This window comes from Nocardioides ultimimeridianus (genome assembly GCF_054777895.1).
This window is the reverse complement of the sequence record NZ_BAAHAB010000010.1, coordinates 1-54,619: the sequence shown is the minus strand read 5'-3', so window position 1 is coordinate 54,619 and position 54,619 is coordinate 1. Positions and strand designations below refer to the sequence as shown.

Here is a 54,619-nt window from a genome sequence, read left to right as displayed (position 1 = left end):
CTGCGCCGCGACCTCGCCGAGGAGCGGTCCTACCCGGCGATCGACGTGGTGACCTCGGGCACGCGGCACGCCGACCTGCTCACCAGCGCCGAGGAGCAGGGCATCCTGTCCAAGCTGGGCGCCGAGCTGGCCGACCTCACCCCGACCGATGCCCACCGCTCGCTGGTCGAGCGGCTGGGAAGAACTCGGACCAACATCGAGTTCTTGATGGGTGTGCAGCGCCACTGAGCGCCCGGGCCGAGGATTGGCCCGGCGCTCGGCGACCGCCGTACACTTCACCAGTTCCGCTCCGGTTCACGTCCGCACGACCGTGGGACGACCCGGCGCACGAGAGGAAACCATGAAGAAGGACATCCACCCCGAGTACTTCGTGACCCAGGTGACCTGCACCTGCGGCGCCCAGTTCACGACCGGCAGCACGGTTGCCTCGGGCACCATCCACAGCGACGTGTGCTCGCAGTGCCACCCGTTCTACACGGGCAAGCAGAAGATCCTCGACACCGGCGGTCGCGTCGCGAAGTTCGAGGCCAAGTACGGCAAGGTCGGCAAGTAGCTCTCCGCGATGCGCCGGTTCCCGCACGGGAACCGGCGCATCGTCGTCTCGTGACCCGTCGACCCGAAGGACCAGCCTGTGTTCGAAGCCGTTGAGGGCATGCTCGCCGAGCATGCCGAGCTCGAGACCAGGCTCTCGCAGCCCGAGACCCACGCGGACGCACGCCTGGCGCGCACCCTGAACCGTCGGTACGCCGCCCTCAACGCCATCATCGGCACCTGGCGGGAGTGGCGCCAGCACGGCGAGGACGCCGAGGCGGCGCGTGAGCTGGCGGCCGACGACCCGGCCTTCGCCGAGGAGGTCGAGGAGCTGCTCGCCCAGCGCGAGGCGGCGGCCGAGAAGCTCCGCCGGCTGCTGGTCCCGCGCGACGAGACCGACGACAGCGACGCCATCCTCGAGGTCATGGCCGGGGCCGGGGGCGAGGAGTCCGCGCTGTTCGCGGGCGACCTGCTCCGCATGTACATGAGGTACGCCGAGCGTCGCGGCTGGAAGACCGAGATCCTGGATGCGACCGAGTCCGACCTGGGTGGCTACAAGTCGGTGACCGTCGCGGTGAAGGGCGGCAGCAGCGAGCCCGGTCAGGCGCCGTACGGGCTGCTCAAGTTCGAGGGCGGCGTGCACCGTGTGCAGCGCGTCCCCGTGACCGAGAGCCAGGGCCGGATCCACACCAGCGCCGCCGGCGTGATGGTGATGCCGGAGGCCGAGCAGGTCGACGTCGAGATCCACGAGAACGACCTCCGCATCGACGTCTTCCGCTCCAGCGGTCCCGGCGGCCAGAGCGTCAACACGACCGACTCGGCCGTGCGCATCACCCACCTGCCGACCGGCATCGTGGTCAGCTGCCAGAACGAGAAGTCGCAGCTGCAGAACAAGGAGCAGGCGATGCGCATCCTGCGCGCCCGGCTGCTGCAGGCAGCCCAGGACGCCGCTGACGCCGAGGCCTCCGACGCCCGCCGCAGCCAGGTCCGCACCGTCGACCGGTCCGAGCGGATCCGCACCTACAACTACCCGGAGAACCGCATCTCCGACCACCGCACGGGCTACAAGGCCTACAACCTCGACCAGGTCCTCGACGGCGACCTGCAGCCGATCCTCGACTCCTGCGTCGACACCGACATGGCCGCCCGGCTGGCCGCGCTCGAGGAGTGAGCGACATCCGGAGCCTCCTCGCGGAGGCCACGGCCGCGCTCACGGCGGCCGAGGTCCCGAGCCCGGAGTACGACGCCGCCGAGCTGCTCGCCCACGTCCTCGGCACGACCCGCGGCGCCCTGTCCCTCCGCTCCGACATCTCGGCCGAGGACACCCGCCGGTTCCGGGAGCTGGTCGAGCGCCGCGCCGCGCGCGAGCCGCTGCAGCACCTGATCGGCACGGCCTGGTTCCGCCACATCTCGGTCCAGGTCGGTCCGGGCGTCTTCACCCCCCGGCCCGAGACCGAGCTGCTCGCCGGCTGGGCGATCGGCCAGGCGGGCCCCGGGGCGGTCGTCGTCGACCTCTGCACCGGCTCCGGCGTCATCGCCAAGTCCCTCGCCCACGAGGTCCCCGGGGCCGAGATCCACGCCTGCGAGCTCGACCCACCGGCGTACGCCTGGGCCGAGCGCAACCTCGCCGGCACCGGCGTCGACCTGCGCCAGGGCGACCTGGCCTCCGAGTTCGACGACCTCCTCGGCAGCGTCGACGTGGTGGTCAGCAACCCGCCGTACGTCCCGCTGGAGGCATGGGAGTCCGTGGCACCCGAGGCACGCGACCACGACCCGCACCTGGCGCTCTTCTCCGGCGACGACGGGCTCGACGCGATCCGCACGCTGGCGCTCCGCGCCGCCGCCCTGCTCAGGCCGGGAGGCGTGGTGGGCATCGAGCACGCCGACGTGCAGGGGGACAGCGTCCCCGCGGTCCTCGCCGCGACCGGCCTGTGGAGCGAGATCCGCGACCACCGCGACCTGTCCGGAAGGCCTCGCTTCACCACTGCCACGAGGGTGCAAGGATGACGTCGTGACTGCCACGCGGATGCCGACGTCGACCGAGGAGGAGATCGAGGAGGCGCTCGACGCCGCCAGCCTCGCCGTACGCCGGGGCGAGCCCGTCGTGCTGCCGACCGACACCGTCTACGGCATCGGTGCCGACGCGTTCGACCCGGCAGCCGTCGCGAGCCTGCTCGAGGCCAAGGGCCGTGGTCGCGACATGCCGCCGCCGGTCCTGGTGACCTCGGCCGCGACGCTCGACGCCCTCGCGGCCCGGGTGCCGGACTACGTGCGGACCCTGGTTGCCCGGTTCTGGCCGGGCCCGCTGACCGTCGTGTGCCACCAGCAGCCCTCGCTTCAGTGGGACCTGGGGGAGACCCGCGGCACCGTCGCCGTACGGGTGCCCGACCACGACATCGCCCGGCGGCTCCTCGAGCGCACCGGCCCGCTGGCCGTCTCCTCGGCCAACCTGACCGGCGAGCCCGCGGCCACCGACGCCGAGCGGGCGCTGGCCATGCTCGGCGAGTCGGTCGCCGTGGTGATCGATGCCGGCACCAGCCCCGGCGGTGAGCCGTCCACGATCGTGGACGCCACCGGCGACCGTCCGCGGCTGCTGCGCGCGGGTGCGATCCCGGTCGCCGAGCTCGACGCGGCCCTGCTCGACCTGGCCATCACCGTGGAGCGCCCCGAGGAGACCGAGGGGTCGCCGACGGATGCGTGAGTACGTCGTCGTCTTCCTGGTCGCGGCCGTCGTCACCTACCTGCTGACGGTGGTCGCCCGGGAGTTCGCGATCCGCACCGGCGCCGTCGCCCCGGTCCGCGACCGGGACGTGCACGCCGAGCCAATCCCGTACCTCGGGGGAGTGGCGATGCTGGGCGGGCTGTTCGCGGCGATCCTGGTCGCCCAGCACCTGCCGTTCCTCTCCACCAGCCAGCCCTGGGTGTGGGACGACGCCATGTCGGTGCTCGGCTCCGGCGCCCTGATCTGCGGGGTCGGCGTGCTCGACGACATCTTCGACCTGGACGCGCTCACCAAGTTCGGCGGCCAGGTGCTCGCGGTGGGCCTGCTCATCTACTCCGGCATCCAGTTCAGCTACCTGTACCAGCCCGACGGGAGCCAGTTCTCCCTCGACCCCGGACAGGGCGCCCTGTTCACGGCACTGATCGTGCTCGCCACCGTCAACGCGGTGAACTTCATCGACGGTCTCGACGGCCTCGCCGCCGGGGTCATCGGCATCTCGGCGGTGGCGCTGTTCGTGTTCTGCTACGCGCTCACCGTCATCAACGACGTCACACGCGCGACCACCGGCGCCCTGCTGGCCGCGGCGCTGGCGGGTGCGTGCCTGGGCTTCATCGCGCACAACTTCCACCCCGCGCGACTCTTCATGGGCGACAGCGGGTCGATGCTGATCGGCCTGGTGCTGTCCGGCTCGGCGATCACGGTGACCACCCAGTTCTCCCCGGGCGACCTCGCGAAGGGTGCCGACGGGGCGGGCTCCAGCCTGCTGCCGATGCTGCTGCCGGTCCTGCTGCCCGTGCTCATCCTGATCGTGCCGCTGGCCGACCTCGTCCTCGCCGTCGTACGACGGACCCGGGCCGGCCGCTCGCCGTTCGCCCCCGACAAGCAGCACCTGCACCATCGGCTGCTGGAGATCGGCCACTCGCACCGCCGCGCGGTCCTCATCATGTGGCTGTGGGCGGGCCTGATCGCCTTCGCGACGGTCGTGGCGAGCGTCTACCCGGGGCGCCCGGCCTGGCTCGGCATCGGCGTGGCCACCGTCGTCATCGTGGGCCTCACCTTCGTCGTACCCATGTTCCGGCGCGACGGCCAGGCGCCGGTCCTCGAGCCCCTTCCCGACCCCGCCCCGACCCCCGAGGAGGAGGCGGCCGGCAGCTTGTGATAGCTTTCACGAGCTTGCTCGGAGCACCTTTCCCGCCCAGATCTTCCGAACGGATGCCATCCAATGACACCCGCTGCTTTCGCCTTTCCGGGGGCCGTTCGGCCGACCCGTGTGGCGAGGCGGGTCTGTGGTAGTTTCCGGCCATGCGCGGCCGTGACCTCCTCGGCCTCGGCGGCATGCTCGTCGGCGCTGTCGTCGGTTGCACGGCACTCGGGTTGCTCGTCGACCATCTCGCCGGCACCGACCCGATCGGCGTCGTTCTCGGCGTCGCGGTCGGCATGGTGCTCGGGGCCGTCGGGTTCGCCCTGCGGGTCCGCCGGGCGCTGCGCATGCCGCTCGACGACCACGATGCTCCCGACCCGAGGAACGAGGTGACACCGTGACCACGCACGCCCAGTTCCCCGGGATCCCTGCGCGCGCCAGCTGGCCGCGGGTCATCAAGGACCAGCGCAAGGTCGAGATGGTCGCCCTCGGGCTGATGATCTTCAGCCTGTGGTTCCGTCAGGTCGGCCCCTGGGCCCTGCCGCTCTCGCTGGCGGCCGGCATCTTCCTCGGCCTGCTCAACCACCTGGTGACCGAGTACTGGCTGCTCCGCACCATCACGCGGGGCGACGCCCCGACCAAGGCCGACCTGCGCCGCTCGACCATGCTGCGGCTGGCTGTGGTGTCGGTGATCGCCATCGCGATCGCCTTCGCCTGGCGGCCCTACGGTGTCGGCGTGCTGCTCGGTCTTGCTATCTTCCGCCTGATCGCGCTCGTGATGACCACGATCCCGCTGCTTAAGGAGTTGAAGAATCAGTGAGTGGCCTGCTGCCTCTTGAGATTCACATCGAGCCCGGTGTCCACCCCACGCGTGAGTGGTTCGGGGTGACGGTCAACATCGACACGATCTTCTCCACCGCGGTCGCCGGTGTGATCGTCCTGGCGCTGGGCTTCCTGGTCCGCCGCGCGCTGACCAAGAACACCGCGGACCACGTCCCGACCAAGCTCCAGATCATCTGGGAGTCGGTCGTGGGCGAGGTCAACAAGCAGGTCGAGGACAACCTCGGCAAGGTGAACCCGTACGTCGCGCCGCTGGCGATCTGCCTCTTCTTCTTCATCCTCATCGCGAACTGGCTGGAGCTGGTCCCGACCGAGTTCCACATCGGCGACACCAACTACCACCTGCTGCCGGCCCCGACCGCCGACACCAACCTCACCTACGCGATGGCGATCTTCGCGGTCGTCAGCGTGTGGGTCTACGGCATCCGCAAGAGCGGCCTCGGCTACTTCAAGCACTTCGTGCAGCCCTACCCGGTGCTGCTGCCGCTCACCGTCCTGGAGGAGCTCGTCAAGCCGGTCACGCTGGCCCTGCGACTCTTCGGCAACATCTTCGCCGGCGGCATCATGCTGGCCCTGATCGCCGCCATCCCGTGGTGGGCGGGCATGCCGGTGGCCAACGTGCTCTGGAAGATGTTCGACATGGTCATCGGCGGTCTGCAGGCGTTCATCTTCGCGCTGCTGACGGTGCTCTACTTCGCGATGGCCGGTGGCGGTCACGACGACGAGCACGAGACGGACGGCGCCACGGCGTCGGCCCACTGATCCACCGCACCACAACTCAAGACTCGCGACCCGGGCACGAACGCCCGACGTCGCACCAGAGGTAATCACCGTGCGCCGCTCCCCGCGGCGCGAGACCAAGGAGAAACAATGGCAGTCACGAACACCAACCAGGCCATCACGCTTGCTGGCGCCTTCGTCGGCGGTGGCCTCGCCCTGGGCGGCGGCGCGATCGGTGCCGGTATCGGTGACGGCCTGGCCGGTTCGTCGTACATCGAGGGTGTTGCTCGCCAGCCGGAGGCCCAGGGCCGCCTGCAGACGATCTTCTTCCTCACCGTGGGTCTGGTCGAGGCGATGTTCTTCATCAACCTCGCCTTCATGGCCCTGTTCGTCTTCGTCCTCGGCGGCAAGTGAGCCGGTCCCCTCTGGGGACCTGCCACCCGCACCAGACCAGAAGGACATGAGTAGATGAGCACAACGCAGCTGATCCCGCTCGAGAGCAACTTCCTCGTGCCGAACGGCACGTTCGTCGTGGAGTTGATCGCGTTCGCGATCATGTTCGCCATCATCGCGCGGTACATCGTTCCGCCGATCAACCGGGCGATGGAGGCGCGGCAGGAGGCCATCCGCCAGCAGTTCGCCGAGCTCGACCAGGCCAAGGCCGAGGCCACCTCGGCCAAGGACGAGTTCCAGTCGCAGATCGAGGACGCCCGCAAGGAGGCGGCCAAGATCCGCGAGGAGGCTCGCGAGCAGGGCGCCGCGATCATCGCCGAGATGCGTGAGCAGGCGGCAGCCGAGTCGGCGCGGATCGTCGAGCACGGCAAGACCCAGCTCGAGGCCGAGCGGCAGCAGGCCATCGCGTCGCTGCGGGCCGAGGCCGGCGGTCTGGCCACCGGCCTGGCCGGTCGCATCGTCGGGGAGAGCCTGGACGACGAGGCTCGCCAGAGCCGCGTCGTGGAGCGCTTCCTCGCCGAGCTGGAGGCCTGATGGACTTCCGTGGAGCATCCGCCGAGGCGGTCAGCGCCCTCACCGGTGAGCTGAGCGCGGCGGTCGGCACGGACGGGGCCAAGGCCTCGGCCGCCGCGGAGTCGCTGTACGCCGCCGCGGCCGCGGTCCGCGACGAGCCCGGCCTGCGCCGGTTCGCCGTCGACCAGTCCGTGGCCGGCGACGCCAAGGCCGCCCTGGTCCGCGAGGTCCTCGGCAAGCTCGACGGCACCGCGGTCTCCCTGGTCGTCTCGGCGGTCCAGCAGCGCTGGACCAGCGGCGGGGACCTGGTCCGCGGTCTGCAGCACCTGGCGGAGGTCGCCACCGTGCGCTCCGCCGGCGGCGACCAGAACAAGGTCGCCGACGAGCTGTTCGCCGTACGCGAGATGGTCCAGGACAACCCGGGCCTGCGCGACGCGCTCGCCGACCCGAGCCGTCCGCTCGCCGACCGCACCGCGCTGGCCGAGTCGCTGCTCGCCGGCAAGGCGCTGCCCGCCACCGTGACCCTGGTCAAGCAGGCCGTCACCGGCGTGCACGGCACGGTCACCGCGGGTCTGGGCCACTACCGCAGCCTCGCGGCCGAGGTCGTGGGCGAGAGCGTCGCCACCGTCCGCGTCGCCACCCCGCTCGCCGACGCGCAGCTCGACCGGCTGGTCGGTGCGCTGTCGCGCAAGCACGGTCGTCCCGTCCACGTCAACGTCGTGGTCGACCCGAGCGTGATCGGTGGCGTCAAGGTCGCCATCGGTGACCAGATCATCGACGGCACCATCGCCACCCGGCTCGACGACGCCCGGCGTCGCATCGCCGGCTGAAGCACTTAACGAAACGAGAGAGAAGGCATCATGACGGACCTGTCTATCCGTCCGGACGAGATCCGCGACGCCCTGGCGAAGTACGTCGCCGACTACCAGCCCGACGCCGCCAAGGCCGAGGAGGTCGGCACGGTCGCGCAGACCGCGGACGGCATCGCCCGGGTCGCCGGACTGCCGTCGGCCATGGCCAACGAGCTGCTCGAGTTCGAGGACGGCACCCTCGGCATCGCGCTGAACCTCGACACCAAGGAGATCGGTGTCGTCGTCCTGGGTGACTTCGACTCGATCGAGGAGGGCCAGCCCGTCCGTCGTACCGGCGAGGTCCTCTCGGTTCCCGTCGGCGACGGCTACCTGGGCCGGGTCGTGAACCCGCTCGGCAACCCGATCGACGGCCTCGGCGACATCGCGACCACCGGCCGCCGCGCCCTCGAGCTGCAGGCGCCGGGCGTCATGCAGCGCAAGTCGGTGCACGAGCCGCTCGCCACCGGCATCAAGGCGATCGACTCGATGACCCCGATCGGCCGCGGCCAGCGCCAGCTCATCATCGGTGACCGCGCGACCGGCAAGACCACGGTCGCGATCGACACGATCATCAACCAGAAGGCGAACTGGGAGTCGGGCGACCCCGACAAGCAGGTCCGCTGCATCTACGTCGCCGTCGGCCAGAAGGGCTCGACCATCGCCTCGGTGCGCGGAGCGCTCGAGGAGGCCGGCGCGCTGGAGTACACCACCATCGTGGCCGCTCCCGCGTCGGACAGCGCGGGCTTCAAGTACCTCGCCCCGTACACCGGCTCGGCCATCGGCCAGGAGTGGATGTACGACGGCAAGCACGTCCTGATCGTCTTCGACGACCTGACCAAGCAGGCCGAGGCCTACCGCGCGGTCTCGCTGCTGCTGCGTCGTCCGCCGGGCCGCGAGGCGTACCCGGGTGACGTCTTCTACCTGCACTCCCGCCTGCTGGAGCGCTGCGCGAAGCTGTCCGACGACCTGGGCCACGGCTCGATGACCGGTCTGCCGATCATCGAGACCAAGGCGAACGACGTCTCGGCGTTCATCCCGACCAACGTCATCTCGATCACCGACGGCCAGATCTTCCTGCAGTCCGACCTGTTCGCTGCCAACCAGCGTCCGGCCATCGACGTGGGTGTCTCGGTGTCGCGAGTCGGCGGCGCGGCGATGACCAAGGCGATGAAGGCCGTCACCGGCTCGCTCAAGGTCGACCTCGCGCAGTTCCGCGCGATGGAGGCGTTCGCCATGTTCGCCTCCGACCTCGACGCCGCGTCGAAGCAGCAGCTGGCCCGTGGCCAGCGGCTGATGGCGCTGCTCAAGCAGCCGGCCTACTCGCCGTACTCGGTCGAGGACATGACCGTCTCGCTGTGGCTGGGCACCTCGGGTCGCCTCGACGTGCTCCCGGTCGAGGACGTGCTGAAGTTCGAGCAGGAGTTCCTGGACTACCTGCGCACCTCGAACTCGGGCGTGCTCTCCACCATCCGCGAGACGCTGAAGTTCGAGGACGACACCGAGCAGTCGCTCATCGGCTCCTACGACCACTTCCTGGGCGAGTTCCAGACCTCCGCGGGTGGCTTCATCCGTGCCGGTCACGAGGAGAACACCCCGCTCGCCGATGAGGCGATCGAGCAGGAGACCATCGTCAAGCAGAAGAAGGCGTGAGGCTGACCCATGGCCGTATCGCTGCGTGAGTATCGTGCGCGGATCAAGTCGACGGAGTCGATGAAGAAGATCACGCGCGCCATGGAGCTCATCGCTGCGTCTCGCATCATCAAGGCGCAGCAGCGGGCCAACTCGGCCGCTCCCTACGCCCGTGAGCTGACCCGCGCGGTGTCCGCCGTGGCGACGTACTCCAACGTCGACCACGCGCTGACCACCGAGCCGGCGAACCCGACGCGTGCCGCGGTGCTGGTCGTGACCAGCGACCGCGGTCTCGCGGGTGCCTACTCCTCGAGCGTGCTGCGCGAGGGCGAGCAGCTCGTGGAGCGGCTCAAGGGCGAGGGCAAGGCGGTCTCCGCCTACATCTCCGGCCGCAAGGGCGAGGCGTTCTACAAGTTCCGCGGTCGTCCGATCGTCCAGGCCTGGACCGGTCACAGCGACCAGCCCACCTACGACGTGGCCAAGGAGATCGGTGAGACGCTGATCGAGGCGTTCCTCGCGGGTCAGGGCGAGGGTTCGGAGGGCGTGCACGAGGTGCACATCGTCTACACCCAGTTCCGGTCCATGCTGGTGCAGGAGCCGCACACCGTGCGCCTGCTGCCGCTCGAGGTCGTCGAGGGCGAGGAGAAGCCGGCCTCCGGCGAGGTCCTGCCGCTCTACGAGTTCGAGCCGTCGGCCGAGGCCGTGCTGGACGGGCTGCTCCCGCAGTACGTCGAGAGCCGGGTCTTCTACGCCCTGCTCCAGGCGGCGGCATCCGAGCTGGCTGCTCGCCAGAAGGCGATGAAGTCGGCGACGGACAACGCCGAGGAGCTCATCAAGAAGTTCACCCGGATCGCCAACCAGGCGCGCCAGGCGGGCATCACCCAGGAGATCAGCGAGATCGTGGGTGGCGTCAACGCACTGGCCGACGCCCAGGCCGGCGACGACTGACCCACCGATTGATTCAAGCAACGGAGTAATGGAAATGACTGCAACGGTTGAAGAGACCACCGCCGCCGGCGCGGGCTCGGTGGGACGCATCGCCCGAGTGATCGGCCCGGTCGTCGACGTGGAGTTCCCCGTCGACGCGATGCCCGCCATCTACAACAAGCTCGAGGTCGACGTGACCCTGGGCGGCGAGACGGTCACGCTGCCGCTCGAGGCCGCCCAGCACATCGGCGACGGCATGGTCCGCGCGATCTCCCTCAAGCCGACCGACGGCCTGGTCCGTGGTGCGCAGGTGCGCGACACCGGCAGCCCGATCATGGTCCCCGTCGGCGACGTCACGCTCGGTCACGTGTTCAACGCGACCGGCGACGTCCTCAACCTCGAGGAGGGTGAGGCGTACGACGTCAAGGAGAAGTGGGGCATCCACCGCAAGGCCCCGGCGTTCGACCAGCTCGAGTCCAAGACCCAGATGTTCGAGACCGGCATCAAGGTCATCGACCTGCTCACGCCGTACGTCACCGGCGGCAAGATCGGTCTGTTCGGTGGTGCCGGTGTCGGCAAGACCGTGCTGATCCAGGAGATGATCGCCCGCGTCGCCAAGAACCACGGCGGTGTGTCGGTGTTCGCCGGTGTCGGCGAGCGCACCCGTGAGGGCAACGACCTCATCGTCGAGATGAAGGAGGCCGGCGTCTTCGACAAGGTCGCCCTGGTCTTCGGCCAGATGGACGAGCCGCCGGGCACGCGTCTGCGCGTCGCCCTGTCCGCGCTGACGATGGCGGAGTACTTCCGCGACGTCCAGGGCCAGGACGTGCTGCTGTTCATCGACAACATCTTCCGGTTCACCCAGGCCGGCTCCGAGGTCTCCACGCTGCTCGGCCGCATGCCGTCCGCGGTGGGCTACCAGCCGAACCTCGCCGACGAGATGGGCACGCTGCAGGAGCGGATCACCTCGACCCGCGGTCGCTCGATCACCTCGATGCAGGCGATCTACGTCCCCGCGGACGACTACACCGACCCGGCCCCGGCCACCACGTTCGCGCACCTGGACGCCACGACCGAGCTCTCCCGTGAGATCGCGTCGCTCGGTATCTACCCGGCCGTGGACCCGCTGACCTCGACCTCCCGGATCCTCGACCCGCAGTACATCGGTCAGGCTCACTACGACTGCGCGATCCGCGTCAAGCAGATCCTGCAGCGCAACAAGGAGCTCCAGGACATCATCGCGATCCTCGGTGTCGACGAGCTGTCCGAGGAGGACAAGACCATCGTCACCCGGGCGCGTCGTATCCAGCGCTTCCTGTCGCAGAACACCTACGTCGCCAAGCAGTTCACCGGCATCGAGGGTTCGACGGTCCCGATCGCCGACACCATCGAGGCGTTCAACAAGATCTGCGACGGCGAGTACGACCACGTGGCCGAGCAGGCCTTCTTCATGTGCGGCGGTCTGGACGACGTCGAGGCGAAGTGGGCCGAGATCCAGGCCAGCCTCTGATGGCTGACGCACTGCGGGTCGAGCTCGTCTCCGCCGACCGGATCGTCTGGTCGGGGGAGGCCACCCAGGTCAACGCTCGCACGGTCGAGGGTGAGATCGGCATCCTGCGTGGGCACACGCCGGTGATGTCGCTGCTCGCCCCGAGCGTGGTCGAGATCGTGCCCGCCGAGGGTGAGAAGGTCGTCGCCTCGGTGGACGCCGGGTTCATCTCGGTGGCCAACGACCGGGTGTCGGTCCTGGCCGAGCACGCCGAGCTCGGCACCGGTCTCGCGGATGCTGCCAAGGCCGCGGAGCAGGCATCCTGACATGACCTGGTGGGGTGCGCTGCTGGATGTCTCCGGCGCCGTGCTCCTGCTGCTTGTCGGATACGGCGCCGGACTCATGGTCCGGCGCCGTTTCCTTGCCCGCCACGGCGGGACCTTCGAGCTGTCCCACCGCATCCGCGGCGGGGAGACCGGCCACGGCTGGGCGCTCGGCATGGGTCGCTACTCCGGCGACCGGCTCGAGTGGTTCCGGATCTTCTCGCTCGCGCTGCGCCCGCGGGCGGCCTGGGACCGCCACGCCCTGACCTACGACGGCCGCCGTGAGCCGCTCGGCGTCGAGCAGGCCTCGCTGTACCCCGACCACGTCGTCATCCGCTGCCAGGAGGCCGGAGGCGGCCTGGTCGAGCTGGCGATGAGCGAGGCGTCCCTCACCGGGTTCCAGGCCTGGCTCGAGGCACAGTCGCCCGGCACCGACTGGAACCGCTTCTGACTACAGGCCCCTCGGGCCTCACCGATGGACGGTCAGCGTCCGCACCGGCGACGTCGCCCGGGTGAGCGTGCTGCTCCCGAGGAAGACCGCGGTGAGCCGGTAGGTCCCGACCGCTCGGATCCGTACGGCGAAGATCCGCACCCCGTTGTCGGCGGCCCGCAGCGTGCCGCGGGCGATGATCGTGCCGTTCTTCTTGAGCACGACCGCCCCGGTGCGCGGAGCCGCTCCCGTGTGGCTCAACGTCACGCGAGCCGCGGTGGTGTTGCCGCTGAGGATGGTGGAGGGGCTCAGCCGCAGTCCCAGCGTGGGCCTGATCTTGGTGACGCGCAGGGTCTTGTCGGCGGTCACCGTCGACGCGCCGGGGGCGTTGGGCGTCCAGGACGCGTGGAGGCTGTGGGTCCCTACTGCCAGGTGTGCGGGCAGGTGGAACAGCCACCATCCGACGTGGCTCACGTCGGTGCCCATGTCACCGTTCTCGTCGATCAGGTCGACCGGGACGTCGGCCCCGTCGACGGTCAGGGTGATGGCGCCGTTCGCGACCTCGGTGGCGGCGACGACCTGCACTGAAGGCCCGTAGGCGCTGGTCGAGACCGCCTCGATGGCGACGTGCGGGTTCGGGTCGGTGGTCAAGACGTACTTCTCGCGCGCCGCCTCGCTGGCCGGGTCCCAGTTCCAATCGACGGTCGGCGTGCACGACATGTAGACGCCGATCTGCGCCCCGGGAGCGAACTGGTTGTCCAGGTCGTAGGAGTAGAAGAACGAGCCGCCGCTGTTGGCCGTGATCAGGCCCTCGAGGTGGTGATGGCTCGACGGGTCGGCGGTGTTCCAGACGTCGAGCGATACCGGCGAGGACGACGGGCAGCCGGCTCCCAGCACGCTGACGCTCGCATCCGGGGCCAGGGGACCGGTGGAGATCGCGATCTGCGGTGTGCTGGCCAGCGCGGGGGACACCGTCGCAGCCACGGTGGCGAGGGCGAGGGCGGCAGCGGCGACGTACCGAGCGATGCGCATGGCTCAGCGTCCCAGACTCAGTCCTCGGCGAACAGGTCCCGGATGTCGTCGGCGGAGATCGAGGTCGACATCGCGCCGTCGCCGTCGATCACCTGGGCGAACAGCTCGGCCTTGCGGGCCTTGAGCTCCATCACCTTCTCCTCGATGGTGTCGGTGGCGACCAGCCGGTAGACCATCACGCTGCGGGTCTGGCCGATCCGGTGCGCACGGTCGACGGCCTGCGCCTCGGCGGCGGGGTTCCACCACGGATCCAGCACGAACACGTAGTCGGCCTCGGTCAGGGTCAGCCCGACCCCGCCGGCCTTGAGCGAGATCAGGAAGACCGGCGCCTCGCCGGAGCGGAACTCCTCGATCGCGGCGCCGCGGTCGCGCGTCGCGCCGTCGAGGTACGCCGAGGCGATCCCCTCCGCGTCGAGCCGGCTCCGCACCCGGGCCAGGAAGGAGGTGAACTGGCTGAACACGAGGGCGCGGTGGCCCTCCTGGGTGAGCTCGGCGACGTGCTCGACGAGCACATCGAGCTTGGCCGAGCCGACCTTGTCGTGCTCGGGGTCCACGAGGGCGGGGTCGAGCGCGAGCTGGCGCAGCTTGGTGAGGGCGGAGAAGATCGCGACCCGGTTGCGGTCGTAGTCCTCGAGCAGGCCCAGCAGCCGCTGGCGCTCCTTGGCCAGGTGGGCGTCGTAGATCCGGCGGTGCCGCGGCTCCAGGACGACGTCGAGCTCCTGCTCCTGCTTCTCGGGGAGGTCGGCCGCCACCAGCTCCTTGGTCCGGCGCAGCATGAACGGCCGCAACCGCCGGCGGAAGCGCTCCAGCACCACCGCGTCGCCCGACTTCTCCACCGGCTTGACCACCAGGTCGGCGAACTGCCGGGGCCACGGGTAGAGGCCGGGCACGGCGATCGACAGCAGCGCCCACAGCTCCATCAGCCGGTTCTCGAAGGGCGTTCCGGTGACGCAGAGCCGGAAGGGCGCCGAGATCCGGCGGATGGCGGCGTACGTCTTGGACTGGTGGTTCTTGACCTGCTGGGCCTCGTCGAGGACGAGGCCGGCCCAGCGGAGGTCGGCGTACGCCGTCTCGGCCAGCCGCACCAGTGTGTACGTCGAGACCACCACATCGCTCTCGGCGGCGATCCGTGCCACGTCGTCGTCACGCCGGCCGACCACCCCGACGCGCAGCCCGGGCGCGTGGCGGGCCGCCTCGGACGCCCACGCGGTGACGACCGACGTGGGCGCGACGACGAGGAACGGGCCCTCGTCGGGCCGGTGCGCGCGGGCGTGCGCGATCAGGGCGAGGACCTGCAGCGTCTTGCCCAGGCCCATGTCGTCGGCGAGGATCCCGCCGAGCCCGTGCTGCCACAGGAACGCCAGCCACCAGAAGCCCTCGCGCTGGTAACTGCGCAGCTCGGTCACCAGCCCGGTCGGCTCGGGCTGGGGGATGGCCACCAGGTCGCGCAGCGCCTGCGCCCGGGCGACCCAGGCGGCGGCCTGGGTGTCGACCAGGCCGGTGTCGGCGAGCTGGGCCCACAGCCCGAGATCGCCCCGGCCGACGCCGATCGTGTCGCCGTCGCGCTCGCGCAGCTCGGCCGCGGCCGCCACCACCTCGCGCAGCCGGTCGAACTCGGGCCGGTCGGTGGTGATGTAGAGGCCGCTGGAGAGAACCAGGAACTCTGCGCCGACCGTCAGCGCGGCCAGCACGTCGGGCAACGGGATCCGCTCGCCCTCGACGGTCACCATCACCTCGAGGTCCAGCCAGTCGGTGTGGTCCGCGGGCGGCTCGACGAGCTCGAAGGCGATCTCCGGCGCGCCGGTGGCCTCGCGGAAGTCCGGTGCGTCCTCCTCGACCACGTCCAGACCCTCGACGGTGCGCAGGAACGGCAGGTCGTTGAGCGCGAAGGCCAGGGCGTCGCCGTCGTACAAGTCGGTGCGGTCGAGCAGGCCGCTCGGCAACCGCTCGGCGATGACCTGCTCGGCCTCGCGGTCGCGGATCCCGCTGGTGTCCACCGACCTGCCCAGCGCGAAGGTACGCCGGGCACGGCCGTCCTGGTACCTCCAGCTCCAGTCGAGCCCGACCTTCGTCGAGCTGTGCCAGGTCACGACCAGCGCGAGCGTGGGCTGCAGCGGCGCGGGGACCTCGACGGTCCCGTCGGAGGAGCGGACGCCGACCATCCGCTGCAGGCCGCGCAGCTGGTCGTGCAGGTCCTCGCGGTCGGCCGCGGGCACGACCAGCGCCGGGGTCTCCAGCAGCGAGCGCGCCGACGCGGTGAGCGGGGTGGTGGTGGGCGCGAGCGTGAGCCGGCCGTCGTCGAGCAGGCCGACCACGCGCGCGACCGGGAGCCCGATCGCGACGACCTCGTCGCCGTGCCAGACGCGCTCGCCGTCGTCGATCCCGACAGCGACCTCGGTGGTGGTGCCCTGGGCGGAGGCGCGCACGTCCGCGACCAGCTGGACCGGCTCCTCACGGAAGACGACCTCGCGCAGCGGAGCGCGGCAGACGATCTCCACACCCGCCTCCTGCGCCTCGCGCAGCAGCCGCACCGCGTGGTCGCCGAGGTCGCGCACGTCGGCCGCGGCCCCGCCGGAGTAGTAGCCGTGGTTGAGCTGGAGCGCGGACTGCAGCGCCACCAGTGCCGCCGCCTGGGCGGGCGGCAGCATCCGCCGCGCCGCGAGGAGGGGTACGTCGCTCCAGTCGGCGCCGGTCTTGATCCAGCGCTGCTTCGCGCCCGGGCGCAGCGGGCGCACCCGCACGGTGGCGCCGCTACCGGTCCACGACCGGCGGCGGGCCGGCTCGTAGGTGATCTCGAGTGCCATCGGCTGGACGTCGCCGTCGGGCGGGAGCTCGCGGCGCAGCTCCTCGGTGAGCCGCCCGAGGCTGGTGCGCCACTGCGGGGCCGACTGGCTGGGGACGAAGCCCCGCCGCAGCGCGAGCGCGACCGCGGCGCCGTGCTTGCACAGCGACTGCACCGGGCAGGTGCACACCGTGAACAGCCAGCCGTTGCGGCCGCCGCCGGCAACCTCGGCGTGCAACTGCACCTCGTAGGGCTCCTCCCGGCTCCCGGGAACCAGGGCCGTGGCCGTCACCGACCCCGCGCTGAGGGTGCTGACCTGCAGGTCGCGCACCGCATCGACGTACCCCTGCGCCCGCGACAGCGTCCCCGGGTCGAAGTGCTCCAGGAGGTAGGCGTCGGTCAGCGAGGAGAGGACGTTCATGGCCCGGTCATCGTGGCACGTCCCTGCGACAGACCCGAGTCCTCGTCCACAGCGCCCCGATGCCGCGCAACGGCTGACAGGAGGCCCCCGGAGCTCTAGCCTCGCGAGAGGTGGCCCGCCGCCCGACGGACCCGGATCGGCCGAGGAGGCAGGCATGTCGTGGTTCGCCCGTCACATCCGTGACAACGTCGTGGGCTATCTGGCCCTGGTGATCGCGCTCAGCGGAGCGTCGTACGCCGTGACGGCACTGCCCCGAGGCAGCGTCGGCACCGCGCAGCTCAAGAACGGGGCCGTGACGACGGCGAAGATCCACGACCACGCGGTCACGCCCCGGAAGATGGCGCCCGGCCTGCTCGGCCGCACCCGGTCGGTCGAGACCCAGGTCAACTTCGCCGACCCGAATCCCGCTGACCCGGTGGCGAGCCCCGACGACATCGCGCTGTACCACCCGCTCACCTGGTCCATGCCGAAGGCGGGTCACGCAACGATCGTGGTCGCGGTCGACAGCTTCGTGCAGTCCTGCTCGACGGGCTCCGCGACCGCCGGCCTGTACGTCGACGACAAGCCGGTCCCGCACACCCTCGTGAACCTGCCGAGCCAGTTCTTCTTCGACGGCCACCCGAACGCCGGTCAGCACTTCGGCGGCACTCTCTCCCTGGCCGCCGGCGCCCACCACGCCAACATCGGGGTGGACTGCTCGTCGGGCAACCTGTCGAGCGCCACCTACGGCAACGCGACCTGGACCCTCACGCTCTCGCAGTGAGCTCCCGGTGACTCAGGAGTCGGCCGGCGCCGCGTAGCCCCGGTCGCCGCCGGGCACCCACAGCACGTCGCCCACCTCGCGGTTCGCGTGCCGGGCGAGGATGAACAGCAGGTCGCTGAGCCGGTTGAGGTAGGTGATGGCCAGCGGGTTCATGGTCGCGCCGTGGACCTCGTACGCCGCCCAGGCGGCCCGCTCGGCCCGGCGTACGACGGTGCGGGCGACGTGCAGCTGGGCCGCCGCCGGCGTACCGCCGTTGAGGATGAAGGACCGCAGCTTCTCCAGGTCGGCGTTGAAGTGGTCGCACCACTTCTCCAGCCGGTCGATGGAGTGCTGCTCGATGCGCAGCGGCGGGTACTCCGGGTCGGGCACGATCGGGTTGCACAGGTCGGCGCCCACGTCGAACATCTCGTTCTGGACGTGGGTGAGGACGGCGACCACGTGGTCGGTCAGCCCCCCGGTCGCGACGGCGACGGCGATCTGGGCGTTCGCCTCGTCGACGGTCGCGTACGCCTCCAGCCGCAGATCGGTCTTGGAGGTGACGCTCATGTCGCCCAGACGGGTCTCGCCGGCATCGCCGGTGCGGGTGTAGATGCGGGTGAGGTTGACCATGGCCCGAGGGTACGGCGACGGCGACCGGGGTTGCGACACGCGCCTCCCGGGTACAGGTCACCTGCAACCGAACCGCATCCTGGCGCGTCACAGTAGTGAGCAACCGGGCGGCGCTCTTTCGGGAGGGCGCCGATGAGGGGAGTGGACCATGAACGAGCTGGACATCACCACCGACGGGCCCACGCTGCTGCTCAGCGGCGACTTCGACGTGCGGAGCACGGGTGTCGTGCGCAGCGCCATCTACGACCGGCTCTGGGCCGGCGACGGCGACCTGACCATCGACCTGCACGGGGTCGACTCGGTCGACCTGACCGCGCTGAAGGTGCTGGCCGCCGCCAGCCGGCGGGCGATCCGCGCGGGTCGCCACATCGTCCTGCGCGGGGCCACACCGCCCGTGCTGCGGATGCTGTACCTGAGCCACCTGATCCGGCTGGTCGAGCTCGAGCGCGACCACGCGGTCGCCTGATCCCCTCGGTATGCGCCCGCCGGGGGTTGCACATCCCACACCGGACGCCGTTACGCGGCGGTAGCAATTCCGCCTACGCTTCGCATTTATGAGTAGCGAGACCTCCTCCGCGCCCATCAGCCAGCCGAAGGACCGCCCCTGGGTGATGCGGACGTACGCCGGTCACTCGACCGCCGAGGCGTCCAACGCGCTCTACCGGACGAACCTGGCCAAGGGCCAGACGGGTCTCTCGGTCGCCTTCGACCTGCCCACGCAGACCGGCTACGACCCCGACTCGCCGCTGTCGCGCGGTGAGGTCGGCAAGGTCGGCGTACCGGTGCCGCACCTGGGGGAGATGCGCAAGCTCTTCAAGGACATCCCGCTCACCGAGATGAACACCTCGATGACGATCAACGCGACGGCGATGTGGCTGCTCGCGATGTACCAGGTGGTCGCCGAGGAGCAGAACCCCGACCTGTCGCCCTCCGAGGTCGCGCACCAGCTCGCCGGCACGACCCAGAACGACATCATCAAGGAGTACCTCTCGCGCGGGACCTACGTGTTCCCGCCGGAGCACTCGCTGCGGCTGATCGGCGACATGATCGCCTACACGGTCAACAACATCCCGAAGTGGAACCCGATCAACATCTGCAGCTACCACCTGCAGGAGGCCGGCGCGACGCCCGTGCAGGAGATCGCCTACGCGATGTGCACCGCGATCGCCGTGCTGGACCAGGTGAAGGCCTCGGGCCAGGTCTCCGACGAGGACTTCGAGAAGACCGTCGGCCGGATCTCCTTCTTCGTCAACGCGGGCGTCCGCTTCGTCGAGGAGATGTGCAAGATGCGCGCCTTCGTCGAGCTGTGGGACGAGATCACCCGTGAGCGCTACGGGGTGCAGGACGAGAAGATGCGCCGCTTCCGCTACGGCGTCCAGGTCAACTCGCTCGGCCTCACCGAGGCGCAGCCGGAGAACAACGTGCAGCGCATCGTGCTCGAGATGCTGGCCGTGACGCTGTCCAAGAAGGCACGTGCCCGCGCGGTGCAGCTGCCCGCGTGGAACGAGGCGCTCGGCCTCCCGCGACCGTGGGACCAGCAGTGGTCGCTGCGCCTGCAGCAGGTCCTGGCCTTCGAGTCCGACCTGCTGGAGTACGAGGACATCTTCGACGGCTCGCCGGTCATCGAGGCCAAGGTGCAGTCGCTGATCGAGGGCGCCAAGGCCGAGATCGATCGGGTCCAGGCGATGGGCGGCGCGATCGCCGCCGTCGACTCCGGCTACATGAAGCAGGAGCTCGTCTCCTCGCACGCCCGGCGCCGCGCCGCCATCGAGGACGGCCACGAGATCATCGTCGGCGTCAACAAGTTCGACACCACCGAGCCGTCGCCGCTGACCGCGAACCTGGACGAGGCGATCATGGTCGCCGACCCGAAGGCCGAGGAGGCCGCGCTCGCGTCGGTCAAGGCATGGAAGGAGCAGCGCGACCAGGCGGAGGTCGATGCGGCCCTCGCCAAGCTGGCCGAGGACGCCAAGTCCGGGGTCAACCTGATGGAGGCCACCCTCGCGGCCGCCCGTGCCGGCGCGACCACGGGGGAGTGGGCCGGGACGCTGCGCGAGGTGTTCGGCGAGTTCCGCGCGCCCACGGGCGTCTCCGGTGCGGTCGGCGTCGCCGAGGCCGGTGCCGAGCTGACGGCGGTGCGCGAGAAGGTCAGGGCCACGGGCGAGGAGCTGGGCGGCCGCCTGCGCCTGCTCGTCGGCAAGCCGGGCCTGGACGGCCACTCCAACGGGGCCGAGCAGGTCGCCGTACGTGCGCGCGACGCCGGCTTCGAGGTCATCTACCAGGGCATCCGGCTGACCCCCGAGCAGATCGTCGCCGCGGCGGTGGCCGAGGACGTGCACTGCGTCGGGCTCTCGATCCTGTCCGGCTCGCACATGGAGCTCGTGCCGGCGGTCCTCGAGGGCCTCAGGGCCCAGGGCATGGACGACGTCCCGGTCATCGTCGGCGGGATCATCCCCGACTCCGACGGCAAGGCGCTGATCGACATGGGCGTCGCCGCGGTCTACACGCCCAAGGACTTCGGCCTCACCCAGATCATGGACGGCATCGTCGAGGTGATCCGGAAGGCCAACGGGCTGGGCTGAGCCCGATCCGAGGTTCTCCCGAACGGGGCTGTCGAATCTCGACGGCCCCGTTCGTCGTAGGGGCATGAGGACGCACTCGGCGTCCCGCATCCGTAAGGAGCCCACCATGTCCGTCAGCACCGTCTCCACCGTCACCGCCACCCCCGCCACCTCCCGCGTCGCGCGTCCGGCCATCTGGAAGCACGGCCTGGCCGCCGCCGCCGGCGCCACGGCCGCCACCACCGTCGTCGCCGCGGTCGCGTCGGCGGCCGGGGTCTCGTTCGCCGACCGCACCGGCGCGTCCATCCCGATCTCCGGCTTCGCCGTGCTGACCATCGTCTTCTCGCTGATCGGCGTGGGGATCGCCGCGGTCCTCGCCCGTCGCGCGCGCAGCCCGCGACGTACCTTCCTGAGGATCACGGGGACGCTCGTGGTCCTGTCCCTGGTGCCCGACGCCGTCTCCGGCTTCGACGTGGCGTCGGCCCTCACCCTGATGGCCGACCACCTCGTCGCCGCCGCGATCGTGGTGCCCGTGCTGGCGCGACGCCTCGCGGCCGTCAGCCCGCGCTGATCACCCGCGCCAGCGACTCCTCATCGCGACCGACGACCGTGGTGCCGTCGGTCGCGGTGATGATCGGGCGTTGGATGAGCTTCGGGTGCTGTGACATCAGCTCCAGCCAGTCGGCGCGGTGGGCGGCGTCCTTGGCGGGCAGGGTGACGCCGAGGCCCTTCGCGTCCGCGGTGCGGGCGATGTCCCACGGCTCCAGCCCGAGCCGGGCCAGCACCTCCTCGAGCTCGGCGGTGGTGGGCGGCTCGTCGAGGTAGCGGCGTACGACGTAGTCCTTGCCGGCCGCGTCGAGCTCGCTCACGGCAGTGCGGCACTTGGAGCAGGCGGGGTTGAGCCAGATCTCGATCACGCCGTGCAATCTAGCGAGGCCGATCGAGGCTCTTGCAGGTTGTGTTCGGACAACCTTCACCGTGGGGGCTCGGGCGGTTACGCAACGGGTGGCTGAATCGGTTCGATCGGCCCCCTTCGGGGCTCCCACCAAGGAGTTCGCATGACTCGTCCTCTCCGCCGCGCCGGTGCCCTCGCCGGCACCGCGGCACTCCTCGCGGTCGGGTTGGGTGGCTATGCCGTCGCGCCCGGCGCCGCCGCCGCTCCCGCCCGCCACGTGCTGCTCATCTCCATCGACGGCATGCACCAGAGCGACCTCGCCTGGTACGTCGCCCAGCACCCGAGCTCGGCGCTGGCCCGGCTGGCCCACTCCGGCAGTGAGTACGCCGACGCAGCGGCCGCCAACCCCTCGGACTCCGACCCCGGCGGCACGGCGCTGATGACCGGTGGCACCCCGCGCACGACCGGCGTCTACTACGACGTGGAGTACAGCCACAAGGTCGATGAGCCCGGCGCGGCCTGCACGCCCGGCCAGGCACCGACGGGCGGCGACGTCGTCTACGACTCGCCCGACGACGCGCTGATGGACGCCGAGGGGCTGCCGTCCTTCGACGAGAACGGCAGCATCTACCCGGGCGGCGTCGACACCGATCCGGGCCGCATCATGGGCCTGCGGAACGACGCCTCCTCGTTCGACTTCTCGACCTTCCCGGTCGACCCGGCCACGTGCCGCAGCATCGCGCCGTGGGACTACCTCGGCGACAACACGATCTTCCAGGTCGTCCACGCAGCCGGCCTGCGCACCGCGTGGTCGGACAAGCACGCGGTCTACATGTCGTTCAACGGGCCCGGCTCGGGCGGCAGGGCCATCGACGACTTCTTCGGCCCGGAGATCGACTCGCTCGCCGTCGAGCCGGACGGCACGCCCTACCCGGAGGACGACGACTGGGCGCACATCGAGGCGGCCACCCGGCAGTACGACGGCTACAAGGTCCGGGCGATCCTGAACGAGATCGACGGCCGCGACCACTCCGGCACCACGAGGGTCGGCACCCCTGCGGTCTTCGGCATGAACTTCCAGGCGGTGTCGGTCGCGCAGAAGCTGCGCTCCACCTCGGCGTACCTCATCAAGAACGGGGACGGCACCTACACCGAGAGCGCGCCGCAGGCCGGCGGCTACCGCTGGGTCGACGGCAAGCTGGTCCCTGGACCGGTGCTGTCGAGCGCGCTGGACTACGTCGATGCCCAGGTCGGCCGGATGGTGGCGCAGATCCGCAAGGACGGCCTCGCCGGCTCCACCACCATCATCGTCACCGCCAAGCACGGGCAGTCGCCCCGCGACCCGAACCAGCTCGTCACGGTCAAGGACGGCCCGATCGTCGACGCGATCAACACGGCGTGGCAGCAGACCCACCCCGCGAACGCGCGGCTGATCGTCGCCGGCACCAACGACGACCTGTGGCAGTCCTACCTCTCCGACGACTCCCAGGCCGCCGACGACTTCGTCAAGGACTACCTGTGGAGCCACACCGCCCAGGGGTACGACGTGCACGGCGCCCCCGTCACCGTGCAGCACTCGGGCCTCGCGCGGATCTGGGCGGGCGCGGACGTCGCCGGGCTCTTCGGCACGTCGGTGGACGACGGCCGCTATCCCGACGTCTTCGGCAAGGTCCAGGAGGGCGTCGTCTACGCCAAGCCCACCAAGCTGGCCGAGCACGGTGGGATGAACGAGGGCGACCGGCACGTGCTCCTGGTCGTCGCCGGGCCGGGTGTCCCCTCGCAGGTCGTCACCTCGTCGGTCGCCACGACCCAGGTCGCGCCGACGATCCTGTCGCTGCTCGGGCTCGACCCGCAGCAGCTCGATGCCGTGCAGAAGGAGCACACCGCGGTGCTGCCCGGCTTGGGCTGAGGCCGTAGCCGGACTGCCGGGCTGCTGGGCGGGGTCAGGTGCGCCGGCGGTGGATCGCCACCGCCGCGACGATGCCGACGGCCACGCCCAGCAGGCCGGTGAGGGCCGGCAGGGGGGAGCCGCCGTCCAGCCCCGCCCCGATGATGATCCCGACGAAGCCGAGCGCGACGACCAGCAGGATCAGGGCCGCGTTGACGAACATCTCCCGGAAGTAGATCTGGGCGAACGTGCCCTCCGGTCGCGGGGGCGTCCCGGGCGCGGGCGCGCTCGCTGCTGGCGCGGGCGCGGGCGCCGGTGTCGGTGTGGGTGTCGGCGTCGTGGCGGTGTCCAGGGGGATCGCCTTCACCACGGCATCCACGGACAGCGGCCCGTAGATGTGCGGGAAGGTCTCGGTCCCGCCGGGCACGGCCGGCTCCTCGATCAACGGTACGCCGAGCCGGTCGGTGTCGATCTGCAGCAGCACCAGCGGCTCGCTGACGCCGGCGTAGAACCGCTCGCGCACGGCCGGCCACTGGTCCCCGCGGCTGGCGTGGATGAACCCCTCCTCGGCAAGCGTCCTGCCCCGGGTGGAGATCGTGTACCTGCCGGCCTCCTGGGCCGCCGCCCAGTCCGACGCCAGCGCCAGGTGGAAGATCGTCGCCATGCGCCGACCCTAGGGTGTGGGCGAGGCGAGGGTGACGCCGACCATCGAGGGTGCTCAGGATCGCCGACGGCGTCGTGGTGCCGGTCACCTCGGCGTCGAGGCGATCAGAAGAGGCGGTCGGTCGGGTCGTCCAACCCGCGGAGCACGTCGTAGTCCACGACCGCACAGGCGATGCCCCGGTCCTCGGCCAGCACACGCGCCTGGGGCTTGATCTCCTGTGCGGCGAAGATTCCGCGCACCTCGCCGCGCGTGGTCAGCAGCGGGTCGCGGTTGAGCAGCTCCAGGTAGCGGGTGAGCTGCTCGACGCCGTCGATCTCGCCGCGGCGCTTGATCTCCACGGCGACCGACAGCCCCGAGGCGTCGCGGCACATCAGGTCGACCGGGCCGATGGCGGTGGGGAACTCCCGGCGTACCAGCGTCAGGCCCTCACCCAGGGTCCCGGGGTGGTCGGCGAGGAGCTCCTGCAGGTGCTTCTCGACACCGTCCTTCTGCAGGCCGGGGTCGACACCGAGCTCGTGGGAGGAGTCGTGGAGGACCTCCTCGATGAGGATCCGCAGCGTGTCGGCGGGGGCGTTCTTGGCGGCCTTGGCGGTGACGGTCCACTCGATCCGGCCGTCATCCGCGGCGCCCTCGACGACGGTGCACGGCGGCGACATCCAGTTCAGCGGCTTGTAGGAGCCGCCGTCGGAGTGCACGAGCACCGACCCGTCGGACTTCAGCATGAGCACCCGGGTCGCCATCGGGAGATGGGCCGTCAGCCGCCCCGCATAGTCCACCTGGCACCGCGCAACCACGAGTCTCACGGTCGTGCAACTTACCCTGAGCACCGTGGAGATCGAGCCCGGACGTCCGTGGTGGCGCCCGGACGGCGACGGCTGGCTGCTGTCGGTGCGGGTGCAGCCGGGTGCGTCGCGCACCGAGGTGGTCGGGGAGTACGGCGACCAGCTCCGCATCCGCCTCGCCGCGCCGCCCGTCGACGGCAAGGCCAACGCCGCCCTCGAGCGCTTCCTGGCCGAGGAGCTGGGCCTGCCGCGGGCGGCCGTGACGGTCCGCCGCGGCCACACGTCGCGCTCCAAGGTGGTCTTCGTCTCGCCTGTTACCAACGGGTAGAACAGGCGTCCGGGGGATGGGACACTGTCCGGCATGCCTACGAGTGAGCAGATCTTCGACACCCTGGTGCTTCCGTACCTGAACCACGCGGTCCGGATGAACGAGGCCGGCTACGCCTCGGTCACCGACATCGACAACGGCATGCGGTTCGGCTGCGGCTACGCCAAGGGCCCGCTGACCGTCATCGACGAGCTGGGCGCGGCCGCCGTGCGCGACAAGCTCGCCGCTCGCTTCGCCGAGACCCAGGACCACCTGCACCAGCCGGCCGACCTGCTGGAGAAGCTGGCCAACGAGGGCGGCACGTTCGCCGAGCTCGGTGCCGCCGGCGACGCAGCGGCCCCCGAGCTCAAGCGCGAGATCCGCAAGGTCGGTGTCGTCGGCACCGGCACCATGGCCTCGGGCATCGTCCAGGTCTTCGCCCAGGCCGGATACGACGTCGTCTTCGTCGGCCGCACCCAGGAGAAGCTCGACGGCGTCTACGCCTACATCGGCAAGAACCTGGACCGGGCCATCGCCAAGGGCAAGTCGACCGAGGACGACAAGTCCGACCTGCTCGACCGCCTCACCGGCTCGACCGAGCGCGAGGCGCTCGGCGACGTCGACATCGTGGTCGAGGCCATCGCCGAGGACCTCGACGTCAAGCTCGAGCTGTTCCGCGACCTGGACGGCATCTGCAAGCCGGGCGCGATCATCGCGACCACGACGTCCTCCCTGCCGATCACCCAGCTCGGTGCGGCCACCGACCGCCCGGCCGACGTCATCGGCATGCACTTCTTCAACCCGGCGCCGGTCATGAAGCTGGTCGAGGTCGTCACCACGCCGGCCACCGCCGCCGACGTCAACGAGACCGTCCTCGCGCTGTGCGCGAACGTCGGCAAGGTCGCCGTCTCCTGCGGTGACCGCTCGGGCTTCATCGTCAACTGCCTGCTGTTCCCCTACCTCAACGACGCGGTCCTGCTGTCGGAGTCCGGTGTGGAGCTGGGCGAGATCGACGCCGCCATCAAGGAGACCGCCGGCTTCCCGATGGGCCCGTTCGAGCTGCTGGACGTCGTCGGCAACGACGTGTCGCTGGCCATCCAGAAGGAGCTCTACGCCGAGTTCAAGGAGGAGGGCTTCGCGCCGGCCACGACCCTGGAGGCGAAGGTCGCCGATGGCGAGCTCGGTCGCAAGACCAAGAAGGGCTTCCACGACTACGCCTGATCGGCCGAGCGCGTCTCCGGCGGCCCCGCCCTCGGGACCACAGTTCCGTTGCCGGTGCGGTCCGGAGGCGGGCGGTCCGCCTCCCGCCGCGCTGCCGGCGGCCGCCAAGTAGCCTTCACGCGTGACGCTTCACCACACGACCCTCGGCACCGCCGGGGGTCGTGTGGTCTTCCTGCACGGCCTGTTCGGCCAGGGGCGCAACTGGACCACCATCGCGCGGGCGCTGGCCGGTGAGCACCGGATCGCCCTGGTCGACCTGCCCCAGCACGGCCGGTCGCCGTGGTCGGACCACTTCGACTACGTCGAGATGGTCGATCAGGTCGCCGAGCTCATCGCCGACGAGCCGGCGGCCGTGGTCGGGCACTCCATGGGCGGCAAGGTCGCGATGCTGCTCGCGCTGCTGCACCCCGACCTGGTGACCCGGCTGGTGGTGGCCGACATGTCGCCGGTGCGGTACGACGGCGGCGTCGGCGGCCTGGGGCGCTACGCCCGGGCGCTGCTGGACCTCGACCTCGCGCAGGTCCGCACCCGCGAGGACGCCGACCGGCTGCTCGAGCCGGACGTCCCCGACGCCACGATCCGCAGCTTCCTGCTGCAGAACCTCCGCCGCGACTCCGAGGCTCCCAGCGGCTGGGCGTGGCAGCCGAACCTGGCCGTCCTCGAGCGGGACATGGCGGTGATCGCGGATTGGCCCGAGGACCGGCTGGCCGGTGTGCCGGCGTACGAGAGGCCGGTGCTGTGGATGGCGGGTGGTCGCTCGGACTACGTCCGGGAGGAGTACGCCGCCGCGATGGACCGCTGGTTCCCCCGCAACCGCACCGTGGTGCTCAAGCAGGCCGGCCACTGGCTGCACTCCGAGCAGCCCGAGCTGTTCACCGAGGTGCTGCGCCGCTTCCTCGACGCCTGACCGGACCTGATCAGCCCTGCGCCTGCCGGGCCCGGTAGGCCGCCACCGCGTTGCGGTTGCTGCAGGTGGTCGAGCAGAACCGACGCGAGCGGTTGCGCGACAGGTCGAGCACCACGCCGTCGCAGTCGTCGTCGGCGCACAGCCCGAGCCGGGACAGCTCGTCGGCGCGGATGACGTCGATCATCGCCATCGCGGTCTCCACCATGATCCGGTCGGCGAGCGGCCGGTCGGCGTCGACGGCGTGCAGGTGCCAGTCGAGCGGCTCGTGGCGCACCAGCTGGGGGAGCGCCCGGTGCCGGCGCAGGATCTCGTTGACCAGGTCGACCGCGGTATCGCGGTCGGCGGTCAGCAGCGCGCGCAGCTCGGGGCGGATGCGTCGTACCGACTCCAGCTCGGCCTCGTCGCCGTCGTGGCGGCCGGTGTAGTCCTGCTCGGCGTAGAACGCGTCGAGCTCCTCGACCGTGGTCAGCGTGTCCGGGTCGTCGGCGCTGTTGGCGAGCAGCACGGCTGCCTGGAGCGCGAACCCTGTGTCATCGGCGAAAACCACTTTGACATCTTACGACAAGATGCCTAGTGTCATGAGTCATGACCGCAATAGCCGATGACAAGCGCGCGATGCAGGCCCGCCCTGCGCCGATCGGCGGCGTGCCGCTGGCGCTGCTCTCGGCGGTCTCCTTCTCGCTGGCCGGCGCCCTTGCCCGACCGCTGTTCGACGCCGGGTGGAGCCCCGGAGCGGTCGTGCTGGTGCGGATGAGCCTGGGCGCGCTGGTCGTGCTGCCGTTCGCGCTGCGCTCGCTCGCCGGGCGCTGGCACCTGCTGCGCGCCGGCCTGCCGACCCTGGTCGTGTACGGCGTCCTCGCGGTGGCCGGAGCGCAGTTCTGCTACTTCTCGGCGGTCCAGCACATGCAGGTCGGGCCGGCGCTGATGATCGAGTACACCTCGCCGGCCGCCGTCGTCGGCTGGCTGTGGTGGCGCCACGGCCAGCGGCCGGGTCGGCTCACGGTCGCGGGCGCGCTCGTCGCCGCGCTGGGGCTCCTGCTCGTGCTCGACCTGTTCTCGGGCGCGCACCTGTCCTCGGCCGGCGTCGCGTGGGCGATGGCGGCGATGGTCGGCGGCGCCGCGCACTTCGTGGTGTCCGCGGACGACCGCTCCGGGCTTCCGCCGCTGGCGCTGGCCGGCGGCGGGCTGCTCGTCGGCACGGCCGTGCTCGGCGTGCTCGCCCTCGTCGGGGTGCTGCCGATGACCACGAGCACCGCCTCCCTGACCTACGCCGGGACGCAGGTCGCCTGGTGGGTGCCGTTGCTCGCCCTCGGCCTGGTGACCTCGGCGCTGGCCTATGCCACGGGCATCGGCGCGGCCCGCGCGCTCGGATCGCGGCTGTCCTCGTTCGTCGCGCTCAGCGAGGTCGTCGCGGCCGTGCTGTGGGCGTGGGCGCTGCTGGGCGAGCTGCCCGCGCTGGTCCAGCTGGCCGGCGGCGTGCTGATCCTGATCGGGGTGATCGCGGTCAAGCTGGGGGAGCCGGCGTTGGCCGACCTCAGCCCTGAGCTCAGCGCAGATCCTGCTGCTTGACGACCATCTCGCGGAACAGCAGCAGGATCGCGGCCGCGACCGGGATCGCGATGAGCGCACCGACCACGCCGAGGAGCGCCGCGCCGATGAGGGCCGCGACGACCGTGACCGCGCCGGGCACGTCGACCGAGCGCTTCATCACGTTGGGGTAGATCAGGTAGTTCTCGACCTGCTGGTAGGCGATGTAGAAGATCACGCAGGCGATCCCGCTGCCGACGTCGGTGGCGAACGCGATCGCGCAGACGACGACCGCCCCGATGGTCGCCCCGATCATCGGGATCACGTCGAGGATCGCCACCACGAAGGCGAGGGCGACGGCGTACTGGCTGATGCCGGTGAAGGTCAGGAACACCAGCGACGACAGGCCGGCGCAGACGGCGACGACGAACGCGCCGGACACGTAGCCGCCGATGTTGGCGATCACCTTGTCGCCGAGCAGCTCCACGCGGCGGCGTCGCGAGGCCGGCGCCAGCTGGTAGATCGCGTGCGTGGTGGTCTTCAGCGACGCCAGGAAGTAGAGCGTCAGCACGATGATGATGAACGCGTTGAACAGCGCCGAGATGATCTTGAGCCCGAAGCCCAGCGCGCCGCCGAACAGCGCCGAGACGAAGTCGCCGCTCGAGACGAAGTTCTTGATCTTGTCGATGACGTCGTAGTCGTCGTTGATCTTCTGGACCTGCTTGTTCCGCTCCAGCTCGTCGAGCCAGTGCGGGATGTTCGTGCTCAGCGCCTGCACCTGGTCGGTGATGACCGGCACGATGGCGACCAGGAACAGCGCGACGACCACCAGCGCGATCACGATGACGGTCGCGACGGCCGCGGAGCGCCGGAAGCGGTGCCGCTCGAGGAACTCCACCGACGGGTTCAGCCCGGCGGCGAGGAAGAACGCCACCAGGATCATGATCAGGACCGAGCCGGTCCCCAGGACCATGTTGTAGAGCGCGAACGCGAGCAGAGCGCCGAGCGCGCCGACGAACCCCACGAAGAAGGGGGAGCGTCGGTCGAACGGCTTGCCGAGGACGCCGTACGCCGGCTCCGGCTGCTCCTCGGTCGCCGGGCTGGCCTCGCTCAACTCTCGTCCTCGCCGAAGCCGGCCACCAGGTCGGCCAGCGAGGACAGCTGCGCGGTGATCGCGTCGCGGCGCTTGGTCAGGCGGTCCAGCTCGGCGCGGGTCGAGGCGGCCTGGCGCTCGGCCTCGGCGTCGCCGCTCGCGGTCAGCGCCTCGGCCTGGGTGCGGGCCGAGGCGAGGATCTGCTCGGCCTCGTTGCGCGCCCGGGTCAGCAGGCTCTCGGCCTCGGACTGGGCGGCGGCACGGTTGGCGGCGGCCTGGCGGCTCGCCTCCGCGGCGCGCTCCTCGGCGGCGATCGCGCGCTGCTCGGCCTCCTCGACCAGCTTGCGGGTCTCGGCCACGGCGCTCTTGTGGTGGTCGGTGGCCTCGCGGGCGAGGCGCTCCTTCTCCACGGCGAGCATCCGGCGGGCCTCCTGGACCTCACGGTCGGCGGCGGCGCGCGCCTGCTCGACCTCGCGCTGCACCTCGCTGCGCTGCTCGCTGGCCTCCTGCTGGGCGGCGAGACGGTGCTGGTCGGCCTCGCGGCGGGCCGCGGCCAGGGTGTCCTCGGCCTCGCTCTTGGCGAGGGCGCGCTCCTGCTCGGCGTCGGCCAGCAGGCGGGTGCGGTTCTCCTCCATCTCGGCCCGGTGGGCGGTGCGCAGCTCGTCGGTCGCGCGCGCCGCCTCGGCGCGGATGGCCTTCGCGTCGCGGTTGGCCTGCTCGACGACCTCCTTGGCCTCGCGCTTGGCCTCCTCGCGGATGACGGAGGCCTCCTCCTCGGCGAGCCGCAGCATCGCGCTGGCTCGGCCGCCGAGACCGGCGTACGACGGCTTGTCGTGCTCGGCCAGCGACTCCTTGAGCTGGGCGATCTCCTTCTCCAGCTCGATGACACGGCGCTCGGACTCCTCCAGGCTCGCGCCGAGGGTGGCCTTCTCGCCGGAGAGCTGGCGGATGTGGCTGTCGACGGCCGCCTTGTCGTAGCCGCCGCGGCGGACCAGGGGCAGGCTGCTCAGCGAGGACGGCGTCGAACCGGGCGCCCCGGTGGGCGCCGTGGCGCTGGGGCGCGCCGGGGCAGCAGGGGCGGGAGGCGCGGCGGCTGCGGGCGCGGCGGGGGCGGCGCTCGGCGCGGCCGGCGGCTGGGCCGGCGAGGGGATGTCGGACTTGACGACGGGGATGACCTGGGTGGCCGTGGAGTCGGCCTTCGGCTCGGAACCCGCCTTCTCCACGGTCTCGGACGGCTCGTTCTCGAAGATGGACAGGCCCTGGTCGCTCATCGCGGAGTGCTCCATACGGCTCGGGGGTGATGGGGTCCGGACCATGATCCCCGATGGAACGAACAGATCCCACCCCGGCATGCCGGGGTGGGATCCGTTGTGACGCTCAGTACGCCGTTCGGCGTACCGACTGCTCGCTCAGATGCCGCGGAACAGGTTGATCTTGTCGATGTGCTGCTCGCGCAGCTCCTCGTTCTTGACGCCGAGGCCCTCCTCGGGGGAGAGGCACAGGACGCCGACCTTGCCCTGGTGCTTGTTGTGGTGCACGTCGAGCGCCGCCTGGCCGGTCTCCTCCAGGGAGTAGACCCGCGACAGGGTGGGGTGGATCTTGCCCTGCGCGATGAGGCGGTTGGCCTCCCACGACTCGCGGTAGTTGGCGAAGTGGCTGGAGATGATCTTCTTGAGGTTCATCCACAGGTAGCGGTTGTCGTACTCGTGCATGTAGCCCGTGGTCGACGCGCAGGTGGTGATGGTGCCGCCCTTGCGCGTGACGTAGACGCTCGCGCCGAAGGTCTCGCGGCCCGGGTGCTCGAAGACGATGTCGATGTCCTCGCCGCCGGTGAGCTCGCGGATGGCCTTGCCGAAGCGCTGCCACTCCTTCGGGTTCTGCTTGGTGCCGTCCTCGTTCCAGAACTTCGGGGCGAGCTCGGAGCGGTTGATGATCTTGTCGGCGCCCATGTTGCGCACGATCTGGGCCTTCTCCTCGTTGGAGACCACGCAGATCGGGTTCGCGCCGCCGTTGAGGGCGTACTGGGTGGCGAAGCCGCCGAGGCCGCCCGAGGCGCCCCAGATCAGCACGTTGTCGCCCTGCTTCATGTTGCCGCCGTTGGCCGAGACGAGCTGGCGGTAGGCGGTGCAGTTGACCAGGCCGGGGGAGGCGGCCTCCTCCCAGGTGAGGTGCTCCGGCTTCGGCATGAGCTGGTTGGCCTTGACCATCGCCACGTCGGCGAGGCCGCCGAAGTTGGTCTCGAAGCCCCAGATGCGCTGGGAGGGGTCCATCATCGTGTCGTTGTGGCCGTCGGGGGCCTCGAGCTCGACCGAGAGGCAGTGCGCGACGACGCGGTCGCCCGGCTTCCACTTGGTCACGCCCGCGCCGACCGCGAGGACGACGCCGGACAGGTCGGAGCCGACGACGTGGTACGGCAGGTTGTGCCGCGCGCCCAGGTCGGACTCGCGTCCGTAGCGCTCCAGGAAGCCGAAGGTGGAGACGGGCTCGAAGATCGAGGTCCACACGGTGTTGTAGTTGATGGCGGAGGCCATCACCGCGACGAACGCCTCGCCCGGGCCGAGCTCGGGAAGCGCCACGTCGTCGACGTGGAGGGACTTGCGGGGGTCCTTGTCGCGGGACTCGAGGCCCTCGAACATGTCGACCTCGTCCTTGTGGACGGTCACGGCGCGGTAGGACTCGGGGAGCGCCAGGTTGGCGAACTCCTCTGAGCTGGCGTCGGCCTGGATGGCGTCGAGGATGTGCTGCACGGTCGTCGTCTCCCTAAGCGGATGTGGAGTGGGTGGCAATACGGCCGTCGGGCAGGTTACCGGCCATTAACCGTCTGAGAGCGGGTTCGTGAGCCGCGTCTCATCGGATGACCGCGATCCGGACCGCCGTGGGCCACGATAGGTCCGTGGTCGACCTCAACGCCGATGTGGGCGAATCGTTCGGAAGGTGGACGCTCGGCGACGACGCCGCGCTGCTCCCGCACCTCACCTCCGCCAACGTGGCCTGCGGCTTCCACGCGGGAGATCCGCTGACGCTGCGTCGTACCGTCGCGATGTGCGTGGGGCACGGGGTGCGCATCGGTGCCCAGGTCGGCTACCGCGACCTCGCGGGCTTCGGCCGGCGCTTCATCGACGTTCCTTCTGCCGAGCTGACCGCCGACGTGCTCTACCAGCTCGGGGCGCTGGACGGCCTGGCCCGCGTCGCCGGTGACCGGGTGCGCTACCTCAAGCCGCACGGCGCGCTCTACCACGCCGTCAACGTCCGTCCGGCGCAGGCGCAGGCCGTCATCGACGCCGTGGTGGAGTACGGCGGCCTGCCGGTCCTCGGCCTGCCGGGCTCGCCCTTCCTGCTGCTCGCCGAGGCGTCCGGGCTGCCGGTGGTGACCGAGGGGTTCGCCGACCGGGGCTACCTGCCCGACGGCGGGCTGGTGCCGCGCGGGCAGCCGGGCGCGATGATCGAGTCGCCCGCGCGGGCGGCGGAGCAGGCGGTCGCGCTCGCGGCATCGGTCGACTCGCTGTGCGTCCACGGCGACTCCCCGGGCGCCGCGGCGATCGCGGAGGCGGTCCGGGCCGGCCTGGACGGGGCCGGGATCGAGACGACCCCGTTCGCATGAACGTCCTGCCGTACGGCGACAGGGCGCTCCTCGTCGAGCTCCCCGACACCGCCGCGGTGGTCGCGTACGCCGACCTCCTCCGGGCCGATGCGCGTGTCGGTGAGCTGGTCGCCGACGTCGTACCGGGCGCGCGGACGGTGCTGCTCGTGGCACGGCCCGGGGTGGCGATGGACCGGCTGCTCGCCGTCGTACCGGATGCGGTGGCCCCGGGTCTGGCGAGATCGGGGCCGAGCGATCAGGTGCGACGGATCCCCACGAGGTACGACGGACCCGACCTGGCCGACGTGGCGCGACTCACCGGGCTGGCCGAGTCGGAGGTCGTGTCCGCGCACACGGGCACGCCGTGGCGGGTCGCGTTCGGCGGGTTCGCGCCGGGCTTCGCCTACCTGGTGGGCGGCGACCCCCGGCTGCACGTGCCGCGGAGGGCGACCCCGCGGACGCGGGTGCCGGCCGGCGCGGTCGGCCTGGCGGGGGAGTTCAGCGGCATCTACCCGCGGGAGTCGCCGGGCGGGTGGCAGCTGATCGGGAGCACTGAGGCGGTGCTCTGGGACCTCGCGCGCGACGAGCCCGCGCTGCTCACCGCAGGGACCACGGTCCGGTTCGAGGCGATCGATGGCTGAGCTCCTCGTCCGCGCCGTCGGCGGGCCGGTCCTCGTGCAGGACGCCGGCCGCCCCGGCCACGCCGCGATCGGGGTCGGGGCGAGCGGCGCGGCCGACCGGGCGGCGTACGAGCTCGGCAACCGGCTGCTCGGCAACGAGCCGGGGGCGGCCGCGCTGGAGGTCGTCCTCGGCGGGCTCGAGCTGGAGGTCACCGCGACCACCTGGATCGTCGTGACGGGTGCACCCGTCACGCTGCGGATCGACGGGCGCACCGAGCCCAGCGGCGTCGTCCTGCCGGTGCGACCCGGCGAGCGTCTGCGGCTGGGCGTCCCCCCGACCGGGCTGCGCTCCTACCTCGCCGTCCGCGGAGGGCTCGACGTCCCGCGCATCCTCGGCTCGGCGGCGCGGGACACCCTGGCCGGCCTCGGCCCAGCACCGGTGTCGGGGAACGAGCGGCTCCGCGTCGGCACCGCGGTGGCCGGCGACATCCTCACCGAGGGCTTCCCGACGCCCGAGCACGCGGCCGACCCGATCCTCCGCGTCGTCCCCGGCCCGCGGGCCGGCTGGGTGACCGACCCCGACCTGCTCACCCGCACCCGCTGGACCGTCGGCGCCGCGAGCGACCGGGTGGGCCTGCGCCTCAGCGGCGCCGCATTCGCCCCTGCCGACCCCGGCCGGCAGCTGCCGAGCGAGGGCGCCACGCGCGGCGCGATTCAGGTGCCGCCGAGCGGCGAGCCGATCGTCTTCGGTCCGGACCACCCCGTGACCGGCGGCTACCCGGTGATCGGCGTCGTGGTCCAGAAGGACACCGACCGCCTCGCCCAGCTCAGGCCGGGGGAGACGGTCGGGTTCAGGTACGTCTGAAGGATCAGTGAGCGTCAGCCGAAGGCTCGACCAGCTCGACCAGCACGCCGCCGGCGTCCTTGGGGTGGATGAAGTTGACCCGGCTGTTGGAGGTGCCGCGCTTGGGGGCGTCGTACAGCAGGCGCAGGCCGCGCTCGCGCAGGGTCGCGGAGACCTCGTCGATGTCGGCTACCCGGTAGGCGAGCTGCTGCAGGCCGGGGCCGGACTTGGCGAGGAACTTGCCGATGGTCGACTCCGGCGACAGCGGCGCCAGGAGCTGGATGCAGGAGTCGGTGTCGCCGACGCGGACCATCGCCTCGCGGACGCCCTGCTCCTCGTTGGTCTCCTCATGGGCGACCGTCATGCCGTAGGTGCCGGTGTAGAAGGCGATCGCCTCGTCGAGGTCGGGTACGGCGATCCCGACGTGATCGATCGCGGTGAACAGGTGCTGGACGTCGCTCAGGCTCATGCGGCCCATCATGCCGCGAGCGCTGCGGGCCTGGCTGTGACGAGTGCCTCAGAGTGCCCCGGAGTGAGACCCCTCCCCGCTCCGGATCGGCGCGAGTAGGCTCGATGGCGTTCATCTATTCGTCTTCACGGAGGCAGCAATGTCCGACAACCCCACCGTCATCGTCGCCGGCGCGCGCACCCCGATCGGCCGACTTCTCGGCGGTCTCAAGACCCTGTCGGCGGCTGACCTCGGTGCTGTGGCCATCAAGGGCGCCCTGGAGAAGGCCGGCGTCTCCGGCGACCAGGTCGACTACCTGATCATGGGCCAGGTCCTGCAGACCGGCGCCGGCCAGAACCCGGCCCGCACCGCCGGCCTGGCCGCGGGCCTGCCGAGCAGCGTCCCCTCGATCACCATCAACAAGGTCTGCCTGTCCGGCATCAACGCGATCGCCCAGGCCGACCAGATGATCCGCTCCGGTGAGGCCGAGATCGTGGTCGCGGGCGGCATGGAGTCCATGACCCAGGCCCCGCACTTCCTGGCCGGCTCCCGTGAGGGCTTCAAGTACGGCGACACGACCCTCGTCGACTCGATGGCGTACGACGCCCTCTACGACCAGGCCACCCAGCAGGCGATGGGCGCGCTCACCGAGGCCGTCAACGCCGACCGCGACAACGGCCTGACCCGCGAGGAGCAGGACGCGTTCGCCGCCCGCTCCCACCAGCTCGCCGCCGCCGCGCAGAAGAACGGCGTCTTCGACGAGGAGATCGTCCCCGTCAGCATCCCGCAGCGCAAGGGCGACCCGGTCGTCATCTCCGCCGACGAGGGCGTCCGTGGCGACACCACCGCCGAGTCGCTCGCGGGCCTGCGCCCGGCGTTCTCCAAGACCGGCACCATCACCGCCGGCTCCGCCTCGCAGATCTCCGACGGCGCTGCCGCTGTCGTGGTGACCTCGAAGGCCAAGGCCGAGGAGCTCGGCCTGCCGATCCTCGCCGAGATCGTCTCCCACGGCCAGGTCGCCGGCCCCGACTCCAGCCTCCAGCTGCAGCCGGCCAACGCCACCCAGAAGGCTCTCGACAAGGCCGGCCTGAGCGCCGCCGACCTCGACCTGGTGGAGTTCAACGAGGCGTTCGCGGCCGTCGGCCTCGAGTCCGCCCGGGCCCTCGGCCTGGACGAGGACAAGGTCAACGTCAACGGTGGCGCCATCGCCATCGGTCACCCGCTCGGCTGCTCGGGCGCCCGCATCACCCTGCACCTCGCGCAGGAGCTGAAGCGTCGCGGCGGCGGTGTCGGCGCGGCCGCCCTGTGCGGCGGCGGCGGCCAGGGCGACGCCCTGATCATCCGCGTTCCCCAGGCCTGAGGCTTGACCCAGAGCACCACCGGGGGCGGCCGTCGCGGGATCACCGCGGCGGCCGTTCCTGACTTGGTGGAGAAGGCGCGCGGCGGGGACCAGCGGTCGGTGGGCCGGCTGGTGTCGCTCGTCGAGGACGAGTCGCCGGTCCTGCCGGACCTGATGCGGGCCTTGGCGCCGTACGCCGGGCAGGCGCACATCGTCGGTCTCACCGGCGCTCCCGGTGTCGGGAAGTCCACCTCCACCAGCGCGCTGGTCGGCGAGCTGCGCAAGCGCGACCTCCGGGTCGCGGTGCTGGCCGTCGACCCGTCCTCACCGTTCTCCGGCGGGGCGCTGCTCGGCGACCGGATCCGGATGGGCGACCACGTGCTGGACCCGGGCGTGTTCATCCGGAGCATGGCGGCCCGCGGCCACCTCGGCGGTCTCGCCTGGGCAGCTCCGCAGGCGATGCGGGTCCTCGACGCCTGCGGCTTCGACGTCGTCCTCGTCGAGACCGTCGGCGTCGGTCAGAGCGAGGTGGAGATCGCCGGTCTCGCCGACACCACGGTCGTGCTCCTCGCGCCCGGGATGGGCGACGGCATCCAGGCGGCGAAGGCCGGGATCCTCGAGATCGGGGACCTGTACGTCGTCAACAAGGCCGACCGCGACGGCGCCCAGAAGGTACGCCGGGACCTCCGCTCCATGCTCGGCCTCGCCGAGCGGCGTGACGGCGCCTGGAAGCCGCCCGTGCTACTGACGACCGCGTCGACGGGCGACGGCGTCGGCGAGGTGGCGGACGCGCTGGCCGGCCACCGCGCGTGGCTCGCCGACTCGGGCGAGGGGGCGCATCGGCGTACCCGCCGGGCCCGCGAGGAGATCGAGGCGCTGGCGCTCACCGCGATGCGGCGGCGCTGGGCCGACGCCGGGCGCTCGGACCGATTGGCCGCGCTCGCCGAGTCCGTCGTTGCGGGCGAGCTCGACCCCCACACCGCCGCGGACCGGCTGCTCAGCGACTGAGGCGTCCCGCGGTCCGGCGCGGGTGGTAGCCCACCGGCCACCGGGGAAGTCCGTGCCGGTCGAGCTCGACGAAGCAGTAGCCCCGGCGCCGCGCCGTGCGCACTACGAGCGGGACCGCGCGGATCGAGATCGGTGAGCGGTCGACGCCGTCGTGCTGCAGGACGATGTTGTCGGGCCCCGGCCGCAGCGCCGAGAGGATGCGGTGCGCGATCCGCGTCGCGCTGCCGCTCTGCCAGTCGAGGGAGTCGACGGTCCACAGGACGGGCACCAGGCCGAGGTCACGGATGACGTGGCGGGCGGTGCTGTCGAGGGCGCCGTACGGCGGGCGCATCAGGTGGCCGGTGCCGACGCCGGCGCGGCGCAGCGCCCGCTGCGTCCGCAGCAGCGCCACCCGCGCGTCGCTGGCCGACTGCAGCGCGAGGTCGCGGTGCGCCCAGGTGTGGTTGCCGATCGCGAAGCCCGCGTCGGCGACCGTGCGGACGGTGCTCTCGGCCGCTGCGACGCGGTAGCCGACCATGAAGAAGGTCGCGCGCACGCCGAGGTGCTGCAGGATCCGGACCAGGTGCTCGGTGGTCCCGGGGACCGGGCCGTCGTCGAAGGTGAGCGCGACCAGGCCCCGGCAGTGGCCGCCCCTCGCGCGGACCGCCGTACCGGCATGGGCCGGGGCGGCCGAGGACCCGACCCGGGCCGCGACCGGGCGCGCCACGACGGCACCGCCGCTGCCGGTCGCCTCGCCGAACAGCGTCGCCACGAGCAGCACGAGGACGACGACCAGCGCGAGGAGCGCGTGGACACGGAAGCGGGCGAGCACTGCTCAAGGATCCAGCAGAACCCGCATGGATCCTGGCAATCCGGCACTTTTGGACCCGTGTCGTCGGCAACATCGAGGACGGCGGCGCCGCCCGCGCTCGGGGTTGAGAGGATGGCGGCGTGAAGGACGTCGTCATCCTCGGATCCACCGGCTCGATCGGCACCCAGGCCCTCGAGCTGGTCCGGGCCAACCCCGACCGGTTCCGCGTCGTCGGGCTGACCGCCGGGGGCAGCAACCCGCAGCTGTTCGCCGAGCAGGTGGCGGAGTTCGCGCCGGCGTACTCCGGGATCGGGGAGGAGGCCAGCGTCGAGGCGGCCGGCCGACCCTGCGACGTGGTCCTCAACGGCATCACCGGCGCGGTCGGGCTGCGCCCCACGCTGGCCGCGCTCGACGCCGGCACCACCCTGGCGCTGGCCAACAAGGAGTCCCTGATCATGGGCGGCCCGCTCGTCCTCGAGCGCGCGCGGCCCGGCCAGATCGTGCCGGTCGACTCCGAGCACAGCGCCATCGCCCAGTGCCTGCGGGCCGGCGAGCCGAGCGAGGTACGCCGCCTGGTGCTCACCGCCAGCGGCGGCCCGTTCCGCGGCCGCACCCGCGCCGAGCTCGCCGACGTCACCCCCGAGCAGGCGGGCAACCACCCGACCTGGGACATGGGACCGGTCATCACCATCAACTCCGCCACCCTGGTCAACAAGGGGCTGGAGGTCATCGAGGCGCACCTGCTGTTCGGGATCCCGTTCGACCGGATCGAGGTCGTGGTGCACCCGACCAGCGTCGTCCACTCGATGGTCGAGTACGTCGACGGCTCGACCATCCTCCAGGCGAGCCCGCCGACGATGCTCATCCCCATCGCGCTCGGCCTCACCTGGCCCGACCGCGTCCCCGACGCCGCTCCCGCGGTCGACTGGAGCCGGCCGGAGACCTGGGAGTTCCTGCCCCTCGACGACGAGGCGTTCCCGGCGGTAGCGATCGCGCGGAAGGCCGGCGTGGCAGGGGGCACGGCGCCCGCGGTCTACAACGCGGCCAACGAGGTCTGCGTGGACGCCTTCCGCCACGGCGGGCTCGGGTTCACCGGGATCGTCGACACGATCGCCGACGTGCTGCATGCCCACGACGTACGCTGTGAGGGGTTGACCGTCGACGACATCCTGGCCGCCGACGCTTGGGCGCGCTCGACGGCGACCGACCTGATCCGCGACCGAGGTGACCGATGACCGTTCTGCTCTACACGCTGGGTGTGCTGGTCTTCGCGGTGGCGATCCTGGCATCGATCGGCCTGCACGAGCTCGGCCACATGATCCCCGCCAAGCGGTTCGGCGGGAAGGTCACCCAGTACTTCATCGGCTTCGGGCCCACCGTGTGGAGCAAGCAGGTCGGTGAGACCGAGTGCGGGATCAAGGCCATCCCGCTCGGCGGCTACGTCAAGATCGTCGGGATGCTGCCGCCCGCCGCTGTCGACGTCGCCGACGACGCCGAGGTGGACGCGGACGGCAACACCGTGGTCCGGATCCGCAAGTCCAACACCGGTCTCTTCACCCAGCTGATCTCCGACGCCCGTGCCGCCGAGTGGGAGACCATCCGGCCCGAGGACTCCGACCGGCTCTTCTACAAGCTGCCGTGGTGGAAGAAGGTCGTCGTGATGGCCGGCGGGCCGACGGTGAACCTGCTCATCGCCTTCGCGATCTTCACCGCCGTCTTCGCGACCTGGGGCAACCCGGACGACCAGCGGCTCAGCACCACGATCTCCGACGTCAGCGCGTGCGTCGTCCCGTTCGCCGACTCCGGCCGGACGTGCACGCCCGCCGAGATCCGCGAGCACCCGGCACCGGCGCACGCCGCCGGGATCGAGGTCGGGGACCGGATCATCTCGTTCAACGGCACGCCGATCTCCGACTGGGCCCAGTTCCAGCAGCTGATCCAGGCCAACGGCACCCGGCAGGCGACCGTCGTGGTCGAGCGCGGAGGCAGCCGGGTGGCGCTCCACACCGCCACCACGGTCCGGCCGCCCGAGCAGGTGGGGGGCCAGGTCGACAGGAAGGTCGGCTTCCTGGGTGTCTCGCCGACCTCGTCGAACGTCACCGGCGGCCCCCTCTACACCCTCGGCCAGATGGGGGTCATGACCAAGCACGTCGTGTCCTCGCTCGCCACGCTGCCGGTCCGGGTCTGGGGCGTCGCCCGGGCGATCGTCGGTCTGCAGAAGCGGGACCCCAACGGTCCGGTGAGCATCGTGGGCGGCGGGCGCTTCGCCGGCGAGATCGGCTCGAGCAAGGCGATCGACGTACAGGAGAAGGTCGTCTTCCTGCTCACGCTGATCGCCGGCTTCAACCTCTTCGTCGGCATGCTCAACTTCGTCCCGCTGCTCCCGCTGGACGGCGGGCACATCGCCAGCGCCCTGTGGGAGGCCGTACGCCGCGGCATCGCCCGGCTCCGCCGCCGGCCCGACCCCGGGTACGTGGACGCCGCCAAGCTGCTCCCCATCGCGTACGTCGTCGCCTCGGCGCTGCTGGTCATGGGCGTGGTCCTGATCGTCGCGGACTTCGTCGTACCGGTCCACATCGCCTGACGCGCGCTCGATCACCGGCTCCGGGGATGCGGAAAGTAGGCTGGGTGGCATGACAGCCATCGGCCTCGGCATGCCCACCGCCCCGCCTCCGGTGCTCGCCCCGCGGCGCCCCACGCGGCAGATCCAGGTGGGCAAGGTCGGCGTCGGCAGCGACCACCCGATCTCGGTGCAGTCCATGACCACGACGCTGACCTCCGACGTCAACGCCACCCTGCAGCAGATCGCCGAGCTCACCGCCGCCGGCTGCGACATCGTCCGGGTCGCGTGCCCGAGCCAGGACGACGCGGACGCGCTGCCCGAGATCGCGCAGCACAGCCAGATCCCGGTCATCGCGGACATCCACTTCCAGCCGAAGTACGTCTTCGCCGCCATCGAGGCCGGCTGCGCCGCGGTGCGGGTCAACCCGGGCAACATCAAGAAGTTCGACGACCAGGTCAAGGAGATCGCGGCCGCCGCCAAGGACCACGGCACCAGCATCCGGATCGGCGTCAACGCGGGCTCGCTCGACAAGCGGCTGCTGGAGAAGTACGGCAAGGCCACGCCGGAGGCGCTCGTGGAGAGCGCGATGTGGGAGGCGGGCCTGTTCGAGGAGCACGGCTTCCGCGACTTCAAGATCTCGGTCAAGCACAACGACCCGGTCGTGATGGTGCGTGCCTACGAGCTGCTCGCCGAGCAGGGCGACTGGCCGCTGCACCTCGGCGTCACCGAGGCCGGCCCGGCCTTCCAGGGCACGATCAAGTCGGCCACCGCCTTCGGCGCCCTGCTCAGCCGGGGCATCGGCGACACGATCCGGGTCTCCCTCTCCGCGCCGCCGGTGGAGGAGGTCAAGGTCGGCATCCAGATCCTGCAGAGCCTCAACCTGCGCCCGCGCAAGCTCGAGATCGTGTCCTGCCCCTCCTGCGGCCGTGCCCAGGTCGACGTCTACAAGCTGGCCGAGCAGGTCACCGCCGGCCTCGACGGCCTCGAGGTGCCGCTGCGGGTCGCCGTCATGGGCTGCGTCGTCAACGGGCCGGGGGAGGCCCGTGAGGCCGACCTCGGGGTCGCCTCCGGCAATGGCAAGGGCCAGATCTTCGTCAAGGGCGAGGTGGTCAAGACCGTGCCCGAGTCCGAGATCGTCGAGACCCTGATCGAGGAGGCGATGAAGATCGCCGAGGGCATGGAGCCCGTCGAGGGCTCCGGCGCCGAGGTCAGCGTCTCCTGACCGGCCTCACCGCCAGGCACGCACCCAGTCCACCTGGTACGCCGACGGCAGGGTCGTCCGCGCGCTGACCTGGTTGGCCGTCGCGTCGCCGTCGACCGCGTTGGTCAGCACCAGCGTGAACGGCCGGTCGAACGGCTGCGGGGCGGCCTGGGGCCAACTGGGGGTCCACCGTCGCCCGAAGCACCGCTTCCCGTCGATGCTGAAGGTGATCCGGGTGGGCTCCCACACGACGCGATAGGTGTGCCAGACGGTGGGGTCCGCGACGGAGCACCGCCAGCCGGAGTCGGCCGACCCGCTGCCGTTGTAGTGCAGGGTCGGAAGCACGGTCCGCGGGACGTTGGACCACCACTCGGCGACGTCGATCTCGCCGGAGGCGGGCCAGGCGCCGTACGTCATCGCGGCCGGGTACATCCAGAACCCGCCGTGGATGCCGGCGCTCGTGCGCGGGTACCGGGCGCGCGCCTCGAAGCGGCCGTAGGTCTGCTGGAACCGGCCGTTGGTGGCGATGTGCCCGCCGGTGTAGCGGGTCGAGAAGCCGTTGAAGAGGCCGGAGCCGCACCAGATGTTGCGTCCGAGATCGGCGGCGACCAGGCTGAGGTGACCGTTGCCCACCGACACGTTCTGGGCCTCGAAGCAGGTCTTGCTGACGCTGAAGCCGGTGCTGGGAGTCGTCGCCACCAGCCACTTGCGCGGGTTCAGCGCCGAGCCGCGGAAGCCGTCGGCGAAGGTGCAGGTCCACGTGGAGCCGTCGGCACGGTGGACGGCCGGGCCGCAACCGGAGACGGACCGGGCGCTGACCGGCCGGGGGAGCGGGGCCGCGCGGGGCACCGACGTCGCCGGTCCGCTGCCGACTGCGAGCAGCGACCCGACCGCCAGCAGGACCGTGGCGAGCACGACGGCGCCGCGCCGGCGGCGGGCGCGCGTCAGGAGGGAGCTGGCGCGCAAGGTGGTCTCCTCGGGAGCTGAGGTGGGCGCCCGAGGCCCAACGATCCGGTGCCGCGATTGTTGGGGCCGGAGTGCGGCGGCGTCAAGGGCGCCGCACTCCCGGCCCGGTCCGGAAGGCTGGGTGCTACTTCCAGGCCTTCGCGTAGTCGACCTCGTACGTCGCCGGGAACGTCGTGCTCGCGCTGACCGCGTCGGTGCCGCTCGAGCCGCCGGCGGCCATGGTCAGCAGCATCGAGAACGGCTTGTCGAAGGGCTGCGGCGCGACCAGCGGCGCATCCGGCGTCCAGGAGTCGGTGAAGCAGGTCGTGCCGTCGATGCTGAACTGCATCTGGGTCGGCTCCCACACCAGCGTGTAGGTGTGCCAGACCGTCGGGTCGGCGACCGTGCAGCCCCACCCGGAGTCGTTGGCGAAGCTGCTGCCGCTGTAGTGCAGCGTCGGCAGCACCTGGGTCGGTGAGGACGACCACCACTCGGCGATGTCGATCTCGCCCGAGCTCGGCCAGGCGCCGTAGGTGAGCTGGTCGGGGTACATCCAGAAGTTGGCCGTCAGTCCGCTGGAGCTCTGCGGGTAGCGCGAGCGCACCTCGAAGCGGCCGTAGGTCTGCGAGAAGTGGCCGACGGTGCCGACGTGGGCGCCGGTGTAGTGGGTGGTGAACCCGCCCGAGGCGGTGGGGCAGGTGAAGTCCTGGCCGGTGTCGCGGGCCGTCAACCGCAGCTCGCCGCCACCGACGGCCACGTTGCTCGCGGTCAGGCAGGTGTTGCCGACGTAGAAGCCCGACGTCGACGTCTGCCCGATGGTCCACTTGGTGGTGTCCAGCTTCGTGCCCGAGAAGTTGTCGGCGAAGCTGCAGCTCCAGGGCGACCCGTCCGCCTTGAGCACGGTCGTGCCGCAGCTGTCGCCCGCGGGCGGCCGGCCTCCGGCGGCGTGCGCCGCACCGCCCGGCAGGGCCAGCGCGGCGGCCGCGAGGGTGAGAGCCGCAAGGGCGCCGGGGATGGTCCGGCGCAGGCGGTGGTTCGGGCGCTTCGATTCGGGCATTGCGTCGGCTCCTGGGTAAGGAGGGGCCGTCGAGCGCTGCCCCCAGTTCGCTTGCGACAACTCTGGAGGAATCCGTACGCCGGCCGGATCGAGACTTCGACCCGGACTCTATAGTCATTTGTAACTATCGTGACAAGACCAGTGGTCGGAACGAGTAGCCTCGCACGCGTGTTGACCACCCGCCGAGGCGTCCGCGTCCTCAGCAGCGCCGATCTGGGCGCGTTCTTGAGCCTGGCGGCCCAGGACCCGGTGGTGAACGTGTTCGCGATCCACCGCGCGGAGACCACGAACCTCGAGCCGAGGTGGCTCGGCGGCGAGATGTGGGGCAAGTTCGAGGGCGGGGAGCTGGTGGCCGCCTGCCACGTCGCGGCGAACCTGGTCCCCGTCGAGGCCGACCCCGACGACGCGGTCGACTTCGCCGACGCGGCGCTCGCCCGCCGGCGTACCACCTCGACGATCGTGGGGCCGCAGGACGCCGTGCGGCCGTTCTGGGAGCGGGTCGCGCCGGACTGGGGACGGCCCCGGGACCTGCGCTGGGACCAGCGCCACCTGGCGATCGCCGCCTCCCCGCTCGTGGAGCCCGACCCCCTCGTGCGCCCCAGCGTGCGCGCCGACCTCGGCGCCCTCTACCCGGCCTGCGTCGCGATGTACACCGAGGAGGTCGGCATCTCGCCCGAGGTCGGGGGCGGGTCCGACCTGTACCGGGCCCGGGTCCTGCAGCTGGTCAACCGCAGCTGGTCCTTCGCCCGGTACGACGGCGGCGAGGTCGTCTTCAAGGCCGAGGTCGCCTGCGCCACCCGCGACGCCGCCCAGATCCAGGGCGTCTGGGTGCCGCCCCACCTGCGCGGGCAGGGCCTCGCGACGGCCGGCATGGCCGCGGTCGTCGAGCAGGTCCGGGCCACCATCGCCCCCAACGTCTCGCTCTACGTCAACGACTGGAACGAGGCGGCCCGCGCCGTCTATGAGCGGGTCGGCTTCGTCGAGACCGAGCGCTTCGCCACCATCATGTTCTAGGAGATCCCATGCCACTCCGCACCGACGCCAAGGTCGTCATCGGCGCCTTCCTCGCCAGCGGCACCGTCCACCTGGTGAGGCCGGAGGTCTTCGAGCCGCTGATGCCGTCCTGGATCCCGGCGCACCGTGAGGTCATCGTCGGCTCCGGCGTCGCCGAGCTCGCGTGCGCGGTCGGGATGCTGTCGCCCCGCACCCGGCGCCCGGCCGCCCTGGCGAGCGCCGCGCTTCTGGTCGCGGTATTCCCGGGCAACGTCCAGATGGCCGTGGACGCGTTCAAGGGCCACCACCGCGGGCTGCAGGCCGCCTCGCTCGCGCGGCTGCCGCTTCAGCTGCCGCTGATCCGCGCCGCCTGGCGGGCCCGCTTGGCGACGTACTGACCCTCGTCGGCGGCGGCGAGCAGCCGCTCGAGCGTACCGATGCCGCCGGGGGCCGAGGCGGTGCCGGTGCTCACGCTCACGCCGCGCGCGGCTCCGGGCGGGCCGACCCGGACCGCGGACAGCGCGGTGCGGAACGCGGCGAGGTGGGCCTCCAGCTCCGCGGCCTCGCCGCTCAGCGCCACCGCGAACTCGTCCCCGCCGAGTCGGCCGACGACCGCCTGCGGGCCGAAGCCGGCGCGCATCGCGGCCGCGACGGCGATCAGCGCCCGGTCGCCGAACTCGTGGCCGAGGTCGTCGTTGATCGGCTTCAGGCCGTCGAGGTCGAGCATGACCAGATGGACCGTGGCCGACTCGGTGCGGGCCTGCTCCAGCAGGAGGTCGGTCGCCTCGCCGAACCCGCGTCGGTTGAGCACGTCGGTCAGCTCGTCGAACCGCGCCAGCCGGTCGAGCTCGATCTCGCGCTCCCGGCGCGAGGTCACGTCGCGCGCCACGACGAGGGTGTAGTCCTCACGCAGGAAGCTGTGGGTGAACTCGATGATGCGCCGGGTGCCGTCGCGGCGGGTCACGGTGTTCTCGTACATGCCCTCGTGGCCGAGGACGGCGTCCGCCTCCGCCGTCATCCGTACGCCGAGCGGGTCGACCAGGCCGAGCTCGACCGAGTTGCGGCCGAGCAGCTCGGCGCGGTCGTAGCCGGTCAGCCGGCAGAAGGAGTCGCTGACCTCGAGGTACGCACCGCTGCGCCGGTCGCACAGCACCACCGCGTCGAAGGACGTGCGCAGGATCGTGTCGAACAGGTCGTGCATGAGCTCCGGACTCACCGTGGCCGGTACGTCGGCGTACTCGGCCGAACCCTCCCTGACCCGCGCCGCCCGATCCTGCCAGGCCATGCCATCCAGCATCGTCATCCCTCCCGCCACGCCGTAGGCATCGGCACCTTCGCCCGAACCCGAACTGGTTGGAGCGCACGAGCCTCGGCGCCGTAACCTTCTCCCCATGCTGGCCCGGATGTCGACCCTGTTCCTCCGCACCCTCCGCGAGGACCCCTCCGACGCCGAGGTCGCGAGCCACCGGCTCCTGGTCCGCGCCGGCTACATCCGGCGTGCCGCGCCGGGCATCTACACCTGGCTGCCGCTGGGTCTGCGGGTGCTCGCCAAGGTCGAGGCCATCATCCGCGAGGAGATGGCGGCGATCGGCGCGCAGGAGGTCAGCTTCCCGGCCCTGCTGCCGCGCGAGCCCTACGAGGCGACCAACCGCTGGACCGAGTACGGCGACGGCATCTTCCGGCTCAAGGACCGCAAGGACGCCGACTACTTGCTCGGTCCCACCCACGAGGAGATGTTCACGCTCCTGGTGAAGGACCTCTACGGCTCCTACAAGGACCTGCCGGTCGCGCTCTACCAGATCCAGCAGAAGTACCGCGACGAGGCGCGTCCCCGCGCGGGCCTGCTCCGCGGGCGCGAGTTCATCATGAAGGACAGCTACTCCTTCGACGTCTCCGACGAGGGGCTGCAGGCCGCCTACGACGCCCACCGGGCGGCGTACGTGAAGATCTTCGACCGCTTCGGCTTCGAGTACGTCATCGTCAAGGCGACCTCGGGCGCCATGGGCGGCTCGGCGTCCGAGGAGTTCCTGGCCAAGGCCGAGGTCGGCGAGGACACCTACGTCCGCTGCACCAACTGCGACTACGCCGCCAACGTCGAGGCCGTCGAGGTGCGCGCACCCCAGCCGCTCCCGTACGACGACGTCCCGGCCGCGCACGCGGAGGCGACCCCGGAGACGCCCACCATCGCCTCCCTCGTCGACCACCTCAACGCGGCCTTCCCGCGCGATGACCGGCCGTGGGTGGCCGGCGACACGCTCAAGAACGTGCTGGTGGTGCTGACCCACCCCGACGGCACCCGCGAGCCGCTGGCGATCGGCGTGCCGGGCGACCGCGAGATCGACGTCAAGCGGCTCGAGGGCCAGCTGGAGCCGATCACCGTGGAGCCGATGGACGAGGCCGAGCTGCGCAAGCACCCCTCGCTGGTCAAGGGCTACATCGGCCCGGAGGTGCTGGGGGAGGAGGCCAAGAGCGGCATCCGCTTCCTGGTCGATCCCCGCATCGTCGAGGGCACCCGCTGGGTCACCGGCGCCAACGTCGAGGGATCGCACGCCATCGACGTGGTCGTCGGCCGCGACTTCACCCCCGACGGCACCATCGAGGCCGCCGAGGTCCGCGACGGCGACGAGTGCCCGCGCTGCGACGGCACCCTCGAGACCTCGCGCGGCATCGAGATGGGCCACGTCTTCCAGCTCGGCCGCAAGTACGCCGAGGCGCTGGACCTCAAGGTGCTCGACGAGAACGGCAAGCTGGTCACCGTCACGATGGGCTCCTACGGCATCGGCGTCACCCGCGCGGTCGCCGCCATCGCCGAGGACACCCTCGACGAGATCGGCCTGTGCTGGCCGCGGAAGATCGCGCCGTACGACGTCCACGTGGTCGCCGCCGGCAAGGAGCCGGCCGTCTTCGAGGCCGCCGAGCAGCTGGTCGGCGAGCTCGTCGCCGCCGGCATCGACGTCCTGTACGACGACCGCACCGGCAAGATCAGCCCCGGCGTGAAGTTCAAGGACGCCGAGCTGATCGGCGTCCCGACCATCGTCACGGTCGGCCGTGGCGTGGCCGATCCCGACAACCGGGTCGTCGAGATCAAGGACCGGCGTACCGGTGAGCGGACCGAGGTCCCGCTGGCCGACGCCGCCGCGCAGCTCGGCGCGCTGGTCCGCGGCTGACCCCGGTAGCCGGGGTCAGCGGGCCAGCAGGCCGGTGAGGACCGCGAGCAGGGCCTCGCGGACCTCGGCCGTGGCCCGCTCGCGGTCCTCGGCCTGCGCGCAGTAGAGCGCGGCCTCGTCCAGGGCTCCCACCAGGACGTGGGCGAGCGGCCGGACCGGCCGGTCGGTGACCAGGCCGGCCTCGATGAGCGAGCGGAGCGCGGACTCGACGAGCCCGACGCCGTACCGCAGGCCGACCTCGCGCCAGCGCTCCCAGCCGAGGACGGCGGGCGCCTCGATCAGCGCGATCCGGTGGAACTCGGGCTCGGCGCAGGTCGCGAGCCAGGCGTCGATGTTGGCGCCGAGCATGGAGTCGACGTCGCTGGGTGCGGCCGCCTCGATGAAGGCGTCGATCCGCTCCGCGATCTCGGACTCGACCTGCTCGAAGACCGCGGCGAAGAGCTCCTCCTTGCCCGCGAACTGGTGGTAGAGCGCCCCGCGCGTGACGCCCGCGGCCTTCGCGATCTGGTCGGTCGACAGGGCGGCGTACCCGTGCTCGGCGATGAGCCCGCGGGACGCCGCGACGAGCGCGGCTCGGGTCGTCGCGGAGCGCTCGGCCTGGGTCCTCTTGATTTCCATACAACCTGTCCGTAAGTTACGTACAATGTGTTCGTAACCTTAGTGGAGGCAGTGATGGGAACAGCAGAGACGCGCCGGAGCATCGACCTCCCGGCCGGGACCGTCCACTACCGGGAGTCCGGTCCCGCCGACGGTCCGGCGGTCGTGTTCGTCCACGGCTTCCTGGTCGACGACACGCTGTGGGCCGACGTGCCCGAGCGTCTCGCGGAGCAGGGGTTCCGGACCCTCGCGCCGACCTGGCCGCTCGGCTCGCACACCACCGCGATGCGGCCCGACGCCGAGCTCTCGCCCCGCGGCGTCGCCCGGATCGTGCTGTCCTTCCTCGAGGCGATGGGCCTCGAGGACGTGACGCTGGTCGGCAACGACACCGGGGGAGCGGTCTGCCAGCTGCTGCTCGACGAGGACGCCTCGCGCATCGGCCGGCTGGTGCTCACCGACTGCGACGCCTACGACACGTTCCCGCCCGCCCCCTTCGGGGCGCTCTTCCGCGTCTCGCGGCACCCCGCCGTCGCCCGGCCGCTGATGGCGACGATGCGGGTCGCCGCCCTGCGCAACGGCCTGGGCGGATTCGGCGGGCTGGTGCGTCGCCGGCTGACCTCCGAGGAGTCGTGGCGCTGGGTGGCGCCGTACCTCGCCGACGAGGGCGTACGTCGCGACGTCGCCCGCTTCGCGCGCGGCTGGCGCCCCACGGACCTGGTGGACGCCGGCACCTGGTTGTCGGGCTTCGAGCGGCCGGTCCTGCTGTGCTGGGCCCCGGCCGACCGGTTCTTCCGGATCGGGCTGGCGCACCGGCTCGCGGCCGACTTCCCGGACGCGCGGCTGGTCGAGATCGAGAACGCCAAGACCTTCGTCGCGCTCGACCAGCCCGAGCGGCTCGCCGAGGAGATCGCGGCGTTCGTGCGCGCGGCTGTCGGGACGGACATCTAGGGTCGGGGGCATGGGTGGTGGGACGGGCGTCAGTGCGGTCATCTTCGACTGGGGCGGCACGCTGACCCGGTGGCACGACGTGGACTTCCACGCCGAGTCGCTGGCGTTGGCAGCGGCGGTCGCGGCCGAGCACGGCGGCGACCCCGGGACCCATGCCCGTGCCCTCCACGAGGCCGGGAGCGTGATCTGGGGCCGCAGCCGCGACCACCAGCAGAGCGCGACGATCGCCGACCTCTTCACCGAGGCGGGGTTGCCGCACGACCCCGAGCTCCTCGGGGCCTACTACGACTTCTGGGTGCCGCACACCGAGACCGATCCGGAGGTCAGGCCGATGTGGGAGGCCCTCCGGGCCGAGGGCATCAAGGTCGGGGTCCTGTCCAACACCATCTGGCCGCGCGCGTGGCACCAGGGCTTCTTCGACCGCGACGGCGTGGCCGACCTGATCGACGGCGACGTCTACACCAGCGAGATCCCGTGGACGAAGCCATCGCCGCGCGCCTTCGGGGCGGCGATGGACGCCGTCGGGGTCAGTGACGCCGCTTCGTGCGTGTACGTCGGCGACCGGCTCTACGACGACGTCTGGGGCGCCCAGCAGGCCGGCATGCGCGCCATCCACATCCCGCACAGCCTGATCCCAGCCGAGCAGGTCGGCCACAGCGAGGGCACCCCCGACGCCGTCGCCCACTCCCTGGCGGAGATCCCCGCCCTCATCGCCCCCTGGCGGTAGGCGCAGGGCTGGAGGCTCCACCCCTCGGTGCCCTCGGCGATCGCTGCCAGCACCCCAGCACCCCAGCACCCCGAGCGCCCGAGTCTTGCCGCCAGGCCAAGGCAGGACCTACGGAAGCCAACCGCGAGCGCGGCAGCGCGGCGCCGCAGGCGCCGGTTGCGAGGTGCGCGGCACGAGGCGACGAAGGGAGCGCCAGCGACCGAAGGAGCCGAGGGACGCAAGCCGAGCAAGGCGCCGACCGCGGCGACGCGCTCGCGCAAGAAAAACCCAGCGGCCCCGAACTCCGAGGAACTCCCGAGACGTCCCCCGAAGCACGAGGCCGCGGATCCGGCGACACTGTGGGGAGGTCGCCGACGAGGGGAGAGGTGGGGCTCACCCGTCGCTTGTGCAAAATCATGCAACATCGCGGGCGCGGGCGTGGCAACTAACGATCCTCATAAATCTGCAGTGCACTAACCTGCAGAGCGGCGTCGCGGCGGCCGGTGGCGGTCACAGGCCGGGAAGTGTCTCCGGATCCCCGCCGAACCCGATCTCACGGACGGCGGCGTCGAGCAGGGCCGCCGTCTGCCAGCCGCGGCGCGCGCCGGTGGTGTTGGCCACGGCATAGGCGTACGCCGCGGCGCATCCCCGCTCGATCCGCAGCGCGGTCGCCTCGATCAGCGCCGACGTCGAGAGGTCGGTGGGCACCCGGTAGACGGCCTCGGCGGCGATCGGCTCGGCGCCGAGTGCGGTGAGGGTGGCGATCAGCTCGTCGCGCCGGGTCCGGTGGACGATGAAGGCCGAGGACACCTGGTCGTACAGGCTCGGCTGGCGCGACTGCGAGGTCTGGGCGCCGAGCACCGCGAGGACGTAGACGGCGGCGTGCTCGGCGGCCAGCACGTCCTGCAGCGCGGCGACCTCCGGACTGGTCATGCCGTCACCAGCCGCTGCTGGACGGCAGCCGCCATCGAGGCCAGCACCTGGGCCAGGGCGCCGCTCTCGGCGCGACCCGATGCGGCGACCAGCGCCTGGCGAAGGTCGCGCTCGGCGGCGGCGAGCGCCTCCGGCGTACGGGCCGACACGCCGGAGGCGTGCGTGCTCGCGGCGCCCAGCTTGCGCAGGTGCTGCTGGTGCAGCGAGGCGAGGTCGAGCGCCCACGCGCGGCGGCCGGGCGCGTGCTTCGCGACCGCGATCGCGGCGACGTGCAGGGCGGCGATGCGCCGCGCGAGGGTCGCGACGAGCGTGGCGTCAGCGGCAGCGGCCCCGGCCGTGGGGCGTACGCCGGTGGAGCGCCCCGGTGTGGTGTCCGTCGCATCGCACGCGGCGACCAGCGGCGCCACGAGGGCGACCCGGGCGAGGGAACGCAACGCCGCGCGCCGGTCGGTCTGCAGCGGGGCCCTGGTCACCGGGCGAGGATAGTCGGCCAGACGTGGGGTCGGCGCTAGGGTTGGCCTGCACGCAGCAACGAGTCACACAACAGGACACAGGGGAGCCTCCCGATGGGATCGAGCAAGCAGTCGAGCGATGCCATGAAGGTCGAGGCCCTCGTGTCCGGCCCGCTGGGCGAGCTGGGGCTGGACGTGGAGGCCGTCGAGCTGACGCCGGCCGGCAAGCGCCGGGTGCTGCGGATCGCGGTGGACAAGGACGGCGGCGTCGACCTCGACGACGTGGCGGCCGCCACCCGCGCCCTCAACGCCGTCCTCGACGAGACCGACGTGCTGGGCGAGATGCCCTACACCCTCGAGGTCACCTCGCGCGGCGTCGACCGCCCGCTGACCCTCCCGCGGCACTGGCGCCGCAACCTGGACCGGCTCGTGAAGGTCACGCTCACCGACGGGAGCGCCGTGACCGGCCGCGCGACGTCGTACGACGAGGACCCCGGCGGCTCCGTGACCCTCACCGTCGACGGCGCCGAGCAGGTGATCGCCTACGGCGACATCGCCAAGGCGCTCGTCCAGATCGAGTTCAACCGCAAGGAGAAGTGACGTGGACATCGACCTCAACATCCTCAGGACCCTGGAGCGGGAGAAGGAGATCAAGTTCGACGTCTTGGTCGAGGCGATCGAGCAGGCCCTTCTCACGGCGTACCACAAGAGCCCGGGCGCCTACGAGAAGGCGCGGGTCGACCTGGACCGCAAGACCGGCCACGTGCGGGTCATGGCGACCGAGTACGACAACGACGACAACGAGATCGGGGAGTTCGACGACACCCCCGACGGCTTCGGCCGGATCGCCGCGATGACCGCCAAGCAGATCATGCTGCAGCGGCTGCGCGACGCCGAGGACGAGATCCGCTTCGGTGAGTTCTCCGGCAAGGAGGGCGACATCATCTCGGGCATCATCCAGCAGGGACGCAACCCCGACGACGTGCTCGTCGACCTCGGCCGGATCGAGGCGTCGCTGCCGGTCAGCGAGCGGGTCCCCGGCGAGGAGTACAAGCACGGCACCCGGATCAAGTGCCTGGTCATCTCCGTGCGCAAGGGCATGCGCGGCCCGCAGGTCACCCTGTCCCGCTCCCACCCCAACCTGGTGAAGAAGCTGTTCGCGCTCGAGGTCCCCGAGATCGCCGACGGGTCCGTCGAGATCTCCGCGATCGCGCGCGAGGCCGGGCACCGCACCAAGATCGCGGTCCGTACGTCGGTCTCCGGCCTGAACGCCAAGGGCGCCTGCATCGGCCCGATGGGGCAGCGGGTCCGCAACATCATGTCCGAGCTGCACGGCGAGAAGATCGACATCGTCGACTGGTCCGACGACCCGCGCCAGCTCGTCGCGCACGCGCTGTCCCCGGCGCAGGTGCAGTCGGTGACGGTCGTCGACGAGGCCGCACGGTCGGCCCGGGTCGTCGTACCGGACTTCCAGCTGTCGCTGGCGATCGGCAAGGAGGGGCAGAACGCCCGCCTCGCGGCCCGCCTCACGGGCTGGCGGATCGACATCCACTCCGACGACGAGCCGGCTCAGGCCGACTGAGCCTGCCGGTTCGGGGCTTTGTGTCCCGAGGCGGTAAGGTTGATGCTCGGTGGCTCGACGAAGGCAATTCCCTGCGCGGACCGACGAAACCCTGGTGACAGGGCCCGTTCGGACCTGCATCGGTTGCCGGGCCCGGGCCGCCAAACGCGAGTTGTTGCGGGTGACCGTCGGCTCGGATCCGACGACCGGGACACCGGCCGTCGTACCCGATCCCGATGCCACCGCACCCGGCCGCGGGGCGCATCTGCATCCCACGTCCGCGTGCTACGACCTCGCGGTGCGGCGGAAGGCCTTCGCTCGCGCGCTCCGGGTGACCGGGAGTGCGGGTGGGCTGTCCAGCGCACCGGTGGGGGAGTACCTCCGGCACCACGCACACCAGACCGACACGACCGCAGCCTCGTCCGAGGCCGGTCCAACAGAAACGGGAGCACCCCGCTCATGAGCACTCGATGAGTACTTCGCGATGAGCAGTTCCACCTCGCTTCACCCATCTACGGTCTAAGACTCACCCCGGGTCTGGGCCAAAAGGAGAATTGTGGCCAAGACCCGAGTTTCCGAACTCGCCAAGACGTATGGCATCACCAGCAAGGAAGCGCTCGACAAGCTGAAGGAGATCGGCGAGTTCGCCAAGACGGCGTCCTCCAGCATCGAGCTCCCGGCAGTCAAGAAGTTCGAGGCCGCGTACGGCGCCGACCTTCTCGCCAAGAAGGACGGCGGCGCCGCCGCTGAGCCCGCTGCCAAGCCGACCCCTGCCAAGAAGGCCGCGGCCGCTCCGGCGCCCGCCGCCCCCGCCCCGGCCGCTCCGGCCGCCGAGGCGCCGGTCGA

Annotated in this window: 61 protein-coding genes (1 of these 61 cut by a window edge); 43 read left to right on the top strand and 18 right to left on the bottom strand. The window is 71.4% G+C overall.

The annotated features are described in order from the left end of the window. The 17 genes from rho to ACYU8V_RS10825 form a co-directional block, all read left to right on the top strand. Positions 1-228 carry the end of a transcription termination factor Rho gene (gene rho, locus ACYU8V_RS10905; RefSeq protein ID WP_460847308.1) on the top strand. It extends 1,548 nt beyond the left edge of the window, so only the last 228 of its 1,776 coding nucleotides appear in the window; its start codon lies beyond the left edge, outside the window; it ends in the stop codon at positions 226-228. Between the two features lie 112 nt (positions 229-340). After that, entirely contained in the window at positions 341-553 is a 213-nt protein-coding gene (gene rpmE, locus ACYU8V_RS10900) for a 50S ribosomal protein L31 (RefSeq protein ID WP_460847306.1), read from the top strand. A gap of 78 nt (positions 554-631) precedes the next feature. Continuing rightward, entirely contained in the window at positions 632-1,702 is a 1,071-nt protein-coding gene (gene prfA, locus ACYU8V_RS10895; protein ID WP_460847305.1) for a peptide chain release factor 1, read from the top strand. Beyond that, entirely contained in the window at positions 1,699-2,538 is an 840-nt protein-coding gene (prmC, locus tag ACYU8V_RS10890; protein WP_460847304.1) for a peptide chain release factor N(5)-glutamine methyltransferase, read from the top strand. Before prfA ends, prmC begins: the two co-directional genes overlap by 4 nt. Positions 2,539-2,542: 4 nt before the next feature. After that, entirely contained in the window at positions 2,543-3,232 is a 690-nt protein-coding gene (locus tag ACYU8V_RS10885; RefSeq protein ID WP_460847303.1) for an L-threonylcarbamoyladenylate synthase, read from the top strand. Then, positions 3,225-4,412, top strand: coding sequence for a glycosyltransferase family 4 protein (locus tag ACYU8V_RS10880; RefSeq protein WP_460847301.1), 1,188 nt, complete (start codon positions 3,225-3,227; stop codon positions 4,410-4,412). Before ACYU8V_RS10885 ends, ACYU8V_RS10880 begins: the two co-directional genes overlap by 8 nt. A 143-nt stretch (positions 4,413-4,555) precedes the next feature. Further along, the gene (locus ACYU8V_RS10875) at positions 4,556-4,795 is read left to right on the top strand and encodes a hypothetical protein (protein ID WP_460847299.1); all 240 of its coding nucleotides are present in this window, start codon (positions 4,556-4,558) and stop codon (positions 4,793-4,795) included. Further along, complete coding sequence (locus ACYU8V_RS10870) at positions 4,792-5,214, top strand: hypothetical protein (protein WP_460847297.1); 423 nt, start codon at positions 4,792-4,794, stop codon at positions 5,212-5,214. Before ACYU8V_RS10875 ends, ACYU8V_RS10870 begins: the two co-directional genes overlap by 4 nt. Further along, the gene (gene atpB / locus ACYU8V_RS10865) at positions 5,211-5,996 is read left to right on the top strand and encodes a F0F1 ATP synthase subunit A (RefSeq protein ID WP_460847296.1); all 786 of its coding nucleotides are present in this window, start codon (positions 5,211-5,213) and stop codon (positions 5,994-5,996) included. The genes ACYU8V_RS10870 and atpB overlap by 4 nt, the downstream gene beginning before the upstream one ends. Before the next feature lie 108 nt (positions 5,997-6,104). Continuing rightward, positions 6,105-6,368 (top strand): F0F1 ATP synthase subunit C, encoded by a 264-nt coding sequence (locus tag ACYU8V_RS10860; protein WP_460847294.1) that lies wholly within the window; start codon positions 6,105-6,107, stop codon positions 6,366-6,368. A 54-nt stretch (positions 6,369-6,422) separates the two neighbouring features. Then, positions 6,423-6,941 carry a F0F1 ATP synthase subunit B gene (locus ACYU8V_RS10855; RefSeq protein WP_460847293.1) on the top strand — a complete coding sequence of 173 codons (519 nt, stop codon included), beginning with the start codon at positions 6,423-6,425 and terminating at the stop codon, positions 6,939-6,941. Then, on the top strand, positions 6,941-7,750 hold the full coding sequence (locus ACYU8V_RS10850; protein WP_460847292.1) for a F0F1 ATP synthase subunit delta: 810 nt from the start codon (positions 6,941-6,943) through the stop codon (positions 7,748-7,750). Before ACYU8V_RS10855 ends, ACYU8V_RS10850 begins: the two co-directional genes overlap by 1 nt. A gap of 30 nt (positions 7,751-7,780) precedes the next feature. Further along, entirely contained in the window at positions 7,781-9,421 is a 1,641-nt protein-coding gene (gene atpA / locus ACYU8V_RS10845; RefSeq protein ID WP_460847289.1) for a F0F1 ATP synthase subunit alpha, read from the top strand. Between the two features lie 9 nt (positions 9,422-9,430). Next, positions 9,431-10,348: a F0F1 ATP synthase subunit gamma gene (locus tag ACYU8V_RS10840; RefSeq protein WP_460847287.1), complete on the top strand. Its 918-nt coding sequence runs from the start codon at positions 9,431-9,433 to the stop codon at positions 10,346-10,348. Positions 10,349-10,376: 28 nt separating this feature from the next. Further along, complete coding sequence (atpD, locus tag ACYU8V_RS10835) at positions 10,377-11,837, top strand: F0F1 ATP synthase subunit beta (RefSeq protein ID WP_460847285.1); 1,461 nt, start codon at positions 10,377-10,379, stop codon at positions 11,835-11,837. Beyond that, positions 11,837-12,142 (top strand): F0F1 ATP synthase subunit epsilon, encoded by a 306-nt coding sequence (locus ACYU8V_RS10830; protein ID WP_460847284.1) that lies wholly within the window; start codon positions 11,837-11,839, stop codon positions 12,140-12,142. The genes atpD and ACYU8V_RS10830 overlap by 1 nt, the downstream gene beginning before the upstream one ends. 1 nt (position 12,143) lies before the next feature. Beyond that, positions 12,144-12,590, top strand: a complete 447-nt coding sequence (locus tag ACYU8V_RS10825) for a DUF2550 domain-containing protein (protein WP_460847282.1) — start codon at positions 12,144-12,146, stop codon at positions 12,588-12,590. Positions 12,591-12,608: 18 nt separating this feature from the next. Here the strand turns inward: ACYU8V_RS10825 and ACYU8V_RS10820 are convergent, their stop codons facing one another. Both ACYU8V_RS10820 and ACYU8V_RS10815 read right to left on the bottom strand, forming a co-directional pair. Further along, positions 12,609-13,601 (bottom strand): Ig-like domain-containing protein, encoded by a 993-nt coding sequence (locus ACYU8V_RS10820; RefSeq protein WP_460847281.1) that lies wholly within the window; start codon positions 13,599-13,601, stop codon positions 12,609-12,611. A gap of 17 nt (positions 13,602-13,618) precedes the next feature. Next, the gene (locus tag ACYU8V_RS10815; protein WP_460847280.1) at positions 13,619-16,804 is read right to left on the bottom strand and encodes a DEAD/DEAH box helicase; all 3,186 of its coding nucleotides are present in this window, start codon (positions 16,802-16,804) and stop codon (positions 13,619-13,621) included. Between the two features lie 154 nt (positions 16,805-16,958). Between ACYU8V_RS10815 and ACYU8V_RS10810 the strand changes: the two genes are divergently transcribed. Next, positions 16,959-17,567: a hypothetical protein gene (locus ACYU8V_RS10810; protein WP_460847279.1), complete on the top strand. Its 609-nt coding sequence runs from the start codon at positions 16,959-16,961 to the stop codon at positions 17,565-17,567. A 12-nt stretch (positions 17,568-17,579) separates the two neighbouring features. On the opposite strand, the gene ACYU8V_RS10805 is transcribed toward ACYU8V_RS10810, so the two are convergent. Next, complete coding sequence (locus ACYU8V_RS10805) at positions 17,580-18,176, bottom strand: cob(I)yrinic acid a,c-diamide adenosyltransferase (RefSeq protein ID WP_460847278.1); 597 nt, start codon at positions 18,174-18,176, stop codon at positions 17,580-17,582. A 148-nt stretch (positions 18,177-18,324) separates the two neighbouring features. Between ACYU8V_RS10805 and ACYU8V_RS10800 the strand changes: the two genes are divergently transcribed. The 3 genes from ACYU8V_RS10800 (at position 18,325) to ACYU8V_RS10790 (ending at position 21,308) form a co-directional block, all read left to right on the top strand. Then, a complete protein-coding gene (locus ACYU8V_RS10800; RefSeq protein WP_460847277.1) occupies positions 18,325-18,642 on the top strand; it encodes an STAS domain-containing protein in 318 nt (105 codons plus the stop codon). Between the two features lie 88 nt (positions 18,643-18,730). Continuing rightward, positions 18,731-20,758, top strand: coding sequence for a protein meaA (locus tag ACYU8V_RS10795; RefSeq protein WP_460847276.1), 2,028 nt, complete (start codon positions 18,731-18,733; stop codon positions 20,756-20,758). Positions 20,759-20,864: 106 nt separating this feature from the next. Further along, entirely contained in the window at positions 20,865-21,308 is a 444-nt protein-coding gene (locus ACYU8V_RS10790; RefSeq protein WP_460847274.1) for a DUF6069 family protein, read from the top strand. Here ACYU8V_RS10790 and ACYU8V_RS10785 read toward each other — a convergent pair. After that, positions 21,295-21,654, bottom strand: a complete 360-nt coding sequence (locus ACYU8V_RS10785) for an ArsC/Spx/MgsR family protein (protein WP_460847273.1) — start codon at positions 21,652-21,654, stop codon at positions 21,295-21,297. The two genes, ACYU8V_RS10790 and ACYU8V_RS10785, sit on opposite strands and share 14 nt — an antisense overlap. 141 nt (positions 21,655-21,795) lie before the next feature. Between ACYU8V_RS10785 and ACYU8V_RS10780 the strand changes: the two genes are divergently transcribed. Further along, on the top strand, positions 21,796-23,541 hold the full coding sequence (locus tag ACYU8V_RS10780) for an alkaline phosphatase family protein (RefSeq protein ID WP_460847271.1): 1,746 nt from the start codon (positions 21,796-21,798) through the stop codon (positions 23,539-23,541). Between the two features lie 34 nt (positions 23,542-23,575). Here ACYU8V_RS10780 and ACYU8V_RS10775 read toward each other — a convergent pair whose 3' ends face one another. Next, on the bottom strand, positions 23,576-24,184 hold the full coding sequence (locus ACYU8V_RS10775) for a DUF952 domain-containing protein (protein ID WP_460847269.1): 609 nt from the start codon (positions 24,182-24,184) through the stop codon (positions 23,576-23,578). Between the two features lie 104 nt (positions 24,185-24,288). After that, positions 24,289-24,987, bottom strand: coding sequence for an endonuclease NucS (gene nucS, locus ACYU8V_RS10770; protein ID WP_460847268.1), 699 nt, complete (start codon positions 24,985-24,987; stop codon positions 24,289-24,291). Positions 24,988-25,012: 25 nt separating this feature from the next. On the opposite strand from nucS, the gene ACYU8V_RS10765 reads away from it, so the two are divergent. The 3 genes from ACYU8V_RS10765 (at position 25,013) to ACYU8V_RS10755 (ending at position 27,401) form a co-directional block, all read left to right on the top strand. Further along, positions 25,013-25,294, top strand: a complete 282-nt coding sequence (locus tag ACYU8V_RS10765; RefSeq protein ID WP_460847266.1) for a DUF167 domain-containing protein — start codon at positions 25,013-25,015, stop codon at positions 25,292-25,294. A gap of 33 nt (positions 25,295-25,327) precedes the next feature. Continuing rightward, positions 25,328-26,494 (top strand): 3-hydroxyacyl-CoA dehydrogenase NAD-binding domain-containing protein, encoded by a 1,167-nt coding sequence (locus ACYU8V_RS10760; RefSeq protein WP_460847265.1) that lies wholly within the window; start codon positions 25,328-25,330, stop codon positions 26,492-26,494. A gap of 121 nt (positions 26,495-26,615) precedes the next feature. Beyond that, positions 26,616-27,401 carry an alpha/beta fold hydrolase gene (locus ACYU8V_RS10755; RefSeq protein ID WP_460847263.1) on the top strand — a complete coding sequence of 262 codons (786 nt, stop codon included), beginning with the start codon at positions 26,616-26,618 and terminating at the stop codon, positions 27,399-27,401. A 10-nt stretch (positions 27,402-27,411) separates the two neighbouring features. Here ACYU8V_RS10755 and ACYU8V_RS10750 read toward each other — a convergent pair whose 3' ends face one another. Further along, positions 27,412-27,948 carry a CGNR zinc finger domain-containing protein gene (locus ACYU8V_RS10750; RefSeq protein WP_460847261.1) on the bottom strand — a complete coding sequence of 179 codons (537 nt, stop codon included), beginning with the start codon at positions 27,946-27,948 and terminating at the stop codon, positions 27,412-27,414. A 38-nt stretch (positions 27,949-27,986) separates the two neighbouring features. Between ACYU8V_RS10750 and ACYU8V_RS10745 the strand changes: the two genes are divergently transcribed. Next, positions 27,987-28,970 carry an EamA family transporter gene (locus tag ACYU8V_RS10745; protein WP_460847260.1) on the top strand — a complete coding sequence of 328 codons (984 nt, stop codon included), beginning with the start codon at positions 27,987-27,989 and terminating at the stop codon, positions 28,968-28,970. Here the strand turns inward: ACYU8V_RS10745 and ACYU8V_RS10740 are convergent. The 3 genes from ACYU8V_RS10740 to ccrA form a co-directional block, all read right to left on the bottom strand. Further along, the gene (locus ACYU8V_RS10740) at positions 28,948-30,042 is read right to left on the bottom strand and encodes an AI-2E family transporter (protein WP_460847258.1); all 1,095 of its coding nucleotides are present in this window, start codon (positions 30,040-30,042) and stop codon (positions 28,948-28,950) included. The two genes, ACYU8V_RS10745 and ACYU8V_RS10740, sit on opposite strands and share 23 nt — an antisense overlap. Further along, entirely contained in the window at positions 30,039-31,292 is a 1,254-nt protein-coding gene (locus tag ACYU8V_RS10735; protein ID WP_460847257.1) for a hypothetical protein, read from the bottom strand. The genes ACYU8V_RS10740 and ACYU8V_RS10735 overlap by 4 nt, the downstream gene beginning before the upstream one ends. A gap of 138 nt (positions 31,293-31,430) precedes the next feature. Next, positions 31,431-32,768 (bottom strand): crotonyl-CoA carboxylase/reductase, encoded by a 1,338-nt coding sequence (gene ccrA, locus ACYU8V_RS10730; RefSeq protein WP_460847255.1) that lies wholly within the window; start codon positions 32,766-32,768, stop codon positions 31,431-31,433. 107 nt (positions 32,769-32,875) lie between these two features. Here ccrA and ACYU8V_RS10725 point away from each other — a divergent pair, with 107 nt between their 5' ends. Genes ACYU8V_RS10725 through ACYU8V_RS10715 form a run of 3 tightly spaced genes read left to right on the top strand, consistent with a single transcriptional unit; the run spans position 32,876 to position 35,086 of the window. Then, positions 32,876-33,622: a LamB/YcsF family protein gene (locus tag ACYU8V_RS10725; protein ID WP_460847253.1), complete on the top strand. Its 747-nt coding sequence runs from the start codon at positions 32,876-32,878 to the stop codon at positions 33,620-33,622. Then, complete coding sequence (locus tag ACYU8V_RS10720; protein ID WP_460847252.1) at positions 33,619-34,242, top strand: 5-oxoprolinase subunit B family protein; 624 nt, start codon at positions 33,619-33,621, stop codon at positions 34,240-34,242. The genes ACYU8V_RS10725 and ACYU8V_RS10720 overlap by 4 nt, the downstream gene beginning before the upstream one ends. Further along, positions 34,235-35,086 (top strand): 5-oxoprolinase subunit C family protein, encoded by an 852-nt coding sequence (locus ACYU8V_RS10715; RefSeq protein ID WP_460847250.1) that lies wholly within the window; start codon positions 34,235-34,237, stop codon positions 35,084-35,086. Before ACYU8V_RS10720 ends, ACYU8V_RS10715 begins: the two co-directional genes overlap by 8 nt. Before the next feature lie 4 nt (positions 35,087-35,090). Here ACYU8V_RS10715 and mce read toward each other — a convergent pair whose 3' ends face one another. Next, on the bottom strand, positions 35,091-35,534 hold the full coding sequence (gene mce / locus ACYU8V_RS10710; RefSeq protein WP_460847249.1) for a methylmalonyl-CoA epimerase: 444 nt from the start codon (positions 35,532-35,534) through the stop codon (positions 35,091-35,093). A gap of 139 nt (positions 35,535-35,673) precedes the next feature. Between mce and ACYU8V_RS10705 the strand changes: the two genes are divergently transcribed. Together ACYU8V_RS10705 and meaB are read left to right on the top strand one after the other, a co-directional pair. Beyond that, positions 35,674-36,873, top strand: coding sequence for an acetyl-CoA C-acetyltransferase (locus tag ACYU8V_RS10705; protein WP_460847247.1), 1,200 nt, complete (start codon positions 35,674-35,676; stop codon positions 36,871-36,873). A gap of 3 nt (positions 36,874-36,876) precedes the next feature. Then, the gene (gene meaB, locus ACYU8V_RS10700; RefSeq protein ID WP_460847246.1) at positions 36,877-37,860 is read left to right on the top strand and encodes a methylmalonyl Co-A mutase-associated GTPase MeaB; all 984 of its coding nucleotides are present in this window, start codon (positions 36,877-36,879) and stop codon (positions 37,858-37,860) included. On the opposite strand, the gene ACYU8V_RS10695 is transcribed toward meaB, so the two are convergent. Continuing rightward, a complete protein-coding gene (locus tag ACYU8V_RS10695; protein ID WP_460847244.1) occupies positions 37,850-38,671 on the bottom strand; it encodes a polysaccharide deacetylase family protein in 822 nt (273 codons plus the stop codon). The genes meaB and ACYU8V_RS10695 overlap by 11 nt on opposite strands. Before the next feature lie 119 nt (positions 38,672-38,790). Between ACYU8V_RS10695 and ACYU8V_RS10690 the strand changes: the two genes are divergently transcribed. From ACYU8V_RS10690 to ispG, 3 genes are read left to right on the top strand one after another with little or no spacing between them, the layout of a single operon-like run. Next, the gene (locus ACYU8V_RS10690) at positions 38,791-39,885 is read left to right on the top strand and encodes a 1-deoxy-D-xylulose-5-phosphate reductoisomerase (RefSeq protein WP_460847243.1); all 1,095 of its coding nucleotides are present in this window, start codon (positions 38,791-38,793) and stop codon (positions 39,883-39,885) included. Further along, positions 39,882-41,234, top strand: coding sequence for a M50 family metallopeptidase (locus ACYU8V_RS10685; protein WP_460847242.1), 1,353 nt, complete (start codon positions 39,882-39,884; stop codon positions 41,232-41,234). Before ACYU8V_RS10690 ends, ACYU8V_RS10685 begins: the two co-directional genes overlap by 4 nt. 49 nt (positions 41,235-41,283) lie before the next feature. After that, complete coding sequence (gene ispG, locus ACYU8V_RS10680; protein ID WP_460847241.1) at positions 41,284-42,435, top strand: flavodoxin-dependent (E)-4-hydroxy-3-methylbut-2-enyl-diphosphate synthase; 1,152 nt, start codon at positions 41,284-41,286, stop codon at positions 42,433-42,435. A 6-nt stretch (positions 42,436-42,441) separates the two neighbouring features. On the opposite strand, the gene ACYU8V_RS10675 is transcribed toward ispG, so the two are convergent. Both ACYU8V_RS10675 and ACYU8V_RS10670 read right to left on the bottom strand, forming a co-directional pair. After that, on the bottom strand, positions 42,442-43,380 hold the full coding sequence (locus tag ACYU8V_RS10675) for a glycoside hydrolase family 16 protein (protein WP_460847240.1): 939 nt from the start codon (positions 43,378-43,380) through the stop codon (positions 42,442-42,444). Between the two features lie 124 nt (positions 43,381-43,504). Next, positions 43,505-44,416 (bottom strand): glycoside hydrolase family 16 protein, encoded by a 912-nt coding sequence (locus ACYU8V_RS10670; RefSeq protein ID WP_460847239.1) that lies wholly within the window; start codon positions 44,414-44,416, stop codon positions 43,505-43,507. A gap of 168 nt (positions 44,417-44,584) precedes the next feature. Between ACYU8V_RS10670 and ACYU8V_RS10665 the strand changes: the two genes are divergently transcribed. Next, positions 44,585-45,430, top strand: coding sequence for a GNAT family N-acetyltransferase (locus ACYU8V_RS10665; RefSeq protein WP_460847237.1), 846 nt, complete (start codon positions 44,585-44,587; stop codon positions 45,428-45,430). 8 nt (positions 45,431-45,438) lie between these two features. After that, positions 45,439-45,807 (top strand): DoxX family protein, encoded by a 369-nt coding sequence (locus tag ACYU8V_RS10660; protein ID WP_460847235.1) that lies wholly within the window; start codon positions 45,439-45,441, stop codon positions 45,805-45,807. Here the strand turns inward: ACYU8V_RS10660 and ACYU8V_RS10655 are convergent. Further along, positions 45,756-46,712, bottom strand: coding sequence for a sensor domain-containing diguanylate cyclase (locus ACYU8V_RS10655; RefSeq protein ID WP_460847234.1), 957 nt, complete (start codon positions 46,710-46,712; stop codon positions 45,756-45,758). The genes ACYU8V_RS10660 and ACYU8V_RS10655 overlap by 52 nt on opposite strands. An 88-nt stretch (positions 46,713-46,800) precedes the next feature. On the opposite strand from ACYU8V_RS10655, the gene ACYU8V_RS10650 reads away from it, so the two are divergent. Further along, positions 46,801-48,576: a proline--tRNA ligase gene (locus ACYU8V_RS10650; RefSeq protein ID WP_460847233.1), complete on the top strand. Its 1,776-nt coding sequence runs from the start codon at positions 46,801-46,803 to the stop codon at positions 48,574-48,576. A gap of 15 nt (positions 48,577-48,591) precedes the next feature. Here the strand turns inward: ACYU8V_RS10650 and ACYU8V_RS10645 are convergent, their stop codons facing one another. Further along, the gene (locus ACYU8V_RS10645; protein ID WP_460847231.1) at positions 48,592-49,194 is read right to left on the bottom strand and encodes a TetR/AcrR family transcriptional regulator; all 603 of its coding nucleotides are present in this window, start codon (positions 49,192-49,194) and stop codon (positions 48,592-48,594) included. A gap of 54 nt (positions 49,195-49,248) precedes the next feature. Between ACYU8V_RS10645 and ACYU8V_RS10640 the strand changes: the two genes are divergently transcribed. Further along, positions 49,249-50,121 carry an alpha/beta fold hydrolase gene (locus ACYU8V_RS10640; protein ID WP_460847229.1) on the top strand — a complete coding sequence of 291 codons (873 nt, stop codon included), beginning with the start codon at positions 49,249-49,251 and terminating at the stop codon, positions 50,119-50,121. Positions 50,122-50,131: 10 nt separating this feature from the next. Beyond that, positions 50,132-50,848 (top strand): HAD family hydrolase, encoded by a 717-nt coding sequence (locus ACYU8V_RS10635; protein WP_460847228.1) that lies wholly within the window; start codon positions 50,132-50,134, stop codon positions 50,846-50,848. A gap of 489 nt (positions 50,849-51,337) precedes the next feature. Here ACYU8V_RS10635 and ACYU8V_RS10630 read toward each other — a convergent pair whose 3' ends face one another. Both ACYU8V_RS10630 and ACYU8V_RS10625 read right to left on the bottom strand, forming a co-directional pair. Further along, positions 51,338-51,760 (bottom strand): ferritin-like domain-containing protein, encoded by a 423-nt coding sequence (locus ACYU8V_RS10630; RefSeq protein ID WP_460847227.1) that lies wholly within the window; start codon positions 51,758-51,760, stop codon positions 51,338-51,340. Beyond that, complete coding sequence (locus tag ACYU8V_RS10625; protein ID WP_460847226.1) at positions 51,757-52,233, bottom strand: hypothetical protein; 477 nt, start codon at positions 52,231-52,233, stop codon at positions 51,757-51,759. Before ACYU8V_RS10625 ends, ACYU8V_RS10630 begins: the two co-directional genes overlap by 4 nt. 93 nt (positions 52,234-52,326) lie before the next feature. Between ACYU8V_RS10625 and rimP the strand changes: the two genes are divergently transcribed. From rimP to ACYU8V_RS10605, 4 genes are all read left to right on the top strand, one after another. Continuing rightward, positions 52,327-52,812, top strand: a complete 486-nt coding sequence (gene rimP / locus ACYU8V_RS10620) for a ribosome maturation factor RimP (protein ID WP_460847225.1) — start codon at positions 52,327-52,329, stop codon at positions 52,810-52,812. 1 nt (position 52,813) lies between these two features. Continuing rightward, positions 52,814-53,794, top strand: coding sequence for a transcription termination factor NusA (gene nusA / locus ACYU8V_RS10615; RefSeq protein WP_460847223.1), 981 nt, complete (start codon positions 52,814-52,816; stop codon positions 53,792-53,794). Positions 53,795-53,843: 49 nt separating this feature from the next. Beyond that, complete coding sequence (locus ACYU8V_RS10610; protein WP_460847221.1) at positions 53,844-54,236, top strand: YlxR family protein; 393 nt, start codon at positions 53,844-53,846, stop codon at positions 54,234-54,236. A gap of 93 nt (positions 54,237-54,329) precedes the next feature. Continuing rightward, on the top strand, positions 54,330-54,619 hold a 290-nt coding region (locus tag ACYU8V_RS10605), incomplete at its 3' end, for a translation initiation factor IF-2 N-terminal domain-containing protein (protein WP_460847220.1).

Coding starts and splice junctions, on each gene's coding strand:
- mce (WP_460847249.1), bottom strand. CDS start 35,534: ATGAGCCTGAGCGACGTCCAGCACCTGTTCACCGCGATCGATCACGTC.
- ACYU8V_RS10780 (WP_460847271.1), top strand. CDS start 21,796: ATGACTCGTCCTCTCCGCCGCGCCGGTGCCCTCGCCGGCACCGCGGCA.
- atpA (WP_460847289.1), top strand. CDS start 7,781: ATGACGGACCTGTCTATCCGTCCGGACGAGATCCGCGACGCCCTGGCG.
- ACYU8V_RS10685 (WP_460847242.1), top strand. CDS start 39,882: ATGACCGTTCTGCTCTACACGCTGGGTGTGCTGGTCTTCGCGGTGGCG.
- ACYU8V_RS10775 (WP_460847269.1), bottom strand. CDS start 24,184: ATGGCGACGATCTTCCACCTGGCGCTGGCGTCGGACTGGGCGGCGGCC.
- ACYU8V_RS10880 (WP_460847301.1), top strand. CDS start 3,225: ATGCGTGAGTACGTCGTCGTCTTCCTGGTCGCGGCCGTCGTCACCTAC.
- ACYU8V_RS10670 (WP_460847239.1), bottom strand. CDS start 44,416: ATGCCCGAATCGAAGCGCCCGAACCACCGCCTGCGCCGGACCATCCCC.
- ACYU8V_RS10805 (WP_460847278.1), bottom strand. CDS start 18,176: ATGGTCAACCTCACCCGCATCTACACCCGCACCGGCGATGCCGGCGAG.
- ACYU8V_RS10820 (WP_460847281.1), bottom strand. CDS start 13,601: ATGCGCATCGCTCGGTACGTCGCCGCTGCCGCCCTCGCCCTCGCCACC.
- ACYU8V_RS10790 (WP_460847274.1), top strand. CDS start 20,865: ATGTCCGTCAGCACCGTCTCCACCGTCACCGCCACCCCCGCCACCTCC.
- ACYU8V_RS10825 (WP_460847282.1), top strand. CDS start 12,144: ATGACCTGGTGGGGTGCGCTGCTGGATGTCTCCGGCGCCGTGCTCCTG.
- ACYU8V_RS10815 (WP_460847280.1), bottom strand. CDS start 16,804: ATGAACGTCCTCTCCTCGCTGACCGACGCCTACCTCCTGGAGCACTTC.
- ACYU8V_RS10650 (WP_460847233.1), top strand. CDS start 46,801: ATGCTGGCCCGGATGTCGACCCTGTTCCTCCGCACCCTCCGCGAGGAC.
- ACYU8V_RS10715 (WP_460847250.1), top strand. CDS start 34,235: ATGGCTGAGCTCCTCGTCCGCGCCGTCGGCGGGCCGGTCCTCGTGCAG.
- ACYU8V_RS10640 (WP_460847229.1), top strand. CDS start 49,249: ATGGGAACAGCAGAGACGCGCCGGAGCATCGACCTCCCGGCCGGGACC.
- ispG (WP_460847241.1), top strand. CDS start 41,284: ATGACAGCCATCGGCCTCGGCATGCCCACCGCCCCGCCTCCGGTGCTC.
- atpD (WP_460847285.1), top strand. CDS start 10,377: ATGGAAATGACTGCAACGGTTGAAGAGACCACCGCCGCCGGCGCGGGC.
- ACYU8V_RS10875 (WP_460847299.1), top strand. CDS start 4,556: ATGCGCGGCCGTGACCTCCTCGGCCTCGGCGGCATGCTCGTCGGCGCT.
- ACYU8V_RS10745 (WP_460847260.1), top strand. CDS start 27,987: ATGACCGCAATAGCCGATGACAAGCGCGCGATGCAGGCCCGCCCTGCG.
- ACYU8V_RS10635 (WP_460847228.1), top strand. CDS start 50,132: ATGGGTGGTGGGACGGGCGTCAGTGCGGTCATCTTCGACTGGGGCGGC.
- ACYU8V_RS10645 (WP_460847231.1), bottom strand. CDS start 49,194: ATGGAAATCAAGAGGACCCAGGCCGAGCGCTCCGCGACGACCCGAGCC.
- ACYU8V_RS10705 (WP_460847247.1), top strand. CDS start 35,674: ATGTCCGACAACCCCACCGTCATCGTCGCCGGCGCGCGCACCCCGATC.
- ACYU8V_RS10720 (WP_460847252.1), top strand. CDS start 33,619: ATGAACGTCCTGCCGTACGGCGACAGGGCGCTCCTCGTCGAGCTCCCC.
- ACYU8V_RS10860 (WP_460847294.1), top strand. CDS start 6,105: ATGGCAGTCACGAACACCAACCAGGCCATCACGCTTGCTGGCGCCTTC.
- ACYU8V_RS10800 (WP_460847277.1), top strand. CDS start 18,325: ATGAACGAGCTGGACATCACCACCGACGGGCCCACGCTGCTGCTCAGC.
- ACYU8V_RS10655 (WP_460847234.1), bottom strand. CDS start 46,712: ATGACGATGCTGGATGGCATGGCCTGGCAGGATCGGGCGGCGCGGGTC.
- ACYU8V_RS10760 (WP_460847265.1), top strand. CDS start 25,328: ATGCCTACGAGTGAGCAGATCTTCGACACCCTGGTGCTTCCGTACCTG.
- ACYU8V_RS10810 (WP_460847279.1), top strand. CDS start 16,959: ATGTCGTGGTTCGCCCGTCACATCCGTGACAACGTCGTGGGCTATCTG.
- ACYU8V_RS10630 (WP_460847227.1), bottom strand. CDS start 51,760: ATGACCAGTCCGGAGGTCGCCGCGCTGCAGGACGTGCTGGCCGCCGAG.
- ACYU8V_RS10840 (WP_460847287.1), top strand. CDS start 9,431: ATGGCCGTATCGCTGCGTGAGTATCGTGCGCGGATCAAGTCGACGGAG.
- ACYU8V_RS10830 (WP_460847284.1), top strand. CDS start 11,837: ATGGCTGACGCACTGCGGGTCGAGCTCGTCTCCGCCGACCGGATCGTC.
- ACYU8V_RS10660 (WP_460847235.1), top strand. CDS start 45,439: ATGCCACTCCGCACCGACGCCAAGGTCGTCATCGGCGCCTTCCTCGCC.
- ACYU8V_RS10850 (WP_460847292.1), top strand. CDS start 6,941: ATGGACTTCCGTGGAGCATCCGCCGAGGCGGTCAGCGCCCTCACCGGT.
- ACYU8V_RS10795 (WP_460847276.1), top strand. CDS start 18,731: ATGAGTAGCGAGACCTCCTCCGCGCCCATCAGCCAGCCGAAGGACCGC.
- rpmE (WP_460847306.1), top strand. CDS start 341: ATGAAGAAGGACATCCACCCCGAGTACTTCGTGACCCAGGTGACCTGC.
- ACYU8V_RS10725 (WP_460847253.1), top strand. CDS start 32,876: ATGACCGCGATCCGGACCGCCGTGGGCCACGATAGGTCCGTGGTCGAC.
- ACYU8V_RS10735 (WP_460847257.1), bottom strand. CDS start 31,292: ATGAGCGACCAGGGCCTGTCCATCTTCGAGAACGAGCCGTCCGAGACC.
- rimP (WP_460847225.1), top strand. CDS start 52,327: ATGGGATCGAGCAAGCAGTCGAGCGATGCCATGAAGGTCGAGGCCCTC.
- ACYU8V_RS10855 (WP_460847293.1), top strand. CDS start 6,423: ATGAGCACAACGCAGCTGATCCCGCTCGAGAGCAACTTCCTCGTGCCG.